Origin of the sequence: Patiriisocius marinistellae, assembly GCF_009014635.1 — a bacterium.
GTDB lineage: Bacteria > Bacteroidota > Bacteroidia > Flavobacteriales > Flavobacteriaceae > Patiriisocius > Patiriisocius marinistellae.
The window spans coordinates 115,344-173,014 of record NZ_BKCF01000004.1 but is presented as its reverse complement, the minus strand read 5'-3'; the positions used below and the strand labels follow the sequence as shown (position 1 = coordinate 173,014).

Sequence of the window (57,671 nt, the reverse complement as noted above, 5' to 3'; positions counted from 1 at the left end):
ATAGCCCAAATAGTTATTGAGCCTGAAGTTACAAAAGAAGCTAAGCAAGCGGTTATTGATAGGCTAAACGAGTTTAGAGCAGATATTGTTGAAAACGGGGCTAGTTTTGCTACAAAGGCAGTTTTGTATTCTAAAGATGGTGCTGCAGCTACGGGAGGTTTATTACCTAGTTTTAGACGAGGTGATCCTTATGCTAAAGAATTTAAAGATGTTGCATTTTCATTGTTAGAAGGAGAGGTTAGTGAGCCTTTTGAAACAGACTTTGGTTTTCATATTCTTAAAGTAGATAAGATTAAAGGACAAGAAGTAGATGTAAGACACATCATTTTATTCCCAGAATTATCGCAAGCGACAATTGATAAAGCAAAAGAAAAAGTTGATAAAATAAGAGAGAATATTATTAATGACAGTATCTCTTTTGGTGATGCAGCGCGCTTATATTCAGATCAAAAAGAAACACGAAATAATGGAGGTCAACTAGTAAATCCATCAAATCAAGATACGCGCTTTGATTTAACAAAAATGGACCCTACACTTGGAGCACAAGTTTATAACTTGCAAGAGGGAGAAGTTTCAAAAGTATTTGTAGATCAAGATAGAACAGGAAAAAAGACGTTCAAGTTTTTAACAGTTACAAATAGATACGATGAGCATCCTGCAGATTTCATTAAGGATTATGAAAAAATAAAGGAACTTGCATTACGTCAAAAACAGATAAACACAATTGAAAAGTGGCAGAACAAAAAAATTAAAGACACTTATATAAGTGTCGACAAAGATTACAAAGATTGCGAATTTGCCAGCAATTGGACTAAAAAATTAAAGTAAACCTATGTCAGACGTAGCAGCAGTAAAACAGCTTGTATCAAAATATGATGCCTTAAGGCAAGAAATAAAAAAAGTAATTGTAGGTCAAGATGCCGTTGTTGAACAGGTATTATTGTCAGTTTTTTCTGGAGGTCATGCGCTTTTAATTGGTGTGCCAGGTCTTGCAAAAACATTACTTGTAAATACAGTTTCTCAAGCACTAGGACTGCAGTTTAAAAGAATACAGTTTACTCCAGATTTGATGCCAAGTGATATTCTTGGTTCTGAAATATTAGATGAAAATAGAACCTTTAAATTTATTAAGGGCCCTATCTTTTCAAATATTATTCTTGCAGACGAGATTAACCGTACACCACCTAAAACACAAGCTGCACTTCTTGAAGCAATGCAAGAACGTTCAGTAACCGTTGCTGGGCAGAACTATAAATTAGATTTGCCATATTTTGTTTTAGCTACACAAAATCCTATTGAACAAGAAGGAACTTACCCTTTACCTGAAGCACAATTAGACCGCTTTATGTTCGCGATTAATCTTGATTACCCCACATTTGCTGAAGAGGTAGAAGTTGTAAAAAGTACAACTGCAGGCAAAGCCGAAACGGTTAATTCATTATTTAGCGCGCAGGAAATTATAGAGTTTCAACAATTAATACGTCGTATTCCTGTAGCAGATAATGTAATTGAATATGCCGTAACACTTGTAGGAAAAACAAGACCTAAAAGCCAAGCGGCACCAGAGATTGTAAAAAATTATATAGACTGGGGAGCAGGTCCTCGTGCGTCACAGAACCTCATACTAGCAGCAAAAGCAAATGCAGCACTGCAAGGTAAATTTTCACCAGATATTGCTGATGTGCAAAAAGTAGCAATTGGTATTTTAAGGCATAGAATGATTAAAAATTATAAAGCCGAAGCCGAAGGGCTTTCTATTGAAGAGATTATTACTAGTTTATTTTAGCCTTGCTAATATAATCAACAACAGAATATTCCTCTTTGAACCGATTTTATATATTGTTTATATTAGATAGGCTTATATGTTAAGATGCTAATATTATATTTTTGTTAAAATTACATTCTTATGAAAAATCTTCAATTGCAATATAAACTCGCATTAATAGGAGCAATTCTAATCATTATAGGTGCTTTTTTTAAATTAATGCATTTAGGGATAGGACTCCTACAAGCACCATTAATTTTAGGGATAGGTGTTATTTTATTATTTGCTGGTATTCTGATTGCGATTGTAAAAGCTTTTAAAAAGTAACTTGCTTTCATCAAAAGAATTTTAAGGGCTATGTATTCTTTCAAAATTTTTTCCTCCCTATATTATTGTTATCTTTTCTTTTGTGATCATTACACAGATTATTTTAAACAAGAATTTGAGATTTTATCTTTTGTTTTTTCTTATTTCAATAGGTTGTTTTTTAAGTAGAGTTTTAACTGGAGTAATTTTTACTGAAGCTAAAAAAAAATCTAAGCTAGATTAATTTTAAACTTACATTTCATTTTTCATAAATTAAATTGCTAATATGATAATTTCAACTGTCTAAAATTATCATATCTTCAAAATTTGAAATAAATTGTCATCAAACTTTAAATAATTCGCATGTATTTGTCAAATATGTTGGAGTATTTTTAATTTATTTCAATTTTTTGTACCTTCGCAACACTTGTAATTAAAGAGATTGCAGGTAATTACACATAAAAACTAAAACAGAAAAGAATATGGCATTCGATATTGACATGATAAAAAAAGTGTACGCCCAGATGGCTGAGCGTGTAGATAAAGCACGTGAAGTTGTAGGGAAACCGTTGACACTTTCTGAAAAAATATTATATAATCACCTATGGGATGGAACACCATCAAAAGCATTTACAAGAGGTAAGGATTATGTAGACTTTGCTCCAGACCGTATTGCGTGTCAAGATGCCACCGCACAGATGGCTTTATTACAGTTTATGCAGGCTGGTAAGGATAATGTAGCTGTTCCTACAACAGTTCATTGTGACCACTTAATTCAAGCAAAGCAAGGTGCAAAGCAAGATTTAAAAAGAGCTAATGAAACAAGTAATGAAGTATTTGATTTCTTAGGATCAGTTTCAAATAAATTTGGAATTGGTTTCTGGGCACCAGGTGCAGGAATTATTCATCAAGTAGTTTTAGAAAATTATGCATTTCCTGGAGGAATGATGATTGGAACAGATAGTCACACTGTAAATGCAGGTGGTTTAGGAATGATTGCCATTGGAGTAGGTGGAGCAGATGCTGTTGATGTAATGGCAGGAATGGCTTGGGAACTAAAATTTCCGAAGTTAATAGGAGTAAAGTTGACAGGAAAATTAAGTGGATGGACTGCGCCAAAAGACGTAATTTTAAAGGTAGCTGAAATTCTAACTGCTAAAGGAGGAACAGGTGCTGTTGTTGAATATTTTGGACCTGGTGCAACGGCAATGTCGTGTACTGGTAAGGGGACTATATGTAACATGGGAGCCGAAATAGGAGCGACGACTTCAACTTTTGGTTACGATGATTCTATGGAACGTTACTTGAGAGCTACAGACCGTGCAGATGTTGCAGATGCTGCAAACAAAGTAAGGCCTTACTTAACAGCTGATAAGGAAGTTTATGAAAACCCGGAGCAGTATTTTGATCAAGTTATCGAAATTAATTTATCTGAATTAGGACCACTCTTAAATGGACCTTTTACACCAGATCTTTCTACACAAGTAGGGAAAGATATGACTGCAAAAGCAACTAAGAATGACTGGCCTATGCAAGTTGAGTGGAGTTTGATAGGTTCTTGTACAAACTCTTCTTATGAAGATTTATCAAGAGCATCTTCAATAGCAAAGCAAGCATTAGACAAAGGGCTTAAGTTAAAAACTTCATTAGGGATTAATCCAGGTTCAGAACAGGTAAGATATACAACTGAGCGTGATGGTATTTTAGGTTTATTTGAAGAACTTGGTTCAACAATATTTACAAATGCATGTGGACCATGTATAGGGCAATGGGCTCGTTACGACGACCCAAAGAATGCACCTAAAAATAGTATTGTACATTCCTTTAACCGAAATTTTGCAAAACGTGCAGATGGTAACCCTAATACACATGCCTTTGTAGCATCACCAGAGTTAACAGCAGCTATTGCGCTTTCAGGTCGTTTAGATTTTAACCCTATGACAGATACACTTTTAAATGAAGATGGTCAAGAGGTTAAACTTGATGAGCCTACAGGATGGGAATTACCACCTAAAGGTTTTGAAGTAAAAGATAATGGTTATGTTGCGCCACACGAGGATGGTAGTGGTATTGAGGTAAAGGTAAGTTCTTCAAGTGAGCGTTTACAATTATTAACCCCATTTACTCCCATCAAGGATAGTGATATGCAAGGGATGAAATTGTTAATCAAAGCGTTTGGAAAATGTACGACAGACCATATTTCTATGGCAGGTCCTTGGTTACGTTTTAGAGGGCACTTAGATAATATCTCAAATAACTGTTTAATAGGTGCAGTAAATGCATTTGGAAAGAAAACAAACTTTGTTAAAAATCAATTAACAGGTGAGTTTGGTGGAGTGCCAGATACACAACGTGAGTACAAAAAAGCTGGTATTTACACGGTAGTAGTGGGTGACCACAATTATGGTGAAGGTTCTTCAAGAGAGCATGCAGCAATGGAGCCACGTCATTTAGGTGTTGCTGCGGTAATTGTAAAAAGTTTTGCACGTATTCATGAAACTAATCTTAAAAAGCAAGGTATGCTAGGATTAACCTTTGCAAACGAAGCAGATTACGATTTAATTCAAGAGGATGATACCTTTAATTTTGTTGATATTGCAGATTTTACGCCAGATACTCCATTAACAGTAGAGATTGTGCATAAAGATGGTAATAAAGATACAATTAAAGTAAATCACACATATAATGCTGCACAAATAGAATGGTACAGAAAGGGAAGTGCTTTAAATTTGATTAAAGAACAAAATGCTTAATTTTATTCAGCAATATTAAATATCTAAGCCCACAGAAATGTGGGTTTTTTTTATACTACAAATTGTAATCTATAACTCGTAAGTTAAAATTTTAATCTCGACTTTATTATAGCAATCAAAATTTACAGCCTACTATGAAATTTTTTAAAAAACATTGGGGAAATCTTCTCTTCTTAATAGTATTAGGATTATTGATTATTCCACAAACCAGAATGCCTATTCAAGTTTTTGCACAGCGTATAATATCATTTAGTCCTTCTGAAATTTCTGAGGATGAAAGAGTTTCTGTTGAAAAATATGATTGGGAATTAGAAACAAACAACGGAATTATTAAAAATTTGTCTGAATCAAAAGGAAACGTAGCTTTAATTAATTTATGGGCAACGTGGTGTCCACCGTGTGTAGCCGAAATGCCTTCCATGCAACGCTTATATAATGATTATGGTGATAGGGTTGATTTTTATTTTATTTCCGCAGAAAAACCAGCTAAGATTAAAAAATTTATGAAAGATAAGGGATATACCTTTCCGGTTTTCATTCAAACTCAAAAAGCTCCAGAAGTATTCTCCTCTCAAGCATTGCCTACTACATATGTAGTTTCAAAAAAGGGAGAGATTCTCATTGAAAAAGTAGGTGCAGCATCGTGGAATAGTAAAAAAGTAAGAGCACTGCTTACTACCGAAATAGAGAGATAGTCATCATTATAAAGCACTTTTTTGTCGTTCAAAATATTCTACTATTACAAATACTGTTAACAACATTCCTAATGCATAAACACTGTCTTCAATAGGTATTGTAAACATGCGTATTCCTAGATTCTCTGTATTGTTATACCACACAACTTGATTGTCTATAAAACTGCCCGTGAGTACACCGTTTATAAAAAAAAAAGGGATTAAAATAACTAAAAACGTGGGTAAAAATTTAGCTAAGAGTTTTATATTATAATTATAAACTAAACCTAATAATACAATTACATATAAAAAATTAATTAGCGTGTACCATTTATCAAAATTATACCACAATGTAATTATGAGAATACAATTAAGAGTTACATAAATTATCGATGTTGCTTTAGTAGAAAAAGCAAGATTAGGATAAAAATAATTTAGTGAGTAATGGGTAAAAAGACATGCATAGGGTATGCAGATAAAGAATAACCACTCTTCTATAGGTAAATTAAGAATTTTGTAACCCGAAATATAAGTTTCATTAAACCCCCATATTCCATTAATTGTAAAGATTATATCCCACGGGATAAAAAAAGCCATCATTATAGCAATGCCTATAAAAAGACCTTGCCACTTTTTATAAAATTGAAATTTAGGATAAAAACTAAATAAAAAAGGAATTATAAATGAACCTATATTTAAATAGAGATAAAGATATTTCATAAAGCAATTTTATTATTTTTTGAAATATTTCATAGGCGGGACAAGCATTCCAAAACATTCGCCTTTATCTTTTCCTAAATGTTTATGGTGCATTTTATGTGCTCTACGAATTCCTTTTGCATATCTATTATTGGCATTTCTGAATAACTTAAACCGCTGATGTATAAAAATATCATGAACCATAAAATAGGCTACTCCGTAAGAAAAAATACCAAGCCCTATTGGTAATCCCGCCCAAAATCCATAATACTGCCACCCAATAAAGCAGCCAATACTGATTCCTGCATAAAAAATAAAGAAAAAATCATTACGTTCCCACCAGCTAGAGTGGTCTTTATGATGATGGTCTTTGTGAAGACTCCATAAAAAACCGTGCATCACATATTTATGTGTTGCCCAAGCCATAAATTCCATAATCAAAAAAGTTATAAGATAAATTAATACCCAGTACACTGCATTCATACTCTTATTTTCATTTTTTATTTAAAATTGACTTCGGAAATTTTAATGATTTTGAGCTATAATTATTTGACTAATTTCAATTGATACTTAACATAGCTACGAGTAAGTAATCCAAATTTTTCATAATCAGGAACTCTAATGCGTGTATTTTTAATTTCTAATGCTGGGGTGTTTTGTAGTTTTTTTAATAACCTACGATAGTAGCGATATGCCATAAATACTCCAAATTTTGCTTCAGTGGGCAACATTAAAATGCCCTCATATCCTTTTTTAAAATCACCTTCAATGTCGTCAATAATAATTTGCTTTGATATTTCGTCTAATGCTTCCAAATTTGTATTTGGAAAATAAGTACGACTTAATCCTTCGAAGTCTTCCTTTAAATCTCTTAAAAAATTCACTTTCTGAAATGCAGAACCTAGCGCCATTGCATATTCTTTTAATTCATTGTACTTGATGATATCTCCCTTTACGAAAACTTTTAAACACATAAGTCCAACGACATCTGCAGAGCCGTAAATGTAGCTGTTGTATTCCTCTTCGGTTTTGTAAGTGTTTTTTGATAAGTCTAATCGCATACTCTTCATAAAAGCGTTAATAGAATCAAGGTCAATGGCGTATTTATGAACTGTTTCTTGAAAAGAATTTAATATTGGGTTTAAACTTATTTTTTCATTTAATGCATAGTGTAAGTTTTCTTCAAATCTATTAAAAAGTGTTTCTTTATCATAGTCATGAAAAGAGTCTACAATTTCATCTGCAAAGCGCACAAAACCATAAATATTATAAATGTCTTGTCTTATGCTAGGTGCAAGCATTTTTGTTGCCATAGAAAATGACGTGCTATATGCAGTCGTTACCTTTTGGCTACACTCTCTAGATACAATGTCAAAAATTTGTTTCAAAATGCTATCAATTTTTTTCGATAAGTCCTGCTACTAATTTTCCAGAAATTAGAGAAGGAGGAACGCCAGGTCCAGGAACACTTAACTGTCCTGTAAAATACAGGTTTTTTACTTTTTTACTTTTTAATTTTGGTCTCAAGAATGCGGTTTGTAAAAGCGTATTAGCCAATCCATATGCATTACCTTTATATGAGTTATAATCTTTAATAAAATCATTTATACAAAAGGACTCTTTAAATATAACATGTTTTTTTACTTCTTGACCTGTGAGTACTTCAAAACGGCTCATAATTTTATCATAAAATTTTTCTCGAAGTGCAGCTGTATCTTCTAAACCTGGCGCTAAAGGAATTAAAAATATTCCAGCTTCTTTTCCATCGGGTGCTGAATTACTATCAGTTTTGGATGGAAAGCTTGCATAAAATAATGGATCTTTTGGCCATGCTGGGGTATCATAAATTTCCTCAGCATGTTTTTCAAAATTAACATCAAAAAATAATGTATGGTGTTCTACATTTTTAATTTTCTTATCAAAACCAACGTAAAATAACAATGATGAAGGAGCAAAAGTTTTTCGTTCCCAATATGCCTCTGAATATTGCCTATATTTTTGAGGTAGTAATGTTTCGGTATGATGGTAATCTGCTCCGCTTAGGGTTATATCGCTTTTTATAATTTGGTCATTCACTTTTATAGCAGTAGCAGTGCCATTTTCTACTATTATGTTACTTACGTTTTGATTTGTTTTAATTACAACTCCCAAGCTTTCTGCTAAATCTTTCATTCCTTTAATAACAGAAAACATCCCGTTAACTGGGTGAAATGTGCCAAGACCAAAATCCGCATAATTCATAAAGCTGTAAAATGCTGGTGTGTTTGAAGGCTTGGCTCCTAAGAAAAGAACGGGAAATTCTAATATTGAAACAAGTCTTGGATTTGAAAATTCTTTACACACTTCTTTGCTAATTGTGCTAAAAAACTGTCCCACTTTTTTCATGGTCACAGGAGTAACAAGTTCTAGAGGTGAAACGCCAGGTCTATAAACTAAATCTTTTATTGCAATATTATAATTATCTAGAGCTTTCTTCATAAAAGCTTTGAGTTTTAAAGAGCTTCCTTTTTCTTCTGCTTCAAAAGCATTACATATTTTATCTAGTGTGTCTTCAATGGTTATGAAGTCATTATTTCCAAAATAAACACTATATGCGGGGCTTAGCTTTATCAACTCATAATAATTAGATGGCGCTTTTCCGAAGTCATTAAAAAAACGTTCAAAAACATCTGGCATCCAGTACCAAGTGGGGCCTATATCAAATGTGAAACCTTCTTTTTTTAACTGTCGTGCACGCCCTCCTATAGAATTATTTTTTTCATAAACAGTGACAGTATTTCCTGCTTGTGCTAGATATGAAGCTGCTGCAAGGGAGGAAAATCCAGAACCTATTATAGTTATTTTTTTATTCATTTTGTTTAACAAAGTTATCTAAAAAATAAACAAAATGAACATAAAAATAATTAATGTTCATTTTTTATTTGTGCTAAGCTTAATTTAAAGTCTTCAAATGTAAGAATCGGTTTAATATTTTCAGGGATTTTAGATGTATCTATACATTTTGCTTTAGGTCCCATAACCCAAAGAGTAGCGCTCTTTTTCTTGTTTGTTAATTCTTGATATTTTGAAAAGTAGTCATACATATCCTCTGTCACGGGTTTTAATGTATTATATGAAATAAAAATCACTTCTTTAGTATCGCTCAATTGGAGTGGAAGGCTTTCAAGCGGAGTATTGGGGCCTAAATAAATGGTTTGAATATTAGCTTTTTCTAATTCAAAATTAGTATAAAGTAACCCTAAGTCGTGCATTTCATTGAGAGGTGTAAATAGGCAGAATACTAGGTCTTTGTCGTTTATTTTATATTGGCCTTTTTGATTTTCAATGTGTAGAATTGTTTTTCTTTTAATAAGCTCTGCTATAAACCTTTCATGGCTTATATCAATGGTATTAGTATGCCAAAGAATGCCTACTTCTTCTAAAAAAGGTATAAAAACTTCAAAAAATAACTTTTGAAAATCCATTTCTTTTAGTAGAGCGGTGTACGTAGTGTTAAATAAATTACTATCAAAATTGAGCATTGCATTCTTAAAACTGGTTTTGGCAAACTGGTTATGGTTATTACCTGCAGAATTAGCAATAATGTTCTTTATTTCATGAACATCATATTTAGCAATTTTAGAAATCTTATAACCTTCTTCATACAAAAAAGTGATGTCTAATAATCTTTTAAGATTATCAAGGTCATATATTCTTATGTTGGTTTCAGTTCTGTCTGGATTAAGAAGATGATAACGTTTTTCCCAAATTCTAATAGTGTGTGCTTTAACTCCACTGAGATTTTCAAGGTCTTTGATGCTAAAATGCGTTTTGATACTCATTAGGAGAAGAAATTAAAAGTAATGGCAAATTACAAAAAAAACACCATTGGGATTAATGTTGAAAATTATTAAAGTTGTGATGTGTAACGAATAGAATATAAAATTTAAAATAAATGTTATTTTAAAAAAAGAAGCAAAGAACAAATTAATGTTCTTTGCTTTCAAAATGTACCCGGAATGGGACTTGAACCCACACGCAACTAGTGCACACGGCCCTCAACCGTGCCTGTCTACCAATTTCAGCACCCGGGTGTTTAACAAGTTATTTCTCTTCGGAAATTAGCTGGCGGCAAATATAGAACTTTTGATTTGTAAGACGCTTCAAAAGTTAGGTTTTAAAATTTCATACAAAAAAAGCCCTATCAAAAGAAAGGGCTTAATTTTGTGACCAGTCTGGGGCTCGAACCCAGGACCACCTCCTTAAAAGGGAGGTGCTCTACCAACTGAGCTAACTGGTCAAAATGTTAAAGAGCACTAACTAAATAACTACTCTGTTAGCGGCTGCAAATATAGTATCATTTAGTTCATATTTCAAAACTTTTTTAAATAAATTTCAACTTTATTTGTATGTCAGTAAGTAACAATAATAATTACAGTGGTTTATATGAAAATAATTTTATTAGGATATATGGGAAGTGGTAAATCTAGCATTGGAAAATCGCTAAGTAAAGTAACTAATATCCCCTTTTTAGATTTAGATAATGTAATTGAAGAAAAAGAAAGTATTTCTATTTCTGAAATATTTAATGCTAAAGGAGAAATCTATTTTAGAAAAAGAGAACAAGAAATTCTTAATAATGTATTGAGAGATAACCAAAGCTTAATTCTTGCACTTGGAGGGGGTACACCTTGTTATGGTACTATCATGCAAAATCTAAATGATATGGATGATGTAACTTTAATATATTTGAAGGCTTCTATTCAAGAGTTAACATTAAGGTTATGGGAAGAAAGAGCTCATCGCCCCATGATAGCTCACTTAAAAGATAAAATACAATTAGAAGACTTTATTAGAAAACATCTATTTGAAAGAAATTTTTATTACAATCAAGCATCAAAAAAAATTGATACTGATGGATTTAATATTTCAGAAATAGTCCAAAAAATAGTTGTGTCTTTATTCTAAAATAGCCCTGTCATTATTCTTTTCAAAAATAACTGCTACATTTTCATTTATTGATGTAGAAAGTGAAATCCCCTTATAATCTGCTTTGACCGGATATTTTTTATGATTTCTGTCAACAAGGACAGCAGTTTTAAATTGTTTTAATGGAACGTTTAAAAAATGTTTTACTCCATAAATGAGTGTAGTTCCAGAGTGCAAAACATCATCAACTAATAATAGTGATTTGTTTTTATATACATTAGAATCTAATGATGTAGTAATTGGGGTTGTAGGATTCTTTTTGTCAATTTTTACTTCGCAGAGAATAACTGTTATTGGTGAAATTTCCTCCACTTGTTTTTTTAATTTTTTGGCAAGGATAAAGCCATTGTTTTTAATACCAGCAATCACTATCTCTGTTTCGTCTATGTTTGCTTCATAGATTTGATAAGCGATTCGCTTTAACTTATGTGCAATTTCTAATTTATTTAAAATTGTTGTTGTTTGGGTATTCATAATGTTTTGTAAGGTTTCAAAGATAGTACATTGTGGTTTTATTCTTCACCATCAATATATTCTGTAATATCGCGACGGTCTTTTTTTGTAGGTCGTCCCACGCCTTTTTCCCTATAATAACTCTTAGAGTATTTTAATAAATCTTGCTGTTCAAAAGCAGATGCTGGAGTCGTATCCTTCCTATATATATCAACAAGTTTAGCGCCTAGTCTACTTTTAGGCAAATCCAATACTTCAAGTGAATATGTGATTTGATTTTTTCTAACTGTAACATTGTCGCCAGGATATACGTCTCTTGAGGGCTTAATTGACGCTTCATTAACTTTTACGGCTCCTTTTTTACAAGCCTCGGTAGCAATGTTACGACTTTTAAAATAACGAACACACCATAAATATTTGTCAACCCTCATATTAATTACTCAAATTCTGCGTTAAATATAAAAGCAAAAATAGCTGAAAATTGTATCTTGCGCACTTAAAATAAACATTGTGAAAAAATTGAAATTTATACTACCTGTTTTAGCATTATTCTCTGCTATAATTACTTCTTGCGGAAATGACGATGATACTACAGACCCTAACTTTATCCCAGCTCGTGACCGAGCTGAAGAATTAATAGCTTCTACAGCCGAAGTTGAGGGGTATTTAGAAACACATTTTTATAATTATGAGGAATTTGCCTCTCCACCTGCCGATTTTGATTTTAGAATTAAATTTGATACCATCGCTGGCGATAATTCTAACAAAATTCCATTAATGAGTCAAGTAGACTTTAAAATGGTAAAAGATAGGGTTGATAGTGATGTAGAATATAAATTATACTTCTTAAAGGTGATTGAGGGAGAAGGAGATCGTCCTAGTTTTCCAGATATTGCAAGAATTACCTACGAAGGAACTTATGTTAGTGATGAAGATGACTCTATTAAAAATAAACTTTTTGATAGTTCTGTTTCACCATTAAGGTTTGACATGACTCAAATAGTAAATGGATTACAGGATGCATTGATAGAATTTAAAGCCGCTACAAGTTTTTCAACTAATCCAGACGGGACAGTCGCTTATGAAGGATATGGTGTTGGAGCAGTATTTATGCAAAGTGGGTTGGGCTATTACGTAAATCCTCCCCCAACAACAACTGGAGGTGTACCTATTCCAGTTTATTCACAACTTATTTTTTCTTTTCAATTATTAGAGACAGAGGTAGGTGATCAAGATAATGATGGTATTCCATCTGTAATGGAAGACATCAACGAAAATGGTCTTGAAGAAGATGATAATACTGATGGAGATACACTCCCCAATTATGCAGATGCAGACGACGATGGTGATGGAAGACCAACTGAAGATGAAATTATAATTAATGAAGATGGTTCGATTACCTTTCCAGATACAGATGGTGATGGTACTCCAGATCACTTAGATGCAGATAGTTAAAATTAAAATAAACATCATTAAAAGCCTTTTCAAATTTGAAAAGGCTTTTTTTTTATATTAATGTGATTTTTCTCTCTTCGGAAATACTAATAAAATATAAAATGATTTAAATGCAAGAAACAGACGATTTTGCCAAAACTATTTTAAAGCACCAAGCGCTACTTTTTAAAGTGTCTCGTATCTACGTAGATAACACCGAAGATCAAAAAGACTTGTTTCAAGAAATTGTTTTTCAACTCTACAAGTCTTTCCAAAACTTCAAGGGAAACTCAAAAGTAACAACATGGATGTACAGAGTGGCAATGAATACAGCAATAGCGTTTTTAAATAAATCTAAACGTCAAGTAACAACGATAACAGATTTTGATTTTCCAGAAATTATTGATGAGAAAGATCACGCGGCACAAGAGCAAACAGACTTAATGTATCAATACATAAAAAAATTAAATGTAATCGAAAAGGGCATTATTCTTCTGTATTTGGAAGGAAAAAATCATGAAGAAATTTCAGAAATCACAGGTTTTACAAAAACTAATGTAGGTACCAGAATAGGTAGGATAAAACAAAAGTTAAAAGAAACAATTAGAAAAAAAGAGTCATGGAAATAGAAGAACTAAAATCAAACTGGGAGGCCATGAGCAAACGCGTGGAACATTTAGAAATCCTAAACAAAAAAAATATTATGGAAATAACTAAACAACGTTACAAGAATAAATTTAACCACATTTTTAAATACGAATTTATAGGAAGTGTTGTCTGTTATATAGCGGCAATCGTAATTATGCTAAATTTTAATAAATTAAGTACACCACTTCTTATAACTTGCGGAATTTTTGTGTGTCTTTTTCTAATTGTAGTTCCATTTTTAACGATAAGAAATCTTAATAAAATAAAGACGATACGAGTAGGGGAAAGCGATTATAAAACCACTTTAAAACGATTTGAGAAAGCAAAGCGTTTAATGCTTAAAACGCAGCAATTAGCAATTCCGGCTGGAATAATTGGTTTTCTTGCTAGCTTACCTGTTTTCAATGCGCTTATTGGAAATAAAGATTTTATAGAAAACTTTGATACTAGCCGAATTATCTCTTTTACTATTGCATTAATTTTTATGTTTCTTTTCTCAAGATGGGGTTATAAAAAATATGAGCAAATAGCAGATAGTGCTGGAAATATATTGAAGGATTTAGAAGAGTAGGTTTTAAGTTTTAATTAAATAAAAAAGGGTGGGTTTTGAAAACAATCAAAACCCACCCTTTAAAATTTCCGAAGTAATAATTAAAAAAAAATACAATTCTACAATGTGAATTTATTATTGTTTACAAAGAAAATACTGTTTGCCATAAATAGTTTTCCATTTTCCCAGAATGATCTAAATAATACATCATCCACTAAATAAATAATACTACCACTGCCCATTCTCGCTTCGCCAAAAACCATGGAGTTTTTTAATTTTTCTTTTGCGGCAAGACCAGAAAAGCCAGAAACACTTACAGCATCATCCTTAATATATCCCACATTATATCCATTTTCTAAAAATTGGTACGAGGTAGAACCTTGCTTTAAGCTATAATAGGTGTCGCCGTACCCAAAAGCCATTGGGTGTGATGGATCAATACTCACTTTGTAAATACTACCCGTTATTAAATTATCTACATTAGCGCGTTCGCGTTGGTCATATGGCGTTAGATTTCCTTTTGTCAAAGTATCATCTTCTTTTTTATCAACCTCATTGTATTTTAAATCAAAACCATCTTTCCCGGCAAAACTTCTTCCAGCAGCACCTATGGCGATGATTTTTCCGCCATTTTTAACCCATTCTTGCAAGCCTTTTATAGTATCATCATTCAATACGCTACCATACCAACCTTCGGGCATGACCAATACATTAAATTTTGATAAATTTTTGGTGTTAAAACTACCGGTATCAATGTGAGTTACGGGATATTTTAATTGTGTTTCAAAATAATGCCATGTTGCTCCATAGCTTAATGAAGAAACGCCATCACCTCTTAACATTGCAATTCGTGGTGCACTAATCATTTTAACATCTGGTGAGCCAAAATCTGTTCGAGTATCTCCAAAACTTGTATTTGATGCGTATAAAGAGCGCTTATGTTTTGAAGCTATTTCGTTCAAAGTTGCATTAAAATTAGCGTTATTACGATTGTCACTTTTTGTGATGATGAGACTTCCTCGGTCAAAATCGTTTCCTCCAAAACGGATTTTCTTTTCAGTAAAGCGCACATTAATATTATGTTGTAATAAATCTGATAAGAATGCTGCGTCTTTCATTGAGTTCCAAGTAGCAATATAACCTGCTGCATTATTATTTGTATTCATCGCAGCATTAGTTGTATTTTTTGGAGATGCACTAATGAGGTTTTCACTTGCGACACCATCAAGTCCATAAGCATGCGGAATGTTCCATGCTGTAATATCGTATGTCAATGGTTCAGATAATTTTGCATCTGGCTCAAATAAAACTTTGACCATTTTCCCTTTTGGTTGATTGGTGCTAACAACTAATGCGCCATTGCTGTTCATTGAGCCTTTTTGAGCAGTACTATATGTGTATCCAGTTGCATTTCCGCCGTTAGAAAAACCATATTTAATTTCATGTTTATCTAGCAGTTGTGTCAATGCATTAATTTTATCAGGGTGTCCATTTAAAACAAAGCTCTTGTATTTTAAATTGTCATTAGTAAAGAATTTTTTAAATTCACTATTCAATTTACTTACGTTTTTTGAACCCATTTCAACAGTAGAAAGTCCCGTAGTTGTATGGTGCGCAACACGATCAACGAGGGTTAATTCATACCCTTCATCTGTGTCAATCCCTAATCCTGCTCTTCCATGACCTGCTTGTTCATAAGTCATCCCAATGGCTCCCATAAAAATAGGGTAGGTGTCTCCATAACTAGGGTATAATAAGTCAAAACGCTCACGTGTAAAAAATAACCAGCCTTCATTATCAAAATAACGGGCGTGATTTTTTCCTATTTCTGTTTGAAAATCACGTTGAAATGGTGTGATAATTTCATGAAATGGTTCTGCTGCAGGAGCAAAATAATAAGGTTCATTAATACCTTGTTCATGAAAATCTACATGAATATGCGGCATCCAAGTATTATAGACTTTTAAACGTTGTTGGGTTTCCACTTGTGTAGCCCAAGCCCAATCACGATTTAAATCAAATAAATAATGGTTGGGCCTTCCACCTGGCCAAGGCTCATCATGTTCTGCCGCGCTTTGATCTTTATTGTAGGGAGTGTTCGCTACTTGATTAAACCAGTTTGCATATCGGTCACGACCATCAGGATTAACACAAGGGTCAATAATTACTACTGTATTCTCTAACCAGTTTTGTTTTTGAGTTATTAATTCATATACTGTTTTCATTGAAGCTTCTGTGCTAGAAGCCTCATTACCGTGTACATTGTAACTTAGCCATACAATAGCTTTGTCTGAGGAGGCATTACCAGATTGAAGCCCAATATTTTTTAAATTATTTGTTCGTATTGTCTCAATATTTCTCAAATTTTGAGGAGAGGAAACTACTGCATACGTAAGTGGCCTACGTTCATTGGTTTTACCATATTGTGTATAAGTAACCATATTGCTGTTAGCGGCAACGTGTTCAAAATAACGAACCACATCTGCATGGCGGGAAAACTGAGTGCCTATTTCATAACCTAAAAATTCGGCTGGAGATTGTAATTGAGCAGTGACTGAGATGGTAATAAAGAGTAATACCAATGAAGCAATTTTTTTCATATTGAGCTATTATAAATAAGAAAGCTAAGATACTTTAATTTTAAAGTTTCAAAATTCGATTATGAGAAAAGTTGGAGTTTTATAAGAGGTATTTGTGTTAATTATTTCTAAAAAAATTCTTCGGAAATATTAATTATCAATTAAAGGTTATTTTTGAATACTAAACTCGACAACCCTGTATGCCTAAAATTAAGATTCCGTATCAGAAAACTGGTTACTTTACAAAGACAATGTGTGACTATCTTTCTCAAGATACAACGCTCTCTGATTTCTACGGAAACTTTCCAACTCTTGAAAATTTTAAAAATCAAATTAATTTAAAGAAGGTTTCATTTTCTTCGGAAATGAGGCAGGTTTTAAACAAACAATTAAATGTTCAATACAGTACAACTAAGACTTCAAAAACAACACTTGAGAATATAAATTCTTTGTTGGCCAAAACTACATTTACGGTAACAACAGGGCACCAACTTAACTTATTTACCGGGCCGCTATATTTTTTGTATAAAATATTTTCGGTAATTAATCTTTCCGAAGAATTAAAAAAAGCATATCCAGAAAATCATTTTGTACCTATTTACTGGATGGCTACAGAAGATCACGATTTTGATGAAATCAATTACTTTAATTTTAAAGATAAAAAGATAGCATGGAATAGGGAAGATGGAGGTGCCGTAGGCGAACTTTCCACAGAAGGGTTAGATAAGGTTTTAGAGATACTAATTAAAGAATTTGGGCAAAGTGAAAATGGTAAAAAATTATCTCAATTATTTGAAGAAGCCTACATTAATCATAAAACACTTACAGAAGCTACACGTTACCTAGGGAATGAGTTGTTTAAAGAATACGGTCTTGTCATAGTTGATGGAAATGATGCTCAACTTAAGAAGGCTTTCATTCCGTATGCCGAAAAAGAACTTGCTGAAAACTTATCTTTCAAAAAAGTAACCGAAACTACTAATCGATTAATTGCAGCTGGTTACGGTGAGCAAGTTTATCCTAGAGAAATTAATTTGTTTTATTTAAAAGAAGGATTACGAGAACGTATTGTTGAATTTGAGGGAGAATTCCAAATTGTTGATACAGATATTAAATTTAGTAAAGACCAGATATTCAATGAGCTTCAAAATTATCCCGAACGTTTTTCGCCCAATGCATTACTGCGTCCTTTATATCAAGAAGTAATTTTACCTAATTTATGTTATACGGGCGGTGGTGGTGAATTGGCTTATTGGTTTCAATTAAAAGATTATTTTAAATCAGTAGATGTGCCATTTCCTGTATTATTGCTTCGTAACTCTGCATTATTGATTCCTTCAAAAGTTTCAGAAAAGCTTCAAAAAATGGATGTTAAGATTGTTGAGTTGTTTAAAAAGCAACACCAACTTCAAACAGATTTTACGAAGAAAATATCTAAAATAAAAATCGATTTCACTACTCAACGTGAGCATTTAAAACAACAGTTTGAATCGATGTATGATGTTGCAGAAAAAACAGATGCATCATTTAGGGGAGCAGTAGAAGCTCAAGAAACAAAGCAGTTAAAGGGTTTAGACAATTTAGAAAAGCGTTTGCTTAAAGCGCAAAAAAGAAAATTGGTAGATCAACTAGGGAGACTCACGGCATTACAAGATGAGCTTTTTCCTAAGCAATCATTGCAAGAAAGAAATACTAATTTCTCACAATTTTACTTAGAATACGGAGGTTCGTTATTGAACACGTTAAAAGATGATCTTAAGCCTTTAGCGTTGGAGTTTAGTGTTTTTGAATTGTAAGCTTTCAATTAAAGTTTTGTAGAAGGCTCTTGACTGTTTTTTTTAGAAAAATATGAGCTACCAATTATAATTAACAAATCACTGTTCAAAAAACTGTTATTTTTCACAGCTCAACACTTTAAGAAAAATAATAAATAACCTATTTTTGAGGATGCAAAACAACGTCCTTATTTTAGACTTCGGGTCACAATATACACAGCTCATTGCGAGGCGTGTAAGAGAGTTAAACATCTATTGTGAGATTCATCCTTTTAATAAAGTTCCACAAGATTTATTAAGTTACAAAGCAGTGATTCTTTCGGGGAGTCCTTTTTCTGTTCGTGCAGAAGATGCTCCGCATCCAGATTTGTCAAATATAAAAGGAAAAAAACCATTACTTGCTGTATGCTATGGCGCACAATATTTAGCCCATTTTAATGGTGGTAGCGTTCAACCTTCTAAAATTAGAGAATACGGTCGTGCGAAACTGAATATTATAAAAGATGCAGAACCTCTATTTGTAAACATAAAAGAAGGTACGCAAGTATGGATGAGCCACAGTGATACAATTGCTGAGCTTCCTAAAAAAGGAGTACGTCTTGCAAGTACTGTAGATGTTGCAAATGCAGCATATCGCATTGATGGTGAGGAAACATATGCAATTCAATTTCACCCAGAAGTATACCACACAACAGACGGTAAGCAACTACTAGAAAACTTTTTAGTACATATGGCTAAGGTAGAGCAAAGCTGGACGCCAGCAGCATTTGTGGATACTACGGTTGCTGAGTTGAAAGAAAAAATAGGTGATGACAAAGTAGTCTTAGGACTCAGTGGAGGAGTAGATAGTACTGTTGCTTCTATATTGTTGCATAAAGCAATAGGCAAAAATCTGTATTGCATATTTGTAAATAATGGATTGTTGCGTAAAGATGAATTTGATAGCGTTCTTGATCAATATAAAGATATGGGCTTGAATGTAAAAGGAGTGGATGCTTCGGCACGTTTCTTGGAAGCCCTCAAAGATGTGAGTGACCCAGAAGCAAAACGTAAAGCAATTGGGAATGCATTTATAGAAGTTTTTGACGATGAAGCAACATCAATTACGGGAGTTACATATTTAGCACAAGGAACCATTTATCCAGATGTGATTGAAAGCGTATCTGCAACAGGTGGGCCATCTGCTACCATTAAATCGCACCATAATGTGGGTGGATTACCAGATTTTATGAAACTAAAAATAGTGGAGCCATTACGCATGTTGTTTAAGGATGAAGTGCGAAGAGTAGGTGCAGAGATGGGTATCGATAAAGAATTGTTAGGTCGTCATCCATTTCCAGGACCTGGACTTGCTATTAGAATCCTTGGTGATATCACTGCAGAAAAAGTACGTATATTACAAGAAGTTGATGCCATTTTCATCAATGGACTTCGCAAATGGGATTTATACGATAAAGTATGGCAAGCTGGTGCAATATTATTGCCAGTAAATAGTGTAGGAGTTATGGGAGATGAGCGTACCTACGAAAAAGTAGTGGCATTGAGAGCTGTTGAAAGTACAGATGGAATGACAGCAGACTGGGTAAATCTCCCTTACGAGTTTTTGCAAGAAACCAGTAATCATATAATAAACCGTGTCAAAGGCGTTAATAGAGTAGTCTACGATATAAGTAGCAAACCTCCTGCAACTATTGAGTGGGAATAACTAGTTAAAAGTGTTGGCTTCGGAAATTTTAAATACTGAAAATTTTCTAATAGAAATTTAAAAGGTTTATATCATTTACACCCTTAAAATTTCCGAAGAAAAACATAATAAATACGATACTATCAAAATTTAGAATATTGATTTCTGAATTAAAAAATATATAACAAAATGAAACATATCTTTCATCTCTTATTTGTATTTACACTCATATTGGGCTGCGGTGCAATTGCTCAAGAGGATTACAAAACTCATACGGTACAAGAAAACGAAACACTTGCGAGTATTGCAAAAGATTTTAGCATAACAGTTGCAGATATCAAACGCCTTAACCCTAATGCTGGCAATGAGCCGCCTCGATATTCGCAACTAGTTTTACCAGCCAGAGCTAGCAAGACTACAAAAATGACCGAAAAATTTAAGACTCATAAAGTACGCCGTAAGGAAACATTGTTTAGTATTTCTAAAAAATATGAGGTCTCTATCGAAGATATTAAACGCTATAATAAAGAGTTGTATTCGCAAGAATTAAAAAAAGGAGAAAAAATTAGAATTCCAGTTTTCGACAAATCTAGCGCTCCAGTTGTAGATTTAAAACCTGTAGTTACAACGGTTACGGGTGTGAGTTCAACACTAGAATCATTAACGAGTCATACAGTTCAGCCTAAGGAAACTAGATATGGAATTGCCAGAATGTATGGAATCACCTTAGAGCAATTAGAAAGCATAAATCCGCACATTGGAAAAGAAGGGTTGTCTGTTAACGAAATTTTAAACGTACCAGCTGAAACTATTATGCCTACTGCTGTACCAGAGGAGGGGTATAATTTTTATCAAGTATTGCCTAAAGAGGGTTTCTATCGGTTAAAAGTTAAAACTGGATTAAGTAAAGAAGAAATAGTAGCATTAAACCCTTATGCTAAAGATGGTTTAAAAGATGGAATGATTTTAAAAATGCCAATGGGAACATCGGCTAAAATTTCTGAAGAAGCGAGAACAGCAGACCTTGAAAAACTTATTGTTAATAAAGACTCTAAGCGTGTGGCAGTATTACTTCCTTTTAGGTTAAATAAAATTGAAAGTGATACTAAGAGTTCTAAAGAAGATGTACTTTCAAAAGATGGTGTTATGCGATTAGCATTAGATTTTTATAGTGGCGTTTTGATGGCAAGCGAGTTTGCTAAGGACAAAGGGATTTCAGTTCAGCTAGATGTTTTTGATACTGAATTTAATGATAATAAGGTGGGGAGTATTATCTCTTCAAGAAATTTTGAAGATTTTGATGCCGTAATAGGGCCTTTACGTCAAAAAAATGTTGAAAAAGCTGCTGGATTGCTTAAAAATGGTAAAGTACCCGTTTTTTCTCCATTGAGCAATCGTGATATAAAAATTTCAAAAAATGTGTTTCAAACGTTACCTAGCGTTGAAATGATGGAAGATAATATCATACAATATATTGAGGAAAAAATAGGCGATCGTAATTTGATAATAATTTCAGACTCAAAAAGAGCAACTCAAAAAAACAAACTACTGTCAAAATTCCCCAATGCTAAAACAGCATCGCCTCGTAAAGAAGGCTTTTTGTATGTACAAGATGTTCAAAAACAGATAAATAATTCTAAGGAGAATTGGGTGATTTTAGAATCTGACGACCCTATTATTGTTAGTAACGTTGTGGGTGTCTTAAATGGAATGCCAGCAGAATATAAATTACGATTATTTACACTTGATAAAAATGATGCGTACGATTATAATGATGTATCAAATATGAATTTAGCTAAGTTGCAATTTACATTCCCATCTGTAAGTAAGAGCTATAATTATAATGATAAAACACCTTTTTTAATAAGCTATAAAAATAAATATGGAGTGTTACCTAATCGTTATGCTGTACGTGGTTTTGATGTAACGTATGATGTGTTGTTAAGATTAGCCTCTGCAGATGATGTATATGAAGCTACAGAAGATGATTTTGAAACAGAGTACATTGAAAATAAATTTAGATACTCAAAAAAGTTTTTGTCAGGTTACGTTAATAATGCAGTCTATATTATAAAGTATAAAGACAATCTGCAATTTGAAGTTTTGAAATAATGAGCACAGCAAAAGTTACATATTTAGGAAATTTACGCTGTTCAAACGAACACTTAAAATCTAGAAATAAATACAATACAGATGCCCCTACAGATAATAATGGAAAGGGAGAAGCTTTTTCACCAACAGATACTGTAGCAACTGGATTGGCAAATTGCATGCTAACTGTAATGGGTATTAAAGCAAATGCAATAAATGTTTTACTCGATGGAGCCACAGCAATGGTAACAAAAACAATGGCCGCTGAGCCAAGAAGAATATCTAAAATTGAAATTGTATTTGATTTGCCAGAAGGTATAGATTTAAAATCTCAAAAAATTCTTGAGAATACAGGTAATACTTGCCCGGTGCATTATAGTTTACATCCAGATATTGAAAAAGTAATAACTTTTAATTGGGGTTAATATTTCAGCTATGCTTGAAATAAAACGTACCAACTCAGAGAATCTAGACTTCAAAAATCTTGTCGAAAAATTAGATGCATATTTAGCTATCAAAGATGGTGATGATCATGCATTTTATAATCAGTTTAATAATATAGATGCTCTTAATCATGTAATAGTGGTTTATAAAAATAATATAGCAGTAGGTTGTGGCGCGATTAAAAAAATGGATTCAAAAATTATGGAGTTAAAACGAATGTTTACTTCTGAAATTTTAAGAAGGAAAGGGATTGCAACTATTGTTTTAAATGCATTAGAAAAATGGAGTGCAGAACTAGGATTTGAATATTGCATTTTAGAAACAGGAATACGTCAAACCGAAGCAATTAGATTGTACAAAAAATGTGGTTATCTTAAAGTCCCTAATTATGCACAATATGAAGGTGTAGTGGACAGTCTTTGCTTTATGAAGAAACTCAATAAATAATAGGCTACTACGTTATCTAAAAAAATGTTATTCATATTTACGGATTAAAATGAAAATAATAACAATAATATTTATTTTACTAACTTCTTTTGTTGGAGCTCAAAATGAGAATGAAAAAAAAGAATGGAAAGAGGGTGAGCGATTAGCATGGGAAGACTTTAAAGGAGTTTCAGAAAATATAGCTGGATATGTTGCAAGTACTAATAGTGGAATATCATTTAGTTATGGAATGCAATCACGTGATGGAGTTATAAAAATTAATTACGACATTAAAACACACTTTTATCCTAATGCTTCATGGTTTAAAAAAGGTCAAGTTAACGAGCATATTTTATTACACGAACAAGCACATTTTGATATTTCAGAATTATTTGCACGAAAATTAAAAATGAAATTTGCTTCATTGGCTCAAGATGAAACTTTTAAAAATAAAGCTGCAAAAATCTATAAGGAAAATGAGAAAAGCCGTGTTGATTTTCAAAATAAGTTTGATAAAGAGACAGATCATTCTAAGAATATTGAACAAGAAAAAAAATGGGAAAGTTATATCGCAGCTCAACTAAAAGAATTCAATGACTGGCGAAACTAATAAACCACTTGGCCCCGCTCCAGAGCATCTCATGAGACTTGCAAATTATAAAATGCCATTTGGTAAATATAAAGGCAGCTATTTGGTCAATATTCCAGAGCCATACTATGTATGGTTTAAACAAAAAGGATTTCCTAATGGTACCCTCGGAAATCTATTACAGGAAATGTATGAGATAAAATTAAATGGCTTAGAAGATTTAATTAGACCACTCATAAAAAAATAACTTTTTTAGCAATCTCGTATCTTTTTGTAATTCAGAAGCTTGGCTTTTTTTGTTGTAGTTGTTATTGTTAAATCGTTATTTTTTTTTGATATTATTATCATATTTGAAGCAACTTTTGCTTAAATCTTGCATCTTTATACTGTAATTTAAAGATTAATAATGATTTTAATAGTGCGATCGGTTTCAAAATGGTATCCAGAATTATTTTTGGTGTTTACTGTTTTATTGTACTGGATTTTTTCTGGTACATTGATAAACCCTATAGCTATAGTTCTTATTACAGCACTAAATGCACAATTAGTAATAAAGAATAAAACTTTTGGAGTTGTGCTCGCTTCTATATTTATATTACTTTCAATTTATATGTCATTTCAATTAATTAGTGATGTTATACAATTAGAGCAATTTTTACCAGAAGGTTTGATGATGCTGGTTTCAGGAATTTCGTTATTTATATTTAGTGGATATTTCGGCTTTGCCTTACTTCAAAAAAATATCATCTATAGACCCGAACGTCTATCAATTGAGAATGATTAATTTTCTTGAGATTAGTCTTTTCTATATTTTCATAAACATTACCCAATTTCAATTCGTTTAGAGTCCTAATTAATACCTACCTTTGCATCCCGTATAAACACTTCAGTAAAGTTTCATGGATACTACAAAATACATCTTCGTAACGGGCGGAGTTTCATCATCATTAGGTAAAGGGATTATCGCTGCGTCGCTCGCTAAGTTGTTGCAGGCGAGAGGATATCGTGTTACGATTCAAAAATTAGATCCTTACATTAATATTGATCCAGGAACATTAAATCCTTACGAGCATGGAGAATGTTACGTAACTGATGACGGTGCAGAAACTGACTTAGACTTAGGTCACTACGAACGTTTTTTAAATGTTGCTACCTCACAAGCAAATAATGTAACAACAGGACGTATTTACCAAAGCGTAATTCAAAAAGAAAGACGAGGTGAGTTTCTAGGGAAAACAGTACAAGTTGTACCTCATATTACAAATGAAATTAAAGAAAGAATCCAAATTCTTGGAAACAGTGGCGATTATGATATTGTTATAACTGAGATAGGTGGAACCGTGGGGGATATTGAATCATTGCCATATATTGAAAGTGTTCGTCAATTAAAATGGGAATTAGGCGATGATAATGCATTAGTTATTCATTTAACATTAGTTCCTTATTTATCTGCTGCAGGAGAGCTAAAAACTAAGCCTACACAACACTCTGTTAAAACATTAATGGAAAGTGGTATCAAAGCAGATATTTTAGTATGCAGAACAGAACACGAATTATCTGAAGATTTAAAAAAGAAATTAGCGCTTTTTTGCAATGTGCAAAAAGAAGCAGTGATTCAATCTATCGATGCATCAACAATTTATGATGTGCCAAATTTGATGCTTGAGGAAGGTCTGGATACAGTAACACTCAAAAAATTAAACTTAAAAGATGATTCTGTACCTAATTTAGATAGATGGAATCAATTTTTAAAGCGTCATAAAAATCCTAAAGGAGAAGTAACCATTGGTTTAATTGGTAAATATGTAGAACTGCAGGATAGTTACAAATCAATTTTAGAATCTTTTATTCATGCAGGCGCTGCAAACGAAGTAAAGGTTAATGTACAGTCAATTCACTCAGAGTATATAAATGCAGTAACAGTTAAAGAAAAATTTAAAGGCCTTGACGCGGTGCTTGTTGCTCCAGGATTTGGTGAAAGAGGTATCGAAGGTAAAATTGAAGCAGTACGTTATGCTCGCGAAAATAATTTACCGTTTTTAGGTATTTGTTTGGGAATGCAAATGGCTGTTATTGAATATTCAAGAAACGTTTTAGGATTGAAAGATGCAAATTCTGTTGAGATGGATGAGAATACACCGCATCCAGTTATAAACTTAATGGAGGAGCAAAAAACTATTATTGATAAAGGTGGAACAATGCGTTTGGGTTCTTGGAAATGCCAATTAACCCCTAATAGTATTGTAAGCGATGTCTACAAAAATGAGGTAATTGAAGAACGTCATCGCCACAGATTTGAATATAATAATGCGTACAAAGATCAATTAGAATCAGCCGGAATGAACACCACAGGAGTAAATCCAGAAACGGGACTTGTAGAAATAGTTGAGGTTGAAAATCACCCGTGGTTTATTGGCGTACAATACCACCCAGAATATAAAAGTACCGTTGCTAATCCACACCCATTATTTGTAAGTATGGTAAAAGCTGCGCACGAATTTTCTAAGAATAAATAAGACAATATGTCGCAATCTATTTTTAGGATAGATTGTTGACTACAAGAAAACAATTTTCAGAAGTACTTCTGAAATATTAAACAACCGCCAATTTAGGCACAACAAAAAACACTCTCGTTGCTATAACAAAGAGAGAAATTAAAAGTAAACTGCAATTGCAGGAATTAGGATGGAAGAAAAGAAATTTGACTTAAACACGTGGATAGGGTTTTTATTAATTGGAGGTATTTTTATTTGGATGCTTTACTTACAAAAGCCAAGTGAAGAAGAAATAGCTGCAGAAGAAGCCAAAATTGAAGCAGAAAAAATTGCTACTGAAAAAGCTGCAAACAAAAGTCCTGAAGAAGTAACGCTAACAGAAGCAACTGCCGAAATGAATGCTGCCACTGACTCGTTAGGGCTAGTAAAACTGCAAAATAAATTAGGTTCATTTGCATATTCGGGAACATTACCCTCAGCAAAAGAAGGGACAACCGTAATTGAAAATGATGTGTTGTTTTTACAAGTAAGTAATAAAGGTGGTTACATTACAGAGGCAAGATTAAAAAAACATAAAACTTTTGATTCTATTCCAGTATACCTAGTAAAGGATGGAAATTCATCATTAAACTTTCAATTTTCTGCAGATAACCGTTTATTAAATACAGAAGATTTATTTTTTGAGCCACAGCTTTCTAAAAATGGAGAAAATAGCGTTTTGACTATGCGATTAAAAACGGCAGCGTCTTCATATTTAGAATATCGCTATGAGTTGATTCCAGGGGAATACATGACAAATTTCAGCATTAAAAGTCAAGGACTTGAAAATGTAATGAATACAAGTCAGCCTATGTATCTTGACTGGAAATTAAAGGGATACCGTCATGCAAAAAGTATTTCATACGAGAATAGGTATTCACGATTAACATATGAATATGAGGGAGATAAACATTCAAAATTAGACCCTACGGGAGAAGATGATGAGGTTGAGGTGGATGTTAATTGGTTAAACTTCCGTCAGCATTTCTTTAGTTCTATGCTGTTGACAGACACCCCTTTTAAAGAAGTGGCATTAAGTTCAAATGATTTAGTTCAAGATGAAGAAATTGACACTGTTTATACAAAACAGTATGCAGCAAAGATGTTAATTGAACCTAAGGGTGGTGCAATTGCACAAAACATGAATCTTTATTTAGGACCAACAGATTATAAAATTTTTAAAAAATATGACCGTAATCTTGATGAGGCAATGCCTTTAGGTTGGGGTATTTTTGGGATGATTAATAAGTATATTATTATCCCACTTTTTGGAATATTGAGTGGATGGTTACCAGCGGGTCTAGCTATTATCTTTATGACCATTTTAATTAAGCTAGCTTTATCACCAGTACAATACAAACAATACGTTGCGCAAGCAAAAATGAAAGTATTGAAACCAGAAATTGATGCAATTAAAGAAAAGCATGGTGACAATAAAATGAAGATTCAGCAAGAAACTATGAAACTTCAAAATATTGCAGGCGCCAGTCCACTCAAAGGATGTTTACCAGCCTTATTACAAATTCCGGTGTTCTATGCCTTATTTACATTTTTTCCTACTGCTTTTGATTTGAGACAAAAAAGCTTTTTATGGGCAGACGATTTATCAAGTTATGATACAATAGCAGAGTTGCCATTTAATATTCCTTTTTATGGTGATCATGTAAGTTTATTCCCTATTCTAGCATCGATAGCGATATTTATATATATGACAATGACGATGGGACAGAGTATGCAAGCACAACAACAGCCAGGAATGCCTAACATGAAATTTTTAATGTACTTGTCTCCATTATTTATGCTTGTTTTTTTTAATAACTATGCGAGTGGACTTTCGCTTTATTACTTTATTTCAAATTTAATTACCATAGGTATTATGTTAGTCATTAAAAACATAATAATTGATGAAGACAAAATTCATGCACAAATACAAGTAAACAAAGCCAAGCCTAAAAAGCAAAGTAAGTTTAGTAAGAAGATGGAGGATATGATGAAACAAGCTGAACAACAAAAAAAGGCAGGGAAGAAATAAGATAAAAAAGCTATACTTTTATCTAAGTTAATAAAACGTCTCATGCTATTGCGTGAGACGTTTTTAAATTAAAAAAAATATATTGATTATTCCATATTTTATCTAATGATCAAATATGGCATTAATTTTGGAAAATATTATTCTAATTCAATACCCCATAAATTTTTACGTTATTTTAATATGAGAGCAAAAATTTTATTTCTTTTTATCACCATTTTTTCATTAATTAATATTTCCGCTCAAAGCGAAATAAATCAAATAGATGTAAATGGTGAACGTCACGGCATTTGGAAAAAGAATTTTCCAAAAAGCAAACAAGTGCGTTATGAAGGCCAATTTGAACACGGGAAAGAAAAAGGACTTTTTAAATTTTATTGCGAAGAGTGTGGTACAAACCCCATGGCTACAAAAGATTTTTTAGAAAATGATATTGTCAACGTCAAGTACTTTACTATCAAAGGTAAATTAGTAAGCGAAGGTCAAATGAAAGATAAAAATCGCATAGGTGAGTGGTTGTATTATCATGAAAAAAGTAATAAAGTAATGACCCGAGAAAATTATGTCTCTGGTAAACTTGATGGCGTTAAAACTACCTACTATGGTAACGATGTTGTTGCCGAAACAGTTACATACAAACAAGGCTTAATGGAGGGTACAAATAACCATTACTCATATGATGCTATTTTATTGAAAGCACTTAATTATTCCAACGACAAACTCCACGGTACAGCAGTTTATTATGATGTGAGAGGTGATAAATTACTAGAAGGCCAATATAAAAAAGGAAGAAAAGATGGAGTGTGGAAAACCTTTAAAGACGGGAAACTAGAAAAGGAAGAAACGTTTCCTAAACCTCAAGATAAAAGAGGTAATTAGTCTTTTGTTCTATAGAGTTAAGGATTATTTTAAACAGTAAAAAGGTAGTACATATTTATTTGAACTAATATCCAAATTAAAAAATTACCATTATTTCAAGTATTTTTGTGACATTGATTATGGAAAAGAAAAAAACAGTTGTTGTGGGTCTAAGCGGAGGAGTAGACTCTAGTGTTGCGGCTTATCTTTTAAAGAAACAAGGCTATAATGTCATTGGTCTTTTTATGAAAAATTGGCACGATGATTCAGTAACAATTAGTGAAGAATGTCCTTGGTTAGAGGATAGTAATGATGCCATGCTAGTTGCACAAAAATTAGATATTCCATTTCAAACGGTAGATTTGAGTAAGCAATACCAAGAACGTATTGTTGATTACATGTTTCGGGAATATAAAATGGGGCGTACCCCAAATCCAGATGTGCTTTGTAATCGCGAAATAAAGTTTGATGTATTTATGAAAATAGCATTAGACTTAGGTGCAGATTACGTTGCAACAGGTCACTATTGCCGTAAAGGAACAAGATTAATTAAGGATGACTTCGGAAATGAAAAAGAAACATACAGTCTGCTAGCCGGTAAAGACCTTAATAAAGACCAGAGCTACTTTCTTTGTCAATTATCGCAAGAACAGTTATCAAAAACATTATTTCCCATTGGCGAAATTTTAAAACCAGATGTTCGCAAAATTGCAGCAGAGCAAGATTTAGTCACAGCAGAAAAAAGAGATTCGCAAGGATTGTGTTTTATTGGTAAAGTGCGATTGCCAGAATTTTTGCAACAACAATTAGCTCCCAAAAAAGGAGTTATCGTTGAAATCCCTTCAGATTTTCCTAAGTATCAAAGAGACAAAAACAATTTTGACGCAGAAATTTCCGAATTAAAATATATTTCAGAAAAACATAGGTACGCCATTTCTGATGGCAAGGAAGTGGGTACACATGATGGTGCACATTATTTTACAAATGGGCAGCGTAAGGGACTTGCAGTTGGTGGAACTAAAGAACCATTATTTGTTATTGCTACAGATGTTAATGAAAATGTTATTTATACAGGACAGGGTAAAAATCATCCAGGATTGTACCGTAGTGGATTGTTTGTGAAAAATGATGAGATTCATTGGATTAGAGAGGATTTAAAAATAGATGAAGATCAAACAATGGAGGTGATGGCACGTATTCGTTATCGTCAAACATTAGAAAAAGCTACGTTGCACCAAACATCGACTGGGCTTTATGTTATCTTTGATAATCCACAATCTGCAATCACTGAAGGTCAATTTGTTGCATGGTATCATGGCGATGAATGTTTGGGAAGTGGCGTTATATCTTAAAAAAATATTATGAAAAAATTACTTTTAGTTACAATATTATTTGCTTTTCAAATGGCAATCGCTCAAGAAGACGCACTTGTTTTCTTTAATGAAAAAGCAGATGTAGCCGCTTCACTGGCTAATCCTATATCAATTTTAACACAAGACGCGCTTGATAGAAAGCAGTTGCATAATACGCCTATTGATGAAAGAGATGTACCTGTAGATGAAAATCTTATTGATGTTGTTGAGGCGCAACCAGGCATAACAGTTTATGCAAAGTCAAAATGGATGAATAGTATATATGTAAGAGGTTCAGAGTCTCAAATAGAAGCCTTATTAGATTTACCATTTGTAGCAGCTATAGAATATATGGATAAAAGTCTTAACTTCTCTCCTGGCGGAAATGGTACAACACCAGATAAATTTGCAATTGAAAATCCCCTAAATCGTATTAATTATGATTATGGCGCAGCACTTAATCAAACCGAAATGATATCGGTTGATTTTCTACACCAACAAGATTTTACTGGAGAAGGAATGGTGGTTGCAGTTTTAGATAGTGGTTTTCCTGGGGTTTTTTCAAACCCAGCATTTGCAGATGCTATCGACGAAGATAGAATTATTGACACCTATGATTTTGTAACACGCCAAGTAAATGCAGACGGTTCTGGCTCACACGGTTCAAGAACATTTAGTGATATTGCTGGATTAATCGATGGTGATTTTGTAGGTACTGCTCCAGGAGCATCTTACTATTTGTATGTTACAGAAGAAGGTGGAGCAGAAAATCCTGTTGAAGAAGCATACTGGGTAGAGGCATTAGAGCGTGCAGATAGTTTAGGGGTAGATGTTGTAAATACATCATTAGGATATCAAGATTTTGATAACTCAAGTTATGACCATGATTATGAGGATTTAGATGGGCAAACAACTATTTCGGCAAGAGGAGCAAGTCACGCTTTAGATAAGGGAATGTTATTAGTCACAAGTGCAGGAAATGACGGTAATAGCTTTGGCTTTGTTGCTACACCAGCAGACTCTCCCGGGGTTTTTACCGTAGGAGCTGTGGATAGCAATGAAAATTACGCCTCCTTTAGTTCATACGGTCCTACTTTTGACGGGCGTATTAAACCAGATGTTATGGCACAAGGTGAAGGCTCTGCAGTTATTGATCAAAATGGAAATATAGATTTTAATAACGGTACATCTTTTAGTTCTCCAATTATGGCGGGAGCTATTACAAGCTTATGGCAATCAAGACCTCAAGCTACTAATTTGCAAATTATGCAAATAGTGAGAGAGGCCTCACACTTATTTAGTAGCCCAACAGATTTGATGGGTTACGGAATCCCTAATTTTGAAGAAGCTTACAATGCACTGCAAATATTAGGTATTGAAGATCAGTTACTCGCATCACAATTTGTAATGTACCCTAATCCAGCTGATAATATTGTATCATTTTCAATCCCATCATTTGTTTCACAAGCAGTGGTTGAAATCTATACATTAGCAGGTCAACGAGTAATGACTTCGGAAATTTCAGCTACGAATAATAGCGTAACCATTGATAATCTTGCCAGCGGAATGTATGTTGCGACAGTAATTTCCGAAGATATTTCAAATACATTCAAACTAATAAAAAAGTAATGCCAAACAGAATTACCGAACTTTTTAAAATTCAATACCCATTAATACAAGCGGGAATGATATGGAACAGTGGATGGCGTTTAGCCAGTGCTGTAAGTAATGCTGGAGGTCTAGGGATAATTGGAGCAGGCTCTATGTATCCTGAAGTTTTAAAAGAACATATTATTAAATGCAAGGCGGCGACTGATAAGCCTTTTGGTGTAAATGTTCCCATGTTATATCCTAACATTGAGGAAATAATTCAAATTATCATTAATGAAGGTGTAAAGATTGTATTTACATCAGCTGGTAATCCTAAGACCTATACAGCTCGTTTAAAAGAAAATGGAATTACTGTAGTGCATGTAGTAAGTAGTGTAAAGTTTGCGTTAAAAGCTCAAGAGGCAGGGGTTGATGCCGTAGTAGCCGAAGGTTTTGAAGCTGGAGGACACAACGGCCGTGATGAAACAACGACACTTACATTAATACCCATGGTAAAAGAGAAAATTAAAATTCCACTTATTGCTGCCGGTGGTATTGCAACAGGAAAGGGAATGCTTGCAGCTATGGTCCTAGGTGCAGATGCTGTGCAAGTGGGAAGTAGGTTTGTGGCAAGTGAAGAGAGTAGTGCACACCTTAATTTTAAAGAAATGGTTGTTGCTGCTAAAGAAGGAGATACTGTACTTACATTAAAAGAGTTAGCGCCAGTGAGGTTGTTAAAAAATAATTTTTTTAATCAAGTTACTGAGCTTTATACAAAAAGTCCATCTAAAGAAGACTTAATTAAACTTTTAGGGAGAGCAAGAGCAAAGCGAGGAATGTTTGAAGGAGATCTAGAAGATGGTGAACTAGAAATTGGTCAAATTGCTGGACTGATCCATAATATTAAACCTGCAGCATTAATTGTTAAAGAAATTATTGAAGATTTTGAAAATGCTAAAAGATTTGTCAATAAATTATAGGATATTTAATTAATTAATTAATTAAATAAACGTCATTTGTCAGAAATATAAGTATCTCGTCGAAAAAATTAAAATTTCATAACTGTAATATTTTTCCTACAAAATAATAATCATATACTTGTTTTATCAAAAAATATAGTTAGGTATGTTTTCTTTTAATTTTCAATTATTTATTTTAGTTACAGTGGTGGCTATTTTTATTGGCTATATCATTCATATAGTGTATAAAATTAAAATGGCAAGATTAATAGGTGTTAAACTAGAAAATAGAAACTTATTTTATAGAGTGATTGTAACTCTTTTTTTATCAGATTTACCTGAATGATATTTATAAAGTATCTTTGCCTAAAAGTTAAAAATGCCACTAAATAACAACGATATTTTCAAGAAATTAAGAGTAGCTCATAAATTGCGAGATGATGATATTTTAAAAATTCTTGAATTGGTTGATTTTAAGGTAAGTAAAGCAGAGTTGGGAGCTTTATTTAGAAATGAAAATCATCCAAAATATATGGAGTGTGGTGATCAAATTCTCCGAAATTTTCTAAACGGTCTCATTATTCATTTGCGAGGTCCTATGCCCCCTAAGAAGCCAACTATTCCTTCAAATCTTAAATAGTAGTATTTTTAAAATTTCTGAAGTTAATTTAAATTTTATTTATAATATTTTGAAGTTTTCCTAGAAATTAGAAGCCTTTTGTGTGGTTATTTTTTTTGAAAACTAAATAATGTAAAATTTGTTTATAACAGCGCTTCTGTGATTAGTCAAAGTGATCTACATTTATTATTTTTGTCTCACCTTTTAAGATAGTTTATACTATCATTTAGTAATTAAAAACAACCCTTTTCAAGGAAATCATATGAATTTACACGAATATCAAGGCAAGGAAGTATTAAATAGTTTTGGCGTTACCATTCAACGTGGTATCGTTGCGCAAACTCCAGAAGAAGCAGTTGAAGCAGCAAAAAAACTAACAGAAGAAACAGGCACAGGATGGCATGTTATAAAAGCACAAGTACATGCTGGTGGTCGTGGAAAAGGTGGTGGTGTAAAGCTAGCTAAAAATCTTGATGAGGTAAAAACTATCGCTAACGACATTATAGGGATGAACCTTATTACTCCTCAGACAAGTGCTGAAGGTAAAAAAGTACATCAAGTACTAGTTGCTGAAGACGTATATTATCCAGGTGATAGCGAACCAGAAGAATACTATATTAGTGTACTTCTAAATCGTGTAACAGGAAAAAATATGGTGATGTATTCTACAGAAGGTGGAATGGATATCGAGACTGTTGCCGAGGAAACACCACATTTAATTTTTCATGAAGAGATTGATCCTGCAACTGGATTACTTCCTTTTCAAGCTAGAAAAGTAGCTTTCAATTTAGGTTTGAGTGGACAAGCCTTTAAGGGTATGACAAAATTTGTTACTGCACTTGTTAAGGCATATGAGTCTAGTGATTCATCAATGTTTGAAATCAATCCTGTTTTAAAAACAAGTGATGATAAAATTATCGCGGTTGATGCAAAAGTGAGTATTGATGATAATGCATTATTTCGTCATAAAGATTATGAGGCAATGCGAGATCTTCGTGAAGAAAATCCAGTGGAGGTAGAGGCAGCATCAAAAGGATTAAATTATGTAGACCTTGATGGAAATGTAGGGTGTATGGTTAATGGTGCTGGACTTGCTATGGCTACAATGGATTTAATTAAACAAGCAGGTGGTGAGCCAGCAAACTTTCTTGATGTAGGAGGTACTGCAGATGCTGAGCGTGTTGAGGCTGCTTTTAAATTGATTTTAAAAGATCCTGCTGTAAAAGCAATTTTAGTTAACATCTTTGGTGGTATTGTTCGTTGTGATCGTGTAGCACAAGGTATTGTTGACGCATACAAAAATATGGGAACTATAAACGTACCAATTATTGTACGTTTACAAGGAACAAATGCAGACATCGCAAAGGAATTAATTGACAATAGTGGACTTGATGTTCAAAGTGCTATTGAGTTTCAAGAAGCAGCAGATAAAGTACAAGCTGTGTTAGCTTAGTTTCTTTACAATAATAATTTTGAAAGCCTTGAATTTAAAAATTCAAGGCTTTTTGCTTTTAGTAAGATAAAGATGTGTAGTAAATTAAAAATATGCTATAAACTTACGTTCTGAGTAACAAAATAGAATTCAAAAATAAAAGGCTTATTTTTGATAAGTATCAAATTATTAGTTATGAAAAAATTATTTATTTTATTTATAGCAATTAGTGCTTTTCAATTAAATGGTCAGATTGAATTTCAAGAAAATATAATTACAGAAGACTCTGAGGCATTTAGAGGTATATATTCGGTTGATTTAGATGGTGATGGCGATGTTGATACAATTACAACTTCTATTATTAATAGCGGTTCAAATAGTAAAATTTCATGGTATGAAAATTTGGATGGTTTAGGGAACTTCGGTCCCCAACAAGTTATTGAAGCATCTATTATTGCTGGTGTATTAGAGTTTGGTGATATTGATGGTGATGGAGACGTTGATATTATTTGGGCAAATACAATTGATGATAAAATAGTATGGCTTGAAAATATAAACATTTCAAATAATTCATTTTCTATAAACGAAGTTAATGCTCAAAATTATTTATACCGCGTAAGTTTATACGACATTGATGACGATGGTGATTTAGATATTTTAGCATCGTATGCTATTTCAAGTTTTACACAAATCAACGGACTTTTATGGTATGAGAATCTAGATGGATTAGGAGATTTTTCTGAACATTACATAAGTGCCGAAGACAGTACAAAGTCTAAAATGTTTGATATAGATAGCGATGGTGATTTAGATATTGTTACCATAGATTTTTTTGATTTTGGTGCAGGCTGGCATGAAAATCTGGATGGTTTAGGAAATTTTGGTCCATACATCAATTTCTCTGGATTGAATTATGTAACATCTGTGGATTTCGGTGATATAGATGGAGATAATGATTTTGATGTACTGTTGTCATCAAACAATGGTAATAATTTAATGTGGTATGAAAATACTGATGGACTCGGAGCTTTTTTACCACATATTATAATAGGTCAAAATGTAGATAGTACGAATGAAGGTATACTTAGAGATGTTGATAATGATGGAGATTTAGATATAATTTCGGTACTTGATGAGGATAATGATATTGTTTGGTATGAGAACAGTCTAGGAGACGGTGTTTTTAGTGAAAAAAGGATAATTACTCAAAATCTTTTTAATATTAGAAAAATTGATGTTGGTGATTTTAACGGTGATGGCGATATCGATATATGTGCAGTATCTTTTCCAGGCGCCTTATCAGTTGTTTGGTATGATAATTTAGGGTTAACTAGTAATCAAATTACAGGTATGATTACTTTAGATACAAATCTAGATGGCTGCGGAAATATAGATGACATTTCAGCTGCTAATTTACTTGTAGTAGCAGATAATGGAATTGAAACGATAGCATCCTTCACATTGAGTAATGGAACTTATACCTTATTTCCAAGTGATGAAGGGACGTATAATGTTAGTATTGTTTCAGATTTACTGGGTTATTATACATCTGTGCCTGAAGATCAAGATGTAAATTTTATAGGTGTAGGAAATACAGAAGTAGCCGATTTTTGTCTAGAGCCAATTGTAGGTGTAAGTGATTTGAGCATAAGTATGTATCCAATAACTGATTCTAGACCTGGTTTTACAACTTTTTATAAAGTTGTATTTAGCAATCTTGGACCTACAATTTTAAGCGGTACCGTTATATTGGAATATGATGATACAAAACTAGCGCTAATTGGTACTACGCCATCAACAGCTTCCCAAACAAACAATACGCTAACGTTTGATTACAGTAATTTGAACCCATTTGAAAATAGGGATATAAATATTTCATTCGATGTACTGCCTCCTCCTATTGTAAACATAAATGATGTATTACACTTTACTGCAACGGTAACTCCAATTGTAGATGATGCTACTGAAGAAAATAATACGTTTGATTTTAGCCAAGTAGTCATTGGTTCGTACGACCCTAATGATATAAACGTAATAGAAGGAGAACAGATTTTACTCGAAGACGTAGATAAATATTTACATTATATCATACGCTTTCAAAATACGGGAACAGCTCCTGCAATATTTGTTATCGTAGAAAATCAATTAGATGAAAATTTAGATTGGTCAACTTTACAAATTGAAAGTACAAGTCACGATAGTGAGGTTGAAATAATTGATGGAAATAAAGTGAAATTTATTTTTAATGCTATTTATTTACCTAGTGTTGATACAAATGAGGTAGGCTCTAATGGACATATTGCTTATAGAATAAAACCCAAAAGTGACTTAGTTATTGGAGATATTATTCCTAATACTGCAGATATCTTTTTCGACTTTAATTTACCCATTACAACAAATACCGCAACCACAACCATTGTAGAAACTATACTAAATATAGACGAAAATTTAAAATCTGATGTAGTATTATATCCAATTCCTGCTAAAGATGTATTAAATATTCACTCAAAAACTAATATTTTACAAATTCAAATAATTTCTACTTCCGGTCAATTGGTTTTAGGAAATAAGAACCAAAATAATATAAAAACATCATCACTAGAAAGAGGATTGTATTTTGTAAAGGCTACAGATGAAAATGGAAATAACTTTATAAGAAAAATAATGAAATATTGATTTTAGATTTATCAGCAATTTTTAATATTTGAAACTTTCAATCTCAATACAAGAATAAAAAAATGTCAACCATGAATAAAGAAAACCAAGCGCTTATTAGCGATTTGATTATAATTACAATGGCAGACGGGAAAATTGATGAAGCAGAGTATGATTTTATACACCGTATTGCTGAGAAAATGAATGTCTCCTCAAAAGAAGTTGATGAACTTTTTCATTATCCCATTCCTTCACAAACCATCCCTACAGAAATGGGTAGAATTACCCACTTTTACAAATTGGTTTTAATAATGAATATTGACGATGAAACCCATCAAAACGAAGTGACTGCTATTAAACAATTTGGATTAAAAATGGGAATTCGTCAAGGTGTAATTGATCAAATGATTTTAAAGTTTGCTGAGGATGGTCAAAAAACAATTCCATCAGAATATATATTGAAGATTTTTAAAACTTACTATAATTAGTTTTGTAAAGGTAGATTCATTATTGCTTGAAAATCTCTCTCATTACTAAAAGCAGTTTTTGCATCTTCTTTTAGAGCGAAAATTTCTGCATTTATTATTTCAAAATAAGCTTTTTCTTCAGCGTCTTGCTCTAATAAATAACCCAACATCCATAATAATTTTTGTACAATAATTGGGTCGTGCTTACAATATGTACGTAGCGAAGCCATTGAATAATATAAAAGTTCTTCAAATGAGACCACTGCAATTTTAGCATACACCTTTTCATCTTTTACAATAACTCCAGTATCTTTTTTTAGCATTCTAAGGGAAAATAATTCGGTTAAATAATCAATTGCATTAATTGCTGTTCCTGGATCATTAATCCCGGGAGACATTGCCTTTACAGCAATTTCAGTAATCTGTTTAAACGCTAAAATATAATTATCAGTAACTAGCTCACCTCTTGAAAAATTTATGTTTTCCAAAAGTTTATTTAGTTTTTCTTCTGAAATTTCTTTATCAGAATATATAAAAGGAACTTTACTAAGCACAAAAAAACCTTTAGGAATTGCAATGTAAATTTTTGTTTCTTCTTCTTCACAAAAGGCTATCACGTTTGAAAAAGAAATGTTTTGAAAATAACCACTTTCTTTAGAAGTATAAGAATGCCAGTTTTTTGTTTTTGGAAATGAATTTAATAAATCATCAGCCTTATTGCTTTCTATATCAATTAGGCTTTCTAGTCTATCTTTAGACTGCTTATAAATATCATCCAGGATATTATTAATTTGTATACGTTGCGAAATATTATGAATAAAATATATAAAAGCTCCCAGACAAAGTATGGTAAGTAATATCCCTAATAATATAGACATACCAGGCAATGTGTATTTCTCATCATCTGGCTCAATTGAAAATAGAGTAAATATAAAATAGATAATCGTAGCGAGATACGTACCTAGGATTACTTGATGAATTTTGTCTGAAATCAACCCAGGTAACAATCGCGGAGAAAAATTACTTGATGCTTGACTAAGCAATAGCATAACCATTGAAAAGCTAAAAACCATCATAGAGATGATTCCACCTACACAAGCACTCATGACAGTTAATGCAGTATCACCATCTTCTAACATTAATCTAGGAAGTGTTTCTAAAATCATTTTAGAAACACCCTTTTCCTCAAGAGACATCATAAATATAGAAAGTAAAAATCCTCCTAAAGCTAATAATGTGGGATAAAATGCAATTTTACTTTCAATTGTATTAAAAAAACTTAATGTGCGATTGTAAATTTTAATCATAAATTATTTTTCTTTTTTAAAAGTACCTAGATTTAATAGTAATTATCTTAAAGTTGCCTTAAATAATTAGTGATTAACTGTTTTTTAAATACTTTTATAAAGTAGAACAAACCTAGTTTAAATCACATGCTATGGTTTTCGATGTTTGACTCTTAAAATCCGTGGATCGTTTTGATATACATCCAAAAACTGGATTAATTATTTTGATATTTGTAAGGTTCTTAAAGAGTGAGATTATACTCTTTTAAATGTGAGAATTTATATAAGAAAATGGCTGGGGAATTTCATAATTGAAATTTAATTTGGTTAGTTAGTTGAAAGATCACACGTCACCCGGCCGCGTGTGGTTATTTTTTTTATAGACTAACTTGTTCTACCACGCCTTCTTCTGCCTCCAGTACTTCTTTCAGCATTTCTTTCTAACCCTTTTTTATCCCTTGGAGCTTTTCTTTTATCTTCTGAAATTTTACGAGAATTTTCATTGTTTCTCGTTTCCGAAGCATTCTTACTCAAATTATTTTCTTGTTTTTGATCCACAAAAGAGCTATTGTCACTTTCAGAAACAGCATTTTGAAGCCCACTAACTTCCTCTTTTGTCAAATCTCTCCATTTCCCAATAGCTAAATTACCTAATTCAATATTCATTATACGAGTACGTTGTAATTCTAACACCTCATAGCCTAGATATTCACACATTCTGCGTATTTGTCTATTTAAGCCCTGGATCAATATAATTTTAAACACAAATCTACTCACGCGTTCAATGTGGCATTTTTTAGTGGTTGTTTCAAGTTCAGCAAGCGGAACACCATTAGCCATTTTATGTAAAAACTCATCTGTAATATGTCGGTCTGTTTTTACAATATATTCCTTTTCATGTTTATTTCCAGCACGTAAAATTTTATTGACAATATCCCCATCATTAGTCATGAGTAATAAACCTTCACTTGGTTTATCAAGTCGCCCTACATGAAAAATACGTTCACTATGACCTATAAAATCTACAACGTTGCCATCCACACGTTTGTCTGTAGTACATGTAATTCCCACAGGTTTATTTAGCGCAATGTAAACAAGGTTATCATTTTTAGTAATTAACTTTCCATCAACTTCAATTCTATCTTCTGGCATAGCACGATCGCCAAGAGTCATAACAGTACCATTAATAGTAACGCTGCCACGTTCAATTAAAACGTCTGCTTGACGTCTAGAACAGTAGCCACTATCACTAATTGCTTTATTTAATCTAATAGAATCTGGATGATTTGCCATATTACAAAGATACTATTTGGTAAGCGTTAAAGCTATATTAAACTAAATTGTTGAAACTTTTGAATATTGTAATTTGCAGTAAACAACGACGTAACATAAATATGGCAATTTTAGGATCAATTATTAAAGGAGCAATAGATTTAAGAGGTAGTTTAACTTCTGAAACTTCACCACGGGAAGAGCAGCGCAATGTTTTAAATAACTTGTTAGAGACAGCAAAAAATACGGCATTCGGCAAATACTATGCATTTGAAAAAATTTTAGAATCTGAAGATGTGTCAAAATCTTTTAATCAAGCAATTCCTTTTCATGATTACAATAAAATGAAAGAGGAGTGGTGGTGTCGTGTTATTGACGGTGTAGAGGACATTACATGGCCAGGAAAACCATCTTATTTTGCATTGAGTAGTGGAACTACAGGGAAGGAAAGTAAAAGAATTCCTGTAACTAGTGCTATGATTGATGCTATAAAAGCAGCTGGAGTTCAACAAGTGGGAGCATTATCAAATTTTAACCTTGAACCAGATTTTTTTGAAAAAGAGATAATGATGCTGGGAAGCTCGACAGATTTGAGTGAAAGAGGAGAGTTTCTGGAAGGAGAAATTAGTGGAATTACTGCGAGTAACATTCCATTTTGGTTTAAAGGATATTATAAACCAGGAGAGGATATTGCAAAAATTGATGATTGGGATGAACGCGTTCAAACCATCGCAGAAAGAGCTAAGACATGGGATATAGGAGCTTTAAGTGGCATTCCATCATGGATGGAATTAATGATGAAGAAAGTTATAGAATACCACAATGCAGAGACAATACATGATGTATGGCCTAATTTGCAGGTGTATACAAGTGGAGGAGTAGCATTTCAGCCTTATGAAAAAAGTTTTGATTTAATTCTTTCAAAACCTATTACTGTTATTGATACATATTTAGCATCTGAAGGTTTTATTGCATTTCAGCAAAGACCAGAGACAACTTCAATGAAATTAGTGACTGACAATGGTATATATTTTGAATTTGTACCATTTAAACCAGAATACATTTTAGAAGATGGCTCACTGTCGCAAGATGCTCCTGCACTTACTCTTGATGAGGTTGAGCTTGAGCAGGATTATGCACTTATCATTAGTACAGTGGCTGGAGCATGGCGTTATTTAATAGGTGATACTATTGCATTTACAGATATTGAACGCGCCGAAATTATAATAACAGGTCGTACAAAATTCTTTTTAAATGTTGTTGGCTCTCAATTATCAGTAAATAAAATGGATGTTGCACTTCGTGAAATGGAACAAAAATTTGACATTGAGATTCCAGAATTTACACTAGCAGCACTTAATATTGACGGAGAATTTTATCACCATTGGTATTTAGGAACAGAAGCAAAAGTAGATGCCGCAGAAATTTCCGAAGCATTAGATACTGCACTAAAGAATGCTAATAAAAATTATAAAGTTGCTCGTAGTAAAGCATTGAAGGGTGTCAAAGTTACTACCATATCTCCAAATGTTTTTTATGACTGGAATGCCAGTAATAAGAAAAAAGGAGGGCAAGTAAAAATGGCACGTGTGATGAAAGAAGAAAAGTTTAAGGAATGGGAAGCTTTTGTAAAGAATATTTAATTATGCTCATTTAATAAATGCATCACTTCCTCAGGTGACATGTATAATCTGCGAAGTTTAGCTTTATATTTTTCTGAAATATTAGCGTGATCTAGTATAAAGTTCTTGGTTTCTAAAATATAATTTCCCATACCGTGCTTTATTGCATAAGTGTCTGCAGCTCGTTCAACTTCTTGTATGTGGGCGCCAGAGAATAAATATTTAAAGCCAAATACAACCATACCCATGTTAGTGCGACTACGATAATCCATAATGTGTCCAAGTTCGTGTCCTAACCAACCTATCATTACATCGCTAGGAATATCATCGATAGAAAGCTCCTCATTTTCTATTTGAATTTTTCTGCTAATTTTTATACGGTAACTTCTATTTTTTTTATTTCTGAAAAAACTACCAAAGGTAGGTTGTGCCTGCATTGTAGATTTTTTGATATTGTCTTTAAACTCAAATGAGATTTCTGTAGTTTCAAGTTCTGGATAATGCGAGAGTGCTTTTAATGTCTCTGCTTTTATGCTTTCAGGAATTGTTTTATTAATAAAGTTGATTTTTTCTTGTGCTATCATAGAAATGGGAAAGTACAGTAATATGAAAATATAGTGTGTTAATGGCATTGTAAAATTGAGTTTTATTCTTCCGTTTCTAATTGTTTCTGGAATACTTTAATCTTATCCCGCAATTTTGCTGCCATCATAAAATCTAACTCTTTCGCAGCTTTTTCCATTGCTTTGCGCGTGTCTCTTATTTTCTTTTCAACCTGTGATTTTGTTAAGTACTGGTCCTCTGGTTCTGCAGCACTTAAAGTTTCGGCAGTTTCAAAGGTGTATGCCTCTTGTTTTGATTTTGTTAGTGCGTTTTCAAAACTCTTTTTAATAGCTGTCGGTGTAATTTTATTAGCTTGATTATAAGCAATTTGCTTTTGTCGCCTATATTCGGTTCCATCAATTGTTTGTTGCATACTACGGGTTATTTTGTCAGCATACATAATTGCTTTCCCATTTAAATTTCGGGCGGCACGTCCCACAGTTTGCGTTAAGGAGCGATTACTCCTCAAAAATCCTTCTTTGTCGGCGTCAAGAATAGCAACGAGCGATACCTCTGGTAAATCCAGTCCCTCTCTCAATAAGTTAACACCTACTAAAACATCATACACTCCAAGTCTTAAATCTTGCATAATTTGAACACGCTCTAATGTATCTACATCACTGTGAATATAATTAACGCGAATATTTACTCTGGCGAGATATTTAGTCAATTCTTCCGCCATTCTTTTTGTTAGTGTTGTCACTAAAATGCGCTCATCTTTTTCAATGCGTTGTTGCATTTCTTCAATGAGGTCATCAATTTGATTGAGACTTGGGCGCACTTCAATTGGTGGGTCTAACAATCCAGTAGGTCTAATAATTTGTTCAATATAAACACCGTCTGTTTTTTCTAACTCATAATCTGCAGGAGTGGCGCTCACAAAAATAACTTGATTTTGCATTGCTTCAAACTCCTCAAATTTTAATGGTCGATTGTCCATTGCTGCCGGCAATCTAAAGCCGTATTCTACTAGATTTTCTTTACGAGATCTATCGCCACCATACATAGCACCCACTTGCGGAATCATTACATGGCTTTCATCAACTACCATCAAATAGTCATCTGGAAAAAAGTCTAATAAACAAAAGGGTCTAGTTCCTGGAAGGCGACCGTCTAAATACCGAGAGTAATTTTCAATACCGCTACAATACCCAAGTTCACGTATCATTTCTAAATCAAAATTAGTGCGCTCGTCAAGTCGTTTTCCTTCTAAGTGCTTTCCTATTTCTTTAAAATAATCTACTTGTTTTACTAAGTCATCTTGTATTTCTCTAATAGCGCCTTGTAAAACATCTGGGGATGTCACAAACATATTTGCTGGATAGATATTTAGGCGGTCATATTTTTCAATAACATTATTGTTAAGTGGATCAAAAGCTTCAATTTCCTCTACTTCATCACCAAAAAAATGAATTCTAAATGCGTGGTCCGCATATCCTGGAAATACATCTACGGTATCTCCTTTTATTCTAAAACGGCCATGATTAAAATCTGCTTCGGTTCTTGAATAGAGACTTTGCACAAGACGGTGCAGTAATTTTGTTCTTGAGATTACTTGGTTTTTTTGAAGGCTTATTACGTTCTTCTGAAATTCGGCAGGATTACCTATTCCGTATAAACATGACACAGATGCAACTACTATTACATCACGTCTTCCTGAAAGTAGGGAAGAGGTGGTACTTAACCGCATTACTTCAATTTCTTCATTTATGGAGAGGTCTTTTTCAATATAGGTTCCACTAGTAGGAATAAAAGCTTCGGGTTGATAATAATCATAGTAGGAGACAAAATACTCTACTGCGTTATTAGGGAAAAATGCTTTAAACTCTTGATATAGTTGCGCTGCGAGGGTTTTATTGTGAGCTAAAACTAATGTGGGTTTTTGTACTTCTTGAATAACATTAGCAACAGTAAAGGTTTTTCCACTTCCGGTTACCCCTAATAATGTTTGGTATTTTTCTTCGGAATTAATTCCTGAGACTAATGATTTTATAGCTTCGGGTTGGTCCCCAGTGGGTTTAAATTCTGATTCAATTTTAAATTTCATAGCACATTTCAGTAAACAGTAAAGTTACTAAAATTAGGGTCAAGAATGGGGTGTTATCAATTTCCGAAGCCTTAAAATTGTATTAAAATTTCCGAAGAAAGTGTTTAATTTTTTTAATCAAGTATTACAAAAAACTTTCCACCAGCCGAAATGTTTAATCCAGTTGTTGTTCCTGCGTCTTCTCGATAATCTTCTATATCAAAGAAAAAGTCATCATTATAGTCATTGAATATTGTAGTTCTTGGATTTACAAGGTTTGTGTAGGTGTTTGTTCTTGACCTCACTCCAAGACCTACATAAAAATTGAGCCCGACTGATTTTCCGAAAGGAATAAATACTCCGTATAATAAATTTGCACCTAGTTTTTCGCGTTGATAATCTGCACGGTCATATCTAACTCTAACCTGATTATCTATAAGGTAGCTGCTAAAATCTATGACTGAATTTTGATTAAAATAAAAAGGCTCTACAGAAACATAATGGTTGACACGTTTTGTAGGGTTTAAAACATAATAAATTTGAGCTCTTGCTTCAAAAACGGTAAAATCTTCTTGGTCGTCATATTCTGCAATACTGATTGTTGTCTCATCAGAGCCAATACCTAATTCACCGCCTATTTTCCAGGTTTTATTTAATGGGTGAATGTAACCAAATCTATAGCGAGGATTGGCAATATAAAAAGGTGAGAAAATTTCGAATGTTATATAAGCATCATCTGCATTAGGAAATCTCTCTTGTTTATTAGTGCGTTGCGCAGTAGCATAAATGCTAGTCAAAATAAAAACTGTAAGGAGGATATTTTTCATGTGTTTTTTAAAGTAAATCTAGTTGAAATTTTGTCAAGTTATTAAATTGCGAAATATAACCATTAGTTATTTTTTGATGCATTCCAAGAACTTTTAGCGATGTCTATGATTCTGTCTTGTGGATATTCACCTAAATACGTGTAGTAGTAACCATCTGGCTTAATAATGACATAGCTACAATTGATATTTGAATTTTGAAAAAATATGCGGGCAATATTTCCTGTAATATCTTCGAATATGGGCGTTTTTCTTGATGTAAACTTAAAGTCTTTTTCGGTTATAAAAAATTGAGAAATGGTTTCATCTTTTTTGCATTTTTTGATATAACCTTTGTTATTAGTATAATGTTTAATATTACTGTTTTTTGTCGTGAAATAGTTGAGGATTATGATGTGGTTTTTGTAAATCTTTCTATTTACTGTATTCCCAATAAACTGTTGAACTTGCATTAGCTCTTTTTTATTTAAGACACCCATAATTTGCCTAGGAATTATTACATGTTTGATAATGCTATCATTTTCAATCTCTACGGGTATAAAATACTGTATTTCACATCTCCTGCAGTAATCATCTTTAGCAATCTCTTTACCATCTTTGTTAAAATAAAGATGCGGTTTATCTTGAGCAATAATGTTTTGGCTAATTACTATTACAAAGAATAGAAAGTATTGTTTTAATTTTAATTTCATTTAATAATTAATATACACCCAACCTGTTAAAGCATCTGGATATTGTTCATCGTTTAAAAAAAGCACATAAAAATATGTTCCTACGGGGACTAAATTTTCTTCATAAAATATACCTGTATTGGGTATTGCATCCCACAAACCATCTTCGTGTTTTCCTTCGTAAATGATGTTTCCTTCTCTGCTATATATTTTTAATTCAAAATTTTCAAAAATGTTGAGTAGTCCTGTGATTTCAAATTTATCGTTTAAGTTGTCATTATTTGGAGAAATTCCTTGTGGAATATTGGGTGGGCAATTTTCAGTAATGACCATAAATTGAGCTAAGGTAAAACAAATTTCAGTATCAAGTCTTACATATATTGTTTGAATTCCACCACTACTTTGATAAGCAGCAGGAATTTCAATTTGAAATTGATTTGCGATTGCGTTTTCTGGAGAAGTAAAATAATTAATTATATCTTCATTATTATTAGAAATTAAATTGTCTTGAACTGTTAAATCAAAAATTGCAGAACCATAGCCTATATTGCATTCCATTAAATTAGGAAGATTTGTTATTGCTGGAATAGATGCAAAAGATACAGAACTCATAAATTCATTATTAGTTTCATCAAGTTCTTCAACAACACCAATGCCTGTACCTAAGTCGTCTACAATGGCAATTATAAAAAAATTATCTGGAGTAGTTTCGTTAAATTCTATTGTAATATTTCCTATTTCGCTTCCACCAATTGCAATGGGGTTTTGTGTTATTGTTTGACCTATTAACATACCTTCAGTGTAAAATGCAATAGGTGTTTCAGGCGGTAATGTTGCTGTTCCTAACGTATTAAAAACAGTGTAATCAAAATTAAATTCTCGTCCTCTACATGCGGTTAAGTTATCTGCAAGTTCAATGGTAGCATCTGGTATAGGACAGACAATAACTTCGACAGTAAAGCTGTCTGTAATATTACATTCTGTATTGTCTGCTCTCACATAAATTGTTTGTGGATTTTCTGTGTTTTCAAAATTTATAGGGTCGAGAATAGGGTTTATATTATTGATTGCATCATCTTGAGTTAAATGAAATGTTATAATCAATGAAGGATCAACTTGGTCAAGAGCATCATTTAAATTAAATAACTCAATACCCACCGCATCGCAGCGCTCTAAGTCTTCAAGTGCATTGAGATTTGGAAATTCAAGCAAATGAAAATCAAGAGAAAACTCATTATTGTCTTCGTTTATTTCATTAATGGTACTTGTTCCATTTCCATTATCATCTACAGCTGTCCTTAGGGCAAAATCTGGTCCTAGATTTTCTGGAACTGTCAAGTTAATACTGCCAGTTTCTTGTCCACCAATAGGTATAATTGCAGTTGTTTGAGTTTGTCCTATAATTGTATTATTGACATAAAAAGCGATAGGTGTATTTGCAGGAAGCTCGTCGGTACTATTTATATTATATACGGTATACTCTACTGTGATATTTCGGTTGCCGCAAAGGGTACCTCCCACTGTATTATCTATGGTAATTGTAGCATCTGGTAATTCGCTATTTAATACTGTAATCACATTGTTAATCATGACAAAATCTTGTCCAGAGGTCAAACTAATCAATGCAGATGTATCGCCAGGATTTATATTGTTTTCAATGGAATATGTGTCAATATCCATATTATAGATATTATTTTGATTTGTAAAACTGTTTGTTCCATTAAACGCATTGTCAGATGGGTTTAATGGAGGATTACTAATTAAGTTTCCGTTAATAAATAATTGTTCCATTACTGCGAGTGATTGGTCTCCTTCCCAAGCTGTAAAACCAATACGCGCACCTACATTATCTAATACATTTAAATTGTTTAGTTCAATACTCAAACTATTATTAGCGGAAGAAACACTTTCAAGCCCATCAAATATGCTTACTTGATTGAGAGGTAATGTTGCGTCTTCATAAATAACTGTAACAGCCCAGCCGGCAAAATTTGTGGTATTTCCGCAATAATCGGCTATGACATCTGTAAGGTCTAACTCAGATAATGTGTAAGTTCCGTTTCCGCTTGCGGCAATAATTGAAGTAACATCTGCAAATGCTGCAAAATAAACAAGGTCTGGCCCAAGGTTGTCACTAAAAGTCCTTTCTGAGGTAACTTGCGTACCATTGAAATTAACTTGTAAATCTCCAGTTCCAGAACCTGCCCAATAAAGATATGCAGCTATTAGCTCTTGCCCAGGTTGTAATTCAAATTGAGCACTACTTGAAGTTAAGATAACGCAAGGAGTGGGAGGGGTTGCACCAGTATTTTCGCCTGTGTTAAGCGTGTTTCCAAAAGCGAGATAGTCATATTGTCCATTAAATTGTTGATATAATTCCACGTCTTGTGCTTCGGAAATTCCTGTGAAGCAAAAGAATAGCAAGAAAAAAATAACGTAATGAGATTTCATAGCAATAATGTTACTGATAAATATAAGAATTTTAGTTTTAGGAAGTAGTACGCAACTATTGCAGAAAAAAAACAGAACGAAAGGTTTAAGAGTGCTCACATCAATATAATTAATGATAGAATTTTGTTTTTAAATTAAAGACTCCCAAGTGTAATGAAATACGGCTGTATCTTTTTTCCATCCCATCCGCTCATATAATTTTTGTGCAGGGTTATCAATTGCTGTTTCAAGAGTGAGGCCTTTTGAATTATTAGAGATTGTAAATTCTTTTGCACGACTTAACAATGCTTCTGCAACACCTTTTTTTCTGAAATTTTCTGCGACGAATAAATCATTCAATATAAATGTACGTTGCATAGATACCGAAGAAAAGCTTGGGTACAGTTGCGTAAAACCCATTGCTTCTCCATCTTCTGAAATTGCTAGAAAAATAAAAGAATTATCTTGTTGAAGCGTTGTTTTAAAAATTTTTTAGCGCCATCCAAATTTGAATCTTGTTTATAAAATATTCTGTATCCATTAAATAGTGGAGCTAGTACTACTAAGTTATCTAGAGTGGCTTTAACAATCTTCATAATGAAGTAGATTGGATTGGTTATAAAACTATTTTAAAAATAAAATGAAAAACCACAACTTCAATAAAAAGAAAGAAGTTGTGGTTTTAGTATTTCCGAAGAAATTTTAATTTTTTTAATTGCCATCATCATTTGACTCTTCTTCTGCTCCGTCAAAAAGGCGTTTAAAGAAACCATCTGTGGTATCATTTTCTTTTTCTGCCTTTTTTTCTTCTCTCTTCATTTCACGCTCTGCTTTACGTTTTTCTTTAGCTGAGCTGTTAGGGTCTTCTGCTTTTTCTTTAGCGTCTTGAAATGCATCACTATATTCTACTGAGTCATCTGTCTCACCTTTAAAAGCACTTATCCAACCATTTTTAAATATGTTTCCAACAGTTGGCCAAATTCCAGCCTCAACATTATTTAAATCACCTTCAATGGGAACTTGAGTAGCAAATGTATTATTACCTTTATTCTTTAAAATAAATTTAAAGAATCCTACAAAACCTTCCCATAAAGTTTCTAAGAATCCATCTTCTTTACCAATAAATGTAGTTTTTCTTAGCAATGGCTTTATATAACCTTTTAAATAACCATCTGCGATAGCTACTTCACTAAATAACTCAAACGTTCCAGTTTCAAAATCTATGCCTGCGAAATAACTTGTTAAATCATTTAATGCTGTTGCGTCAGCCTCTTCAAGAGAGAAGGATAAATCCATATCTGGAATCTCTTTTATTAAATTCATTTTTCCTTCAAGCTTTACATTTCCACCACCAAAAGAAACTCCGGTAGCTTTGATAGGGGATGGTAATATTCGTTCTTTTTCAACAACATTACGTAGATTATCTGCTGTTAAGTTAAGTTTTTCAACGGCTAAATCAATGTTAGGATCAGCCATTAATCCTACATATGCTATTTTACCATTATTAATTTCAAAGTGGTTAATTTCTAATGGAACAATATCTGTCAAGGCTTTTGTCCAATCGTCCACATCTGCATCTCCGCCTTGTGCCGTTGTCGCTTGATCTTCTGCGACATAAATAATTTCTGGACTATCCATTATAATTTCGGCAACAATGGCACCTTCAAGAAGAGATTTCCATTCTACCGAAATGTCTGTTTTAGGAAAATTTAAAAATGGGACTTGTGTGCCTGCATCTACCTTGTTTAAATACATGCCATTAACGCCATAAGCACCCCTGTATAGTGAAATGGTTACATTGTCCACTTGACCGTAATAGCCAGGAATATCTGCTAATACTTTATTTATGTGGTCTTTTACCCAAAAAGGTAAGTATATTCTTGCTGCAATTAAGAGAATAAGTAAGATTATGGGAAACGTATAACGTTTTTTTTTATAAGCTTTCCTCTTTTTCTTTGGGGTTTTATTATCTGCCATAGCTGACAAATTTCAATGATTTACTATTGATTATCAGTTAATGAAGTCATAAAATAAAGGTTTGCGATATGTGAATAAACCTAGACAATTTAAAATATTATCATCACATTTTATAATAAGATAATTAAGCGGAAGTTTCTTTTCTTGATAAAATTTAATATAATGTAAAACACCGCAATTTTAATCGAATGACTAAGATTGCGGTGTTTTAAAATTTCCGAAGAAGTTATACTACTAATAGTATGTATAACGTCTTACTTTTGCAATGTGCTTTGCAAGTCTAATAACTTGGTGGCTATAACCATATTCATTGTCATACCATACATATACTACACAGTTTTTGCCGTCTTTAGCAACGATGGTTGCGTTACTGTCAAAAATTGATGGTGCAGATGATCCTACGATATCACTAGAAACAAGCTCGTTGTTTAATGAATATTGTATTTGTTCTACCAGATTTCCTTCAAGTGCATATTTTTTCATTGTAGCGTTTAGTGCATCTACTGAGGTTTCTCTCTCTAATTCCAATTTAAGAATTGCTAGAGAGCCATTAGGTACAGGTACACGAATTGCATTTGATGTTAACTTACCTTCAAATGATGGCAATGCTTTTGATACAGCGCTTCCAGCACCAGTTTCTGTGATAACCATGTTTAGTGCAGCAGCACGTCCACGACGGTATTTTTTATGCATATTATCAACAAGATTCTGATCATTTGTGTATGCATGGATTGTTTCTAAATGTCCTTGAACTACACCAAAACTATCTTCAATTGCTTTTAAAACAGGTGTAATAGCATTTGTTGTACATGATGCAGCAGAAAAAATATCCATTTCATCTGGATTGTTTTCTAAATGATTTACACCGTGAACAATATTAGGAATACCTTTTCCTGGAGCAGTTAGTAATACCTTTGAAGCGCCTTTAGGTACTAAGTGGCGTTGTAAAGCTTCTTTATCTCTAAAAGCACCCGTGTTATCAATAATTAATGCATCATTAATGCCATACTGAGTATAATCAATATCTTCTGGTGCATTAGCAGAGATGATATGTACCGTTGTTCCATTAATAATCAAAGCTTTGTTTTCAACATCAATACGAACAGTACCGGGGAAATCTCCGTGAACAGAATCATATTGTAATAAAGAAGCTCTTTTTTCTAGAACCGTTTTATCGATAGCGCCTCTAGTTACAATAGCACGAAGTCTCATCTGGCTACCTTGTCCAGTTCTTGTCATTAACTCACGAGCTAATAAACGACCTATACGTCCAAAACCATAAAGCACAACATCCTTAGGTGCAATTGCAGTAGTGTCCTTAGCGCCTTTTAATTTCTCTGAAACAAAAGACAGCGCATCTGTATATTGATTGTCTTCTAGGTGATATTCATATGTTAACTTCCCAATATCTAACTTGGCAGGTGGAAGATTAAGCGTTTTAATGGCTTGCGCAATTTCAACGGAGTCAAAAACAGAAATAGGTTTTTGAACAAATTCTCCTGCGTATTCGTGAAGGTTTAAAATTTCACTTACGTTGCGGTCAATAAGTTGATTTCTAAATAAAACTAATTCGATAGATTTATCATACCATAAATCACTTATAATATTGATAAAAGCTACTGTTGCCTTACGGCGATCTGTTTGAAAAGACAGTTCTTTCTCATAAACGTCATCAAAACTCATAGTTGTGTTGTTTTAAATTTCCGCAATTGCGAAAATGATTGTTTAAATTTTGCGCAAAAATAGTCAATTTTAACGGTATTTGAAGATTAAATAAAACAAAAAAGAGTCCACAAATTTAGCTTGTGGACTCTCTATCAGTTAAAAAGATTTTCTTTTTATTATCTAAATATAAAAGAGTGTGTCTCTCCTTTTTTATTGACAAATGTTAATTTTAAAGGATCAGTTCTTTTACGATTGCTAAGTACTTTTTTAACATCATCTATATCTTTAATGTTATAGTCATCAATCTGTGTAATAATATTACCTTCCATTTTGTATCTCGCCACATCTTCTGTCAATGCTCTGGTGATTTCAACACCATGTTTTAACCCGTATTTTTGTAAATCGGCCATATTTGCTTTTCTAACTTCAACACCTACATCTGGAATTTCAAGTGTTTCTAGTTTAATTAGAGTAACTGGTATAGTTTTTTCATTTCCATCTCTAACAATAGTAACATCGACAATGTCATTAGGTCTTTTTGCTCCTAAATATCCCGTTAAGTCAGAAAATTTTGCTACTGCTAAGCCATCAAGCTTTTTAATAACATCTCCTTTTTTAATTCCGCCTCTATCTGCACCGCTTCCAGATTCAACACTACCTACATAAACACCTTCAGTGTCATTTACGCCATAATATTCTGCTCTTGCCGTATCTAGATTTCCTCCTGAAATTCCAAGAATTGCACGTTGTACATTTCCAAATTCCATAATGTCCTCTGTTACTTTACGAGCAATATTAGAAGGTACCGCGAAAGAATACCCCACATAAGAACCAGTTTCAGAAGTTATTGCAGTGTTAATACCTATTAATTCTCCTCTTGTGTTTACTAAAGCTCCACCGCTGTTTCCACGATTTACAGCAGCATCTGTTTGTATAAAGGATTGCGCATTTCCATCAAGCTCATCTAAATCTCTTGCTTTTGCACTTACAATTCCAGCGGTCACTGTCGAGGTTAATCTAAATGGATTTCCTACAGCAAGAACCCATTCTCCAACTTTTACAGTATCGCTATCGCTAAATGTGATAAAAGGCAACTCAGTTCCTGTGTCAATTTTTACAAGTGCAATATCTGTTTTAGGGTCGGTACCAATTAACTCAGCTGGATATGTTGAATTATTATTAAGTGTAATTTCAATTTGTGAAGCTCCATCAATAACATGGTTATTAGTAATGATATAACCATCTGGTGTTATGATAACACCACTACCGCTACCTATCATTTCTCGTGGTTGTCCACCACCACGAAGAAATTCCTGCATATTTGTAGGCTGCCTACTTACAGTTTTATTTATAACATGCACCACAGAGTTTACGGTTGCTTCTGCAGCAACTGTAAAATCAATCGTCGTTGTTGGAGTAGTTGACGAAAAATTTGTAGGTGTATAATTAATAGGTGATTCAGTTTGAGAAGTAGCTAACCGTACTGTTGCATCTTTCTCTAGTAATTTGTAGCCTCCAAGAGTTGCTCCTCCTGCAATGAGTGCTACCGCAAATAATTTCATGGTCTGTTTCATACGTTCAAGTTTTTAATTACTATATATTAACTATTATTAAGACGGATTTATTTCTAAATTATTACGTTTTTAACGTCCATTTAACTACTTAGTCATGTCGCTCGCAGAAATGGCTTTTATTATATTTGCCATTGTGGAACTTACATTTTATAAATACCAAGGAACGGGAAACGATTTTGTGATTATAGATAATCGTCAAAATGTATTCTTCAAAAACGATACCAAATTAGTCGCAAGACTATGCGATAGAAAATATGGTATAGGGGCAGACGGTCTCATCCTCTTGGAAAACCATAACGCGTTAGATTTCAATATGGTATATTACAATGCAGATGGTAATGAAAGTAGTATGTGTGGTAACGGAGGGAGATGTATTGTACATTTTGCAGCCTTCTTAGGTCTTATTAATGGAAAAACAAAATTTGAAGCTATTGATGGTTTACATACTGCTGAAATTTTAAACGGAGAGGTATCGCTACAAATGGCTAATGTTACTGAAATTTCTAACAACCAAAATTTCAGTTTTCTAAATACCGGTTCGCCACATCATGTTCAAATGGTTACTGATATTGATAATTTTGGTGTCTTTTCAGAAGGAAAAAAAATTAGAAATTCAATATACGGAAATGAAGGTTCTAATGTAAACTTTGTGGAACAGGAACGTAATGATGTTTTTAAAGTGCGTACGTACGAAAGGGGTGTCGAAGATGAAACATTGTCATGTGGTACTGGCGTTACAGCAGTAGCACTCGCAATGTTTGCAACGGGAAAAACAACAGCAAAGGAAGTAACATTAAAAACACCTGGTGGACTTTTAAAGGTTTCTTTTAATCCTACGGAAAATGGGTATAATAACGTAATGCTAACCGGCCCTGCGACCCAAGTTTTTAAAGGAACGATTACAATTTAAAATGTTAATTGAAGGAGCACATATAAATTTGAGATTACTAGAGCAAAATGATTTAGCATTTTTAGAGCTAGTTGAAAATGACGTGTCGCTTTGGGAATTAAGTAACACTGTTACACCTTATGGTATTGATGTTTTAAAAGAATACATTTTAAATGCGAGACAAGATATTTTTGAAGCACAGCAATTGCGACTTGTAATTACAGACAAAGAAAATAACTCACTTGGTTTTATTGACTTATTTGATTTTGAGCCATTGCATCATAGAGTAGGAGTAGGGGTTATTATTTATAAAGCTTCAAATAGAGGTAAAGGCTATGCTATGGAAAGTTTAAAATTAGTTTGCGAATATGCTTTTGAAAAACTGGAAGCTCATCAAATTTTTGCAAATATTACTAATGATAATAAAGCAAGTATTAAATTATTTGAAAATATTGGGTTTAAAAAATCAGGAACAAAAATAGACTGGATAAAAACGAAAGATGGATTTAAGAGTGAGTCTATCTATCAATTATTTAATACATTATAATAATTAAGAGTGAACTATGTACTTTAAAAAAATACTTCTTGCAGTTGCATTAATTGGTCTTGTTGCTATGGCCGGATTTTCATATTATGTGTACTCAAATATTTTTGTGCCTAATACAGCATTTAATAATGAAGAAGCACACGTTTACATTGAAACAGGTTCAAATTTTAATGATGTTAAACAAGAATTAGAACCACTCCTTAAAGATATGGGTACTTTTGAAACTGTTGCTAATAGAAAAGGATACTCTAATAATATTAAAGCAGGACACTACATCGTTAAAAAAGGGAGCAATAATAATGAGATAATTAATTCCATTCGTACAGGGAATATTCCCGTTTTAGTGAAATTTAATAATCAGGAGCGATTAGAAGACCTTGCTGGTCATTTATCTAATCAATTAGAGGCAGATAGTATTTCATTATACAAAGCGCTTAGCGATTCGGTTTTTTTAAAGAAATCTGGCTTTAATGGAGACACAGCACTTGGTATGTTTATACCTAATACTTATGAGGTTTATTGGAATACGTCTCCGGAAAGCTTTAGAGACAAAATGTTAGCGGAGTACAATGCATTCTGGACATCAAATCGTAACGCAAAAGCTAAACAACTCGGTTTAACGAGAGACCAAGTTATGGCACTAGCAGCAATTGTACAAAAGGAAACAGCAAAAGTAGATGAGCGTCCGCGCGTTGCAGGCGTATATATCAACCGAATTAAAAAAGGGATGCCATTGCAAGCAGATCCTACTGTAATTTATGCCAAAAAGAAAACCGAAAATAATTACAATCAAGTTATAAAGCGTGTGCTTTATAAAGACTTAGAAATTGACTCTCCATACAATACATATAAATATGCTGGAGTTCCTCCTGGACCAATAGCAATGCCAGATGTTACTTCTATAGATGGAGTACTCAATTTTGAAAAGCACGACTATTACTACTTTGTAGCAGATGTGACTAATTTTGGCTATCACAAATTTGCTTCTACATTACGCCAGCATAATAATAACAAAAATCAATATGTGGAGTGGGTAAATAAAAATGGAATTAATAGATAAATTAGCTAAAAGAAAATAATTCATGGACATCTATGCTTTGTTTTTACTTCTTCACTCTGACGTCCTTTTCTTTATTCTGAAATTTTAAATCCATCAATTTTCTCTTTTTTCCATTAATAAAATTGATGTTATTCTATTAATTATAATTTTTATAACTCCAAAAAAAGCTAAAATTTTATTTTAATTATTTTTGTTTAATTTTTATTTTTGTATTAAAAAAAATGCTAGTTGTCGTTATATTTTGACTGTTAACCGTTTTGTCCTAATATTTTTTTCTCAAACTCATTAATATCTTTCCTTTAAAAATATTAAAATTTCTCTTTTTGTAATTCAACATAAATTTTTACAACATTTTTAATTTGTTGATAACTATGTATATAACCTGTTTTTCGTTTTTAGCTTTATATTTAATTTCTCCTTAATTTTATTTAGATAAAATGAAATAGAAAGCATGAATTTGTGTTGTGAAATTTTTAACGTGTTGTAAGTCAGATTTATAAAAATAGTCGTATCTTTGCGCGCTGAAAAATAGCGTGAGAATTTTCTCGCCAATTAATTTTTTTATGAAAAAGAACATTGTTTTAAGTACAACTATAATGCTAGCTACATTTTTTATAATGTCTAGTTTTAGTTCAAAGAGAACTGTGAACTTGTCACATTATAAGATTGCAGATAATACATACACGTATAGTGTTCCTAATAAAGCAGAGCAAGAGCTATTTGCTTCTCCTGTAATTGCTCCAGGATTTTCATTGTTTCTTGGAAAAACATACGTAGGTTTTAAAGAGGCGCTTGGATTTAAGGAGTCTAGAGGTGACTATAGTACTATTAATCAATTTGGATACTTAGGAAAATATCAGTTTGCTAAAGCTACATTGTCTATGATTGGTAT

51 protein-coding genes and 2 tRNA genes (2 of these 53 cut by a window edge) are annotated in these 57,671 nt (G+C 32.9%); 32 read left to right on the top strand and 21 right to left on the bottom strand.

The window, feature by feature from the left end; all coding sequences use genetic code 11:
- The 5 genes from GB234_RS11145 to GB234_RS11125 form a co-directional block, all read left to right on the top strand.
- Positions 1-828: the 3' portion of a peptidylprolyl isomerase gene (locus tag GB234_RS11145; protein WP_308645066.1), read on the top strand. Its footprint begins 633 nt before the window's first position; only the last 828 of its 1,461 coding nucleotides appear in the window; the start codon falls outside the window, past its left edge; its stop codon occupies positions 826-828.
- A 4-nt stretch (positions 829-832) separates the two neighbouring features.
- Positions 833-1,786, top strand: coding sequence for an AAA family ATPase (locus tag GB234_RS11140; protein WP_151894644.1), 954 nt, complete (start codon positions 833-835; stop codon positions 1,784-1,786).
- A 120-nt stretch (positions 1,787-1,906) separates the two neighbouring features.
- Entirely contained in the window at positions 1,907-2,092 is a 186-nt protein-coding gene (locus GB234_RS11135) for a hypothetical protein (RefSeq protein ID WP_151894643.1), read from the top strand.
- Between the two features lie 461 nt (positions 2,093-2,553).
- Positions 2,554-4,824 carry an aconitate hydratase gene (locus GB234_RS11130; RefSeq protein ID WP_151894642.1) on the top strand — a complete coding sequence of 757 codons (2,271 nt, stop codon included), beginning with the start codon at positions 2,554-2,556 and terminating at the stop codon, positions 4,822-4,824.
- 134 nt (positions 4,825-4,958) lie between these two features.
- Entirely contained in the window at positions 4,959-5,519 is a 561-nt protein-coding gene (locus tag GB234_RS11125) for a TlpA family protein disulfide reductase (protein WP_151894641.1), read from the top strand.
- 6 nt (positions 5,520-5,525) lie between these two features.
- Here GB234_RS11125 and GB234_RS11120 read toward each other — a convergent pair whose 3' ends face one another.
- The 7 genes from GB234_RS11120 to GB234_RS11090 all read right to left on the bottom strand — a co-directional run bounded on the left by GB234_RS11120 (position 5,526) and on the right by GB234_RS11090 (position 10,476).
- Positions 5,526-6,218, bottom strand: a complete 693-nt coding sequence (locus GB234_RS11120; protein WP_151894640.1) for a lycopene cyclase domain-containing protein — start codon at positions 6,216-6,218, stop codon at positions 5,526-5,528.
- Between the two features lie 12 nt (positions 6,219-6,230).
- Positions 6,231-6,680 carry a sterol desaturase family protein gene (locus tag GB234_RS11115; protein WP_151894639.1) on the bottom strand — a complete coding sequence of 150 codons (450 nt, stop codon included), beginning with the start codon at positions 6,678-6,680 and terminating at the stop codon, positions 6,231-6,233.
- 62 nt (positions 6,681-6,742) lie between these two features.
- On the bottom strand, positions 6,743-7,585 hold the full coding sequence (locus GB234_RS11110) for a phytoene/squalene synthase family protein (protein WP_151894638.1): 843 nt from the start codon (positions 7,583-7,585) through the stop codon (positions 6,743-6,745).
- A 7-nt stretch (positions 7,586-7,592) separates the two neighbouring features.
- Positions 7,593-9,050 (bottom strand): bifunctional phytoene desaturase/3,4-desaturase, encoded by a 1,458-nt coding sequence (gene crtID, locus GB234_RS11105; protein WP_151894637.1) that lies wholly within the window; start codon positions 9,048-9,050, stop codon positions 7,593-7,595.
- A 50-nt stretch (positions 9,051-9,100) separates the two neighbouring features.
- Entirely contained in the window at positions 9,101-10,018 is a 918-nt protein-coding gene (locus GB234_RS11100; protein WP_151894636.1) for a MerR family transcriptional regulator, read from the bottom strand.
- A 169-nt stretch (positions 10,019-10,187) separates the two neighbouring features.
- Positions 10,188-10,270 (bottom strand) — tRNA-Leu (locus tag GB234_RS11095).
- Between the two features lie 133 nt (positions 10,271-10,403).
- Positions 10,404-10,476: transfer RNA gene (locus GB234_RS11090), tRNA-Lys, on the bottom strand.
- Between the two features lie 146 nt (positions 10,477-10,622).
- On the opposite strand from GB234_RS11090, the gene GB234_RS11085 reads away from it, so the two are divergent.
- Positions 10,623-11,144, top strand: coding sequence for a shikimate kinase (locus GB234_RS11085; RefSeq protein WP_151894635.1), 522 nt, complete (start codon positions 10,623-10,625; stop codon positions 11,142-11,144).
- On the opposite strand, the gene GB234_RS11080 is transcribed toward GB234_RS11085, so the two are convergent.
- Positions 11,136-11,639, bottom strand: a complete 504-nt coding sequence (locus GB234_RS11080; protein ID WP_151894634.1) for a phosphoribosyltransferase family protein — start codon at positions 11,637-11,639, stop codon at positions 11,136-11,138. The genes GB234_RS11085 and GB234_RS11080 overlap by 9 nt on opposite strands.
- 38 nt (positions 11,640-11,677) lie before the next feature.
- Complete coding sequence (locus tag GB234_RS11075; protein WP_151894633.1) at positions 11,678-12,049, bottom strand: RNA-binding S4 domain-containing protein; 372 nt, start codon at positions 12,047-12,049, stop codon at positions 11,678-11,680.
- Positions 12,050-12,128: 79 nt separating this feature from the next.
- Between GB234_RS11075 and GB234_RS11070 the strand changes: the two genes are divergently transcribed.
- The 3 genes from GB234_RS11070 (at position 12,129) to GB234_RS11060 (ending at position 14,271) form a co-directional block, all read left to right on the top strand.
- Positions 12,129-13,073, top strand: a complete 945-nt coding sequence (locus GB234_RS11070) for a hypothetical protein (RefSeq protein ID WP_151894632.1) — start codon at positions 12,129-12,131, stop codon at positions 13,071-13,073.
- Positions 13,074-13,183: 110 nt separating this feature from the next.
- Positions 13,184-13,681, top strand: coding sequence for an RNA polymerase sigma factor (locus GB234_RS11065; RefSeq protein ID WP_151894631.1), 498 nt, complete (start codon positions 13,184-13,186; stop codon positions 13,679-13,681).
- Positions 13,672-14,271 carry a hypothetical protein gene (locus tag GB234_RS11060; protein ID WP_151894630.1) on the top strand — a complete coding sequence of 200 codons (600 nt, stop codon included), beginning with the start codon at positions 13,672-13,674 and terminating at the stop codon, positions 14,269-14,271. Before GB234_RS11065 ends, GB234_RS11060 begins: the two co-directional genes overlap by 10 nt.
- Before the next feature lie 98 nt (positions 14,272-14,369).
- Here the strand turns inward: GB234_RS11060 and GB234_RS11055 are convergent, their stop codons facing one another.
- On the bottom strand, positions 14,370-16,850 hold the full coding sequence (locus tag GB234_RS11055; RefSeq protein WP_151894629.1) for a M14 metallopeptidase family protein: 2,481 nt from the start codon (positions 16,848-16,850) through the stop codon (positions 14,370-14,372).
- Between the two features lie 179 nt (positions 16,851-17,029).
- Between GB234_RS11055 and bshC the strand changes: the two genes are divergently transcribed.
- From bshC to GB234_RS10965, 18 genes are all read left to right on the top strand, one after another.
- Positions 17,030-18,625 carry a bacillithiol biosynthesis cysteine-adding enzyme BshC gene (gene bshC, locus GB234_RS11050; RefSeq protein ID WP_151894628.1) on the top strand — a complete coding sequence of 532 codons (1,596 nt, stop codon included), beginning with the start codon at positions 17,030-17,032 and terminating at the stop codon, positions 18,623-18,625.
- Between the two features lie 151 nt (positions 18,626-18,776).
- Entirely contained in the window at positions 18,777-20,309 is a 1,533-nt protein-coding gene (gene guaA / locus GB234_RS11045) for a glutamine-hydrolyzing GMP synthase (RefSeq protein WP_151894627.1), read from the top strand.
- 168 nt (positions 20,310-20,477) lie between these two features.
- Complete coding sequence (locus GB234_RS11040; protein WP_151894626.1) at positions 20,478-22,400, top strand: PBP1 and LysM peptidoglycan-binding domain-containing protein; 1,923 nt, start codon at positions 20,478-20,480, stop codon at positions 22,398-22,400.
- Entirely contained in the window at positions 22,400-22,804 is a 405-nt protein-coding gene (locus GB234_RS11035; RefSeq protein ID WP_151894625.1) for an OsmC family protein, read from the top strand. The genes GB234_RS11040 and GB234_RS11035 overlap by 1 nt, the downstream gene beginning before the upstream one ends.
- Positions 22,805-22,814: 10 nt before the next feature.
- Entirely contained in the window at positions 22,815-23,270 is a 456-nt protein-coding gene (locus GB234_RS11030; protein ID WP_151894624.1) for a GNAT family N-acetyltransferase, read from the top strand.
- A 49-nt stretch (positions 23,271-23,319) separates the two neighbouring features.
- On the top strand, positions 23,320-23,859 hold the full coding sequence (locus tag GB234_RS11025; RefSeq protein WP_151894623.1) for a DUF922 domain-containing protein: 540 nt from the start codon (positions 23,320-23,322) through the stop codon (positions 23,857-23,859).
- Entirely contained in the window at positions 23,843-24,085 is a 243-nt protein-coding gene (locus GB234_RS11020) for a DUF3820 family protein (protein WP_151894622.1), read from the top strand. The genes GB234_RS11025 and GB234_RS11020 overlap by 17 nt, the downstream gene beginning before the upstream one ends.
- Before the next feature lie 159 nt (positions 24,086-24,244).
- Entirely contained in the window at positions 24,245-24,622 is a 378-nt protein-coding gene (locus GB234_RS11015) for a hypothetical protein (protein ID WP_151894621.1), read from the top strand.
- A 115-nt stretch (positions 24,623-24,737) separates the two neighbouring features.
- Positions 24,738-26,354 (top strand): CTP synthase, encoded by a 1,617-nt coding sequence (pyrG, locus tag GB234_RS11010; protein WP_151894620.1) that lies wholly within the window; start codon positions 24,738-24,740, stop codon positions 26,352-26,354.
- 169 nt (positions 26,355-26,523) lie between these two features.
- Positions 26,524-28,404 carry a membrane protein insertase YidC gene (yidC, locus tag GB234_RS11005; protein ID WP_151894619.1) on the top strand — a complete coding sequence of 627 codons (1,881 nt, stop codon included), beginning with the start codon at positions 26,524-26,526 and terminating at the stop codon, positions 28,402-28,404.
- 180 nt (positions 28,405-28,584) lie between these two features.
- Positions 28,585-29,280 (top strand): toxin-antitoxin system YwqK family antitoxin, encoded by a 696-nt coding sequence (locus GB234_RS11000; RefSeq protein WP_151894618.1) that lies wholly within the window; start codon positions 28,585-28,587, stop codon positions 29,278-29,280.
- A gap of 119 nt (positions 29,281-29,399) precedes the next feature.
- Positions 29,400-30,611, top strand: a complete 1,212-nt coding sequence (mnmA, locus tag GB234_RS10995; RefSeq protein ID WP_151894617.1) for a tRNA 2-thiouridine(34) synthase MnmA — start codon at positions 29,400-29,402, stop codon at positions 30,609-30,611.
- A 9-nt stretch (positions 30,612-30,620) separates the two neighbouring features.
- Positions 30,621-32,240, top strand: a complete 1,620-nt coding sequence (locus GB234_RS10990; RefSeq protein ID WP_151894616.1) for a S8 family serine peptidase — start codon at positions 30,621-30,623, stop codon at positions 32,238-32,240.
- Positions 32,240-33,181, top strand: coding sequence for an NAD(P)H-dependent flavin oxidoreductase (locus GB234_RS10985; protein ID WP_151894615.1), 942 nt, complete (start codon positions 32,240-32,242; stop codon positions 33,179-33,181). The genes GB234_RS10990 and GB234_RS10985 overlap by 1 nt, the downstream gene beginning before the upstream one ends.
- Positions 33,182-33,539: 358 nt before the next feature.
- Positions 33,540-33,800: a DUF1456 family protein gene (locus GB234_RS10980; protein WP_151894614.1), complete on the top strand. Its 261-nt coding sequence runs from the start codon at positions 33,540-33,542 to the stop codon at positions 33,798-33,800.
- Between the two features lie 241 nt (positions 33,801-34,041).
- On the top strand, positions 34,042-35,232 hold the full coding sequence (gene sucC / locus GB234_RS10975) for an ADP-forming succinate--CoA ligase subunit beta (RefSeq protein WP_151894613.1): 1,191 nt from the start codon (positions 34,042-34,044) through the stop codon (positions 35,230-35,232).
- Positions 35,233-35,406: 174 nt separating this feature from the next.
- Positions 35,407-37,887 carry a DUF7619 domain-containing protein gene (locus GB234_RS10970; protein ID WP_151894612.1) on the top strand — a complete coding sequence of 827 codons (2,481 nt, stop codon included), beginning with the start codon at positions 35,407-35,409 and terminating at the stop codon, positions 37,885-37,887.
- A gap of 71 nt (positions 37,888-37,958) precedes the next feature.
- Positions 37,959-38,354: a tellurite resistance TerB family protein gene (locus GB234_RS10965; RefSeq protein WP_172966878.1), complete on the top strand. Its 396-nt coding sequence runs from the start codon at positions 37,959-37,961 to the stop codon at positions 38,352-38,354.
- On the opposite strand, the gene GB234_RS10960 is transcribed toward GB234_RS10965, so the two are convergent.
- Positions 38,351-39,640 (bottom strand): DUF2254 domain-containing protein, encoded by a 1,290-nt coding sequence (locus tag GB234_RS10960; protein WP_151894610.1) that lies wholly within the window; start codon positions 39,638-39,640, stop codon positions 38,351-38,353. The two genes, GB234_RS10965 and GB234_RS10960, sit on opposite strands and share 4 nt — an antisense overlap.
- Positions 39,641-40,003: 363 nt before the next feature.
- Positions 40,004-40,912: a 23S rRNA pseudouridine(2604) synthase RluF gene (rluF, locus tag GB234_RS10955; protein WP_151894609.1), complete on the bottom strand. Its 909-nt coding sequence runs from the start codon at positions 40,910-40,912 to the stop codon at positions 40,004-40,006.
- A 101-nt stretch (positions 40,913-41,013) separates the two neighbouring features.
- Between rluF and GB234_RS10950 the strand changes: the two genes are divergently transcribed.
- Positions 41,014-42,534 (top strand): GH3 family acyl-acid amido synthetase, encoded by a 1,521-nt coding sequence (locus GB234_RS10950; protein ID WP_151894608.1) that lies wholly within the window; start codon positions 41,014-41,016, stop codon positions 42,532-42,534.
- On the opposite strand, the gene GB234_RS10945 is transcribed toward GB234_RS10950, so the two are convergent.
- From GB234_RS10945 to GB234_RS10905, 9 genes are all read right to left on the bottom strand, one after another.
- Positions 42,531-43,145 (bottom strand): hypothetical protein, encoded by a 615-nt coding sequence (locus tag GB234_RS10945; RefSeq protein ID WP_235906122.1) that lies wholly within the window; start codon positions 43,143-43,145, stop codon positions 42,531-42,533. The two genes, GB234_RS10950 and GB234_RS10945, sit on opposite strands and share 4 nt — an antisense overlap.
- 14 nt (positions 43,146-43,159) lie before the next feature.
- Entirely contained in the window at positions 43,160-45,163 is a 2,004-nt protein-coding gene (gene uvrB / locus GB234_RS10940; RefSeq protein WP_151894607.1) for an excinuclease ABC subunit UvrB, read from the bottom strand.
- Between the two features lie 113 nt (positions 45,164-45,276).
- On the bottom strand, positions 45,277-45,969 hold the full coding sequence (locus GB234_RS10935; protein ID WP_151894606.1) for a hypothetical protein: 693 nt from the start codon (positions 45,967-45,969) through the stop codon (positions 45,277-45,279).
- Between the two features lie 62 nt (positions 45,970-46,031).
- On the bottom strand, positions 46,032-46,658 hold the full coding sequence (locus GB234_RS10930) for a hypothetical protein (RefSeq protein ID WP_151894605.1): 627 nt from the start codon (positions 46,656-46,658) through the stop codon (positions 46,032-46,034).
- Positions 46,659-49,088 (bottom strand): FIDD domain-containing protein, encoded by a 2,430-nt coding sequence (locus GB234_RS10925; RefSeq protein WP_151894604.1) that lies wholly within the window; start codon positions 49,086-49,088, stop codon positions 46,659-46,661.
- Between the two features lie 129 nt (positions 49,089-49,217).
- Positions 49,218-49,487 (bottom strand): GNAT family N-acetyltransferase, encoded by a 270-nt coding sequence (locus GB234_RS15325; protein WP_308645065.1) that lies wholly within the window; start codon positions 49,485-49,487, stop codon positions 49,218-49,220.
- A 291-nt stretch (positions 49,488-49,778) separates the two neighbouring features.
- Positions 49,779-51,044: a DUF748 domain-containing protein gene (locus GB234_RS10915; RefSeq protein ID WP_151894603.1), complete on the bottom strand. Its 1,266-nt coding sequence runs from the start codon at positions 51,042-51,044 to the stop codon at positions 49,779-49,781.
- A gap of 234 nt (positions 51,045-51,278) precedes the next feature.
- The gene (locus GB234_RS10910) at positions 51,279-52,727 is read right to left on the bottom strand and encodes a glyceraldehyde-3-phosphate dehydrogenase (protein WP_151894602.1); all 1,449 of its coding nucleotides are present in this window, start codon (positions 52,725-52,727) and stop codon (positions 51,279-51,281) included.
- Between the two features lie 158 nt (positions 52,728-52,885).
- Positions 52,886-54,283, bottom strand: coding sequence for a S1C family serine protease (locus tag GB234_RS10905; protein WP_151894601.1), 1,398 nt, complete (start codon positions 54,281-54,283; stop codon positions 52,886-52,888).
- Between the two features lie 133 nt (positions 54,284-54,416).
- On the opposite strand from GB234_RS10905, the gene dapF reads away from it, so the two are divergent.
- The 4 genes from dapF to GB234_RS10885 form a co-directional block, all read left to right on the top strand.
- Complete coding sequence (gene dapF / locus GB234_RS10900) at positions 54,417-55,193, top strand: diaminopimelate epimerase (protein ID WP_151894790.1); 777 nt, start codon at positions 54,417-54,419, stop codon at positions 55,191-55,193.
- Between the two features lies 1 nt (position 55,194).
- Positions 55,195-55,719, top strand: coding sequence for a GNAT family N-acetyltransferase (locus GB234_RS10895; RefSeq protein WP_151894600.1), 525 nt, complete (start codon positions 55,195-55,197; stop codon positions 55,717-55,719).
- 16 nt (positions 55,720-55,735) lie between these two features.
- A complete protein-coding gene (gene mltG, locus GB234_RS10890) occupies positions 55,736-56,779 on the top strand; it encodes an endolytic transglycosylase MltG (RefSeq protein WP_151894599.1) in 1,044 nt (347 codons plus the stop codon).
- A 563-nt stretch (positions 56,780-57,342) separates the two neighbouring features.
- Positions 57,343-57,671 carry the 5' portion of a peptidoglycan-binding protein LysM gene (locus GB234_RS10885; RefSeq protein ID WP_151894598.1) on the top strand. 322 nt of this gene lie beyond the right edge of the window, so 329 of the gene's 651 nt are visible here — the first part of the coding sequence; its start codon is at positions 57,343-57,345; its stop codon lies off the right edge, out of view.

What these genes read in the sequence shown, in the direction of transcription:
- GB234_RS10985 (WP_151894615.1), top strand. Translation starts at nt 32,240, where the DNA reads ATGCCAAACAGAATTACCGAACTTTTTAAAATTCAATACCCATTAATA.
- GB234_RS11100 (WP_151894636.1), bottom strand. Translation starts at nt 10,018, where the DNA reads ATGAGTATCAAAACGCATTTTAGCATCAAAGACCTTGAAAATCTCAGT.
- GB234_RS11085 (WP_151894635.1), top strand. Translation starts at nt 10,623, where the DNA reads ATGAAAATAATTTTATTAGGATATATGGGAAGTGGTAAATCTAGCATT.
- GB234_RS10905 (WP_151894601.1), bottom strand. Translation starts at nt 54,283, where the DNA reads ATGAAACAGACCATGAAATTATTTGCGGTAGCACTCATTGCAGGAGGA.
- guaA (WP_151894627.1), top strand. Translation starts at nt 18,777, where the DNA reads ATGCAAAACAACGTCCTTATTTTAGACTTCGGGTCACAATATACACAG.
- GB234_RS11000 (WP_151894618.1), top strand. Translation starts at nt 28,585, where the DNA reads ATGAGAGCAAAAATTTTATTTCTTTTTATCACCATTTTTTCATTAATT.
- GB234_RS11135 (WP_151894643.1), top strand. Translation starts at nt 1,907, where the DNA reads ATGAAAAATCTTCAATTGCAATATAAACTCGCATTAATAGGAGCAATT.
- GB234_RS11025 (WP_151894623.1), top strand. Translation starts at nt 23,320, where the DNA reads ATGAAAATAATAACAATAATATTTATTTTACTAACTTCTTTTGTTGGA.
- GB234_RS11115 (WP_151894639.1), bottom strand. Translation starts at nt 6,680, where the DNA reads ATGAATGCAGTGTACTGGGTATTAATTTATCTTATAACTTTTTTGATT.
- GB234_RS11080 (WP_151894634.1), bottom strand. Translation starts at nt 11,639, where the DNA reads ATGAATACCCAAACAACAACAATTTTAAATAAATTAGAAATTGCACAT.
- GB234_RS11040 (WP_151894626.1), top strand. Translation starts at nt 20,478, where the DNA reads ATGAAACATATCTTTCATCTCTTATTTGTATTTACACTCATATTGGGC.
- GB234_RS11035 (WP_151894625.1), top strand. Translation starts at nt 22,400, where the DNA reads ATGAGCACAGCAAAAGTTACATATTTAGGAAATTTACGCTGTTCAAAC.
- GB234_RS11055 (WP_151894629.1), bottom strand. Translation starts at nt 16,850, where the DNA reads ATGAAAAAAATTGCTTCATTGGTATTACTCTTTATTACCATCTCAGTC.
- GB234_RS10965 (WP_172966878.1), top strand. Translation starts at nt 37,959, where the DNA reads ATGAATAAAGAAAACCAAGCGCTTATTAGCGATTTGATTATAATTACA.
- GB234_RS11020 (WP_151894622.1), top strand. Translation starts at nt 23,843, where the DNA reads ATGACTGGCGAAACTAATAAACCACTTGGCCCCGCTCCAGAGCATCTC.
- GB234_RS11120 (WP_151894640.1), bottom strand. Translation starts at nt 6,218, where the DNA reads ATGAAATATCTTTATCTCTATTTAAATATAGGTTCATTTATAATTCCT.
- GB234_RS11065 (WP_151894631.1), top strand. Translation starts at nt 13,184, where the DNA reads ATGCAAGAAACAGACGATTTTGCCAAAACTATTTTAAAGCACCAAGCG.
- mltG (WP_151894599.1), top strand. Translation starts at nt 55,736, where the DNA reads ATGTACTTTAAAAAAATACTTCTTGCAGTTGCATTAATTGGTCTTGTT.
- GB234_RS10910 (WP_151894602.1), bottom strand. Translation starts at nt 52,727, where the DNA reads ATGAGTTTTGATGACGTTTATGAGAAAGAACTGTCTTTTCAAACAGAT.
- GB234_RS11130 (WP_151894642.1), top strand. Translation starts at nt 2,554, where the DNA reads ATGGCATTCGATATTGACATGATAAAAAAAGTGTACGCCCAGATGGCT.
- GB234_RS10960 (WP_151894610.1), bottom strand. Translation starts at nt 39,640, where the DNA reads ATGATTAAAATTTACAATCGCACATTAAGTTTTTTTAATACAATTGAA.
- GB234_RS11125 (WP_151894641.1), top strand. Translation starts at nt 4,959, where the DNA reads ATGAAATTTTTTAAAAAACATTGGGGAAATCTTCTCTTCTTAATAGTA.
- crtID (WP_151894637.1), bottom strand. Translation starts at nt 9,050, where the DNA reads ATGAATAAAAAAATAACTATAATAGGTTCTGGATTTTCCTCCCTTGCA.
- rluF (WP_151894609.1), bottom strand. Translation starts at nt 40,912, where the DNA reads ATGGCAAATCATCCAGATTCTATTAGATTAAATAAAGCAATTAGTGAT.
- GB234_RS11030 (WP_151894624.1), top strand. Translation starts at nt 22,815, where the DNA reads ATGCTTGAAATAAAACGTACCAACTCAGAGAATCTAGACTTCAAAAAT.
- uvrB (WP_151894607.1), bottom strand. Translation starts at nt 45,163, where the DNA reads ATGAAATTTAAAATTGAATCAGAATTTAAACCCACTGGGGACCAACCC.
- GB234_RS10990 (WP_151894616.1), top strand. Translation starts at nt 30,621, where the DNA reads ATGAAAAAATTACTTTTAGTTACAATATTATTTGCTTTTCAAATGGCA.
- GB234_RS11075 (WP_151894633.1), bottom strand. Translation starts at nt 12,049, where the DNA reads ATGAGGGTTGACAAATATTTATGGTGTGTTCGTTATTTTAAAAGTCGT.
- GB234_RS10895 (WP_151894600.1), top strand. Translation starts at nt 55,195, where the DNA reads ATGTTAATTGAAGGAGCACATATAAATTTGAGATTACTAGAGCAAAAT.
- GB234_RS10930 (WP_151894605.1), bottom strand. Translation starts at nt 46,658, where the DNA reads ATGAAATTAAAATTAAAACAATACTTTCTATTCTTTGTAATAGTAATT.
- GB234_RS15325 (WP_308645065.1), bottom strand. Translation starts at nt 49,487, where the DNA reads ATGGGTTTTACGCAACTGTACCCAAGCTTTTCTTCGGTATCTATGCAA.
- GB234_RS10935 (WP_151894606.1), bottom strand. Translation starts at nt 45,969, where the DNA reads ATGAAAAATATCCTCCTTACAGTTTTTATTTTGACTAGCATTTATGCT.
- GB234_RS10915 (WP_151894603.1), bottom strand. Translation starts at nt 51,044, where the DNA reads ATGGCAGATAATAAAACCCCAAAGAAAAAGAGGAAAGCTTATAAAAAA.
- bshC (WP_151894628.1), top strand. Translation starts at nt 17,030, where the DNA reads ATGCCTAAAATTAAGATTCCGTATCAGAAAACTGGTTACTTTACAAAG.
- mnmA (WP_151894617.1), top strand. Translation starts at nt 29,400, where the DNA reads ATGGAAAAGAAAAAAACAGTTGTTGTGGGTCTAAGCGGAGGAGTAGAC.
- GB234_RS10980 (WP_151894614.1), top strand. Translation starts at nt 33,540, where the DNA reads ATGCCACTAAATAACAACGATATTTTCAAGAAATTAAGAGTAGCTCAT.
- pyrG (WP_151894620.1), top strand. Translation starts at nt 24,738, where the DNA reads ATGGATACTACAAAATACATCTTCGTAACGGGCGGAGTTTCATCATCA.
- yidC (WP_151894619.1), top strand. Translation starts at nt 26,524, where the DNA reads ATGGAAGAAAAGAAATTTGACTTAAACACGTGGATAGGGTTTTTATTA.
- GB234_RS11060 (WP_151894630.1), top strand. Translation starts at nt 13,672, where the DNA reads ATGGAAATAGAAGAACTAAAATCAAACTGGGAGGCCATGAGCAAACGC.
- GB234_RS10925 (WP_151894604.1), bottom strand. Translation starts at nt 49,088, where the DNA reads ATGAAATCTCATTACGTTATTTTTTTCTTGCTATTCTTTTGCTTCACA.
- GB234_RS10970 (WP_151894612.1), top strand. Translation starts at nt 35,407, where the DNA reads ATGAAAAAATTATTTATTTTATTTATAGCAATTAGTGCTTTTCAATTA.
- GB234_RS10945 (WP_235906122.1), bottom strand. Translation starts at nt 43,145, where the DNA reads ATGCCATTAACACACTATATTTTCATATTACTGTACTTTCCCATTTCT.
- GB234_RS10950 (WP_151894608.1), top strand. Translation starts at nt 41,014, where the DNA reads ATGGCAATTTTAGGATCAATTATTAAAGGAGCAATAGATTTAAGAGGT.
- GB234_RS11140 (WP_151894644.1), top strand. Translation starts at nt 833, where the DNA reads ATGTCAGACGTAGCAGCAGTAAAACAGCTTGTATCAAAATATGATGCC.
- sucC (WP_151894613.1), top strand. Translation starts at nt 34,042, where the DNA reads ATGAATTTACACGAATATCAAGGCAAGGAAGTATTAAATAGTTTTGGC.
- GB234_RS11015 (WP_151894621.1), top strand. Translation starts at nt 24,245, where the DNA reads ATGATTTTAATAGTGCGATCGGTTTCAAAATGGTATCCAGAATTATTT.